Source organism: Actinomadura sp. 9N215, from assembly GCF_044326345.1.
GTDB lineage: Bacteria > Actinomycetota > Actinomycetes > Streptosporangiales > Streptosporangiaceae > Spirillospora.
The window spans coordinates 1-57,671 of sequence record NZ_JBIRBA010000010.1; the positions used below are offsets into that span (position 1 = coordinate 1).

The following is a 57,671-nucleotide window of genomic DNA, read 5'->3' on the forward strand; positions in this document are numbered from 1 at the left end:
CACCACCTACCGCGACCTGGGCCAGCCCGATCAGGCCAAACCGCTGGAAGAGCAAGCGTTGGCGATTACCGAGGCCGCCTACGGTCCCCACCACCCCACCGTCGCCACCAGACTGGGGAACCTCGCCACCACCTACCGCGACCTGGGCCAGCCCGATCAGGCCAAACCGCTGGAAGAGCGAGCGTTGGCGATTACCGAGGCCGCCTACGGTCCCCACCACCCCGACGTCGCCATCTGGCTGGGGAACCTCGCCGGCACTTACCGTGTTTTGGGCCAGCCCGATGAGGCCAAACCGCTGGAAGAGCGAGCGTTGGCGATTGCCGAGGCCGCCTACGGTCCCGACCACCCCGACGTCGCCACCAGGCTGGGGAACCTCGCCGCCATCTACAGCGCTCTGGGCCAGCCCGGTGAGGCCAAGCCACGGCTCGACCGAGCATTGGCGATTACCGAGGCCGCCTACGGTCCCCACCACCCCGACGTCGCCACCAGGCTGGGGAACCTCGCCAGCACCTACCGCGACCTGGGCCAGCCCGATCAGGCCAAACCGCTGGAAGAGCGAGCATTGGCGATTACCGAGGCCGCCTACGGTCCCCACCACCCCACCGCCGCCACCATTCTGGGGAACCTCGCCACCACCTACCGCGACCTGGGCCAGCCCGATCAGGCCAAACCGCTGGAAGAGCGAGCATTGGCGATTACCGAGGCCGCCTACGGTCCCCACCACCCCACCGTCGCCACCAGGCTGGGGAACCTCGCCGCCACCTACAGCGACCTGGGGCAGACAGCCGAAGCGATCTCGGCGATCACGCGGGCTAAACGGTGCGCAACAAATGCACTGGGAGCGGAGCATCCCACGACCCAGTCCCTGCAAGAGTTCGCTGAGTTCCTGCACAGAGCGCCAGCCAGCTAGCCGAAAGTGGACCGTACGATGACTAGGCGGTGGAGCGAGTGTGAAGCGGGGGCCTCGCGGCTCCTCTCCCCCCGCGGGCCGGAGGGCACACCCGCGCGGGACTATCTGTCACACTGTCTCGCGTTCGCGCGGGCGCACCCTCCGGGACCGGTGTGGGTGCTAACTGCGCTGCTCACGGGGTCAGATGATCTTGGACGGGAGTGGACATGCCGGAGGCTGCCGCGCTGGTCAGGAGACGTGCGGGGACATGCCTGAACATGTCTGATCTTGCTGTCAACAGATGGGTTGAGCGAGCTCGAACCAGGGGGCTGCGCCGCCCCCTGGACCCCCGCGAGCCGAGGCACTCGTTCGCGCGAAACGGTCTGTCACACTGTGCGCGCCGTTCGCGCGAACGAGCACCCCGGGCCGGTGGCAACGTGCGGCATGCGCGCGGGCAGAGGCACCGACGGGTCTAGGCTGTCGCAACCGTCCGGTCCTAGAGCCGTCAGGGACGTACGATGAGCGTGGTGTCCGATGGGGAGAAGGAGAGATGAGCAGTGGCGGCATCGCTCAGCGAGATCGAGATGCGGCTTCGGGCCGTCGAGGCGCGCGTTGGTCGGCACGATGAGGACATGGCCGCGCTCGTGGACACCGGCAGTCAGACGCTCACGCTCGTAAAGGCGCTCGCCCAGCACGCGGGTTTGGACGTTGACGAGCTGCTCGCCCAGGCAGAGGACGACGTCGAGGACTAGCAGGTCAGCGCCGCCGGGGCTGACGGCAACCCTGACGGCAACGACGGCAACCAACCGGCACCACGGGCGCACGTCTGGCACCGTCTGACCTCGGCCGACTGGGTGGCCTCAGGGTGGTTGTTACTTCTGAAAAGCGGAAGGTCGGCGGTTCGACCCCGCCCCTGCCCACTCTCTGACCAGCGAAAAGGCCCGGAACCATTCTCGGTTCCGGGCCTTTTGACAGCAACGGTGACAGCAACGGCCTCAGCCGAGCACATCCCCCAGCTTCCCGAGCGCCGCCCGCTTTTCGTCGAGGGCCGCGTGAGCGTAAATCGTCATGGTCACCTCGATGTCGCTGTGCCCGACGACGTCCCGGACGATGTGCGGCGGAACGCCGAGGGCCAGGAGCAGCGAGACGCACGAGTGCCGCATGTCGTGGAACCGCATCGACTTCAGCCCCGCGGCTTCCCGGATCCGGCCCCAGCTACGGCGAAGGTTGTCCGGCTCCATGGGTGTGCCGAGCCGGGACGGGAAGACGAGCCCGTAGTCCTGCCAGTGCGGCCAGGCGTCCGCCCGCTCGTCGTCCTGACGGACCTGGTGCTCGCACAGAGCCGTGATGCACAGGTCCGGGAGCGGGACCGTGCGCTTGGTGCGCACGCGTTTCCATCGCGGGATTCCTCGTGGGCTTGGTCGTCGAGCCGGATCGGCTCGCGCGGCATGTCGTCAACCGCGCTGCTCGTTTACCTGTTGAGTATCGGCGGTGGGTCCTGTGCTGCACGCGCGGGTGCTGAATGGCACTTCCTGACCGAGAGGCGCCGAGCAAAGGACAAGGAGTACAGACGACCTCGAGAGCATGCATCCCGTGCGAAGTCCACCGGCTTCGCCGGCAAGGTGGACCAGCACTTCGATCACTACTTCGCTACGTACCTGCCACACAACACGAGCCGCTCCGCTTGGCTGGCCGGCACAGCGGGGATCCGCAGAAGCGTCCGTGATGAGATCGTCGATGTCTACCGGGAGCAGCGCACCGGAGTGGAAAAGATCGCCTGGCTGATCCGCTACCGGGTGAGTGAGGTCCGGCGGCAGTGGGAGAACGGCACACTGTGGAACTACCAGCAGGAACTTTCACCCCCGCTGGCCATCAAGGTGGTGACCCTGCTCGGCCTCGCCGTCCTCACCTCTGGGACGATCTGGACGGTGGGGCGCGCAGCACCGACCGCACCTGCAAGCACGATCACCTCCACGTTCTTGGCACTCCTCGCGGGGGCGCTGGCCAGCCGTGCTTGGCTGCAGATCTTCGTGGAGCACCAGCGATACGCAGCCGACAAAGCCGAGGCAACCAGGATCCAAAAGGGTTGCGAAGCGGCTTTTCGACGCTGGAAGCTCAAACTCGCTGACAAGCCGACCGACCCGGACATGGCCGCCTGGCTGGACCACGACCGAAAAGTCTTGCTGGACGAAGCCCTGCACCACTACGGCTTGACCATGAGCGACATGATCGCGCATGCCTTCATCGAAACCGCCGGATCCCCCACCAAGCGCGCACGGGTTCACAAAGGACCCTGGCGCTATACGCGCTATCGCCTGCTCCTATTCCTCCTCACCAAGGACGGGGTACGTCAGCTCAGCGCCGACCTCGACTTCGAGCGGGGTACCTTCCATGACCGAGCCCGCACCAACTACCGCTACGAGGCCGTGGCAGCCGTCCGGGTACGCCAAGCCGACGACGGCGACCACAGCTTTGAACTCGCCCTCGTCAACGGAGAGCTCGTCAAAGCCGAGATGTTAGCTGCCGCGATGGAAGAACTGCAGGTGGACGAGACCCTCGCAACAGTTTCAGAGACGACGCTGGACGCCGCCGGCCTTGGTCACACGCTGCATGTCATGGAGGGAATCGCAGCAGAGGGCAAGTGCTGGATCGAGCAGGAACGCCAGCGAAAGGCAGATTTCTGAGGCCATGTAGCCACATGGACAACGCTTAGGCCGCACGAGTCGGCATACACAGCACGATCAAGCAACCACTGCTGGCGGCGAGGAAATCACCTCGGTGTTCACCGAGGACGACTCAACTGACTTTCCGCAGGCCTGCGAGGCTCGTCAGCAAGTTGCACGGAGCCATCGCGCACCAGAGGCGGGGCTGGGGCACCCGGCTCGCCACCGAACTGGTCACCGACCTCACAGCCAGCGGTGCAGCATCAGCATTATTAGCGACAAGTCAGACCCCGAGAATGGAAAGTTAAATAGGCCGATATATATCCAATCCAGGGCCCCCATATCAAACCACCGACCTCCAGCAAGAGCCAATCACGTACCGTCACGGCCCTATTTTTTTTCGCACCGAGCAATCGTTTTCTGCCTTCCCGTGCGGCAAGAATGATTACATGCAGACATCGGCGATGCTGGCGAAATTGATCACCCGAGCAGGAACAGAACGGAAGGTCGCCAGAGACACGACCGTTCTTCGGCAGGGTGATGAGTCCGCCCAGGTCGTGCTCCTGCGCCACGGCAGGGTCAAGGTGGAGATCATCAGCTCGGAAGGGGCGATCCTTCTGGCGGCAGTGAGAGGACCGCTCGAAACCCTCGGTGCGCTGGGCGTCATGACCGGAGAGCCGCGCACGGCCACCGTCACCGCGATGTCCCCCTGCACGACCACGGTGCTCAGCGCCGCTCGGTTCCGCAGGCTCTTGACCGAGCACCGGCTGGAGACGGAGGTGACCCAGCAGACAATGTCCCGGTTCGTCGAGGCGGAGCAGTGGCGGATTGAGCAGGCGACCCTCCCCGCCCGAGCACAGCTCATCCACGCGCTGCTGCGGCTGTCGTTCGCCGGACCGAGCGGCCGACCAATCCTCAGCCTCACACAGCGCGAACTTAGCCAGGCGATCGGCAGAGACCTCAGCGTCGTCTCCGCCGCGCTGGGCGAGCTGCGCAAGAACGGGTTGATCACGACGGCGCCCAGGGGCGTAACAATCATGAATCCAGGAGCGCTCCGCAAACTCGTTTGAGTGAATTCGGCGCGGTACCGGATTTCCGGTACCGCGGCTCCCCGGCCCGTCTCACAGTGGAACTGCTCGCTCCCGACCTCACGGAGGTAGAAATGGAGACATACTGCGCTTTCGTCACTTATGACATTGAGCGGTTCAGCGCGCACTCCGAAGCCCAATACCGCTCCGTCCAGGGGACCCTGGAGCAGGCGGTCGAGACCGCGTTCGCGCTCTCCAGCCTCACCGGTCTCTGGGCGTCGGCGACGCGGGAGAGGGGCGGCGACGGCGCCCTCGCGGTCATGTCCCACCAAGCGCTCCCCCAGCTCATCGACGCCTTTCCCGCTCAGCTTCAGCGGATCCTTCGCGACCTGGACCCGGATCTGCGCGCCCGGCGAGCCCGGATCCGGCTCAGAGTGGCCGTCGACGCTGGACTGGTGGACGACGTCCACACCGCCTCCGCACCCAAGATCAAAGTCAGCCGTCTGGTGGACAGTCCCGCTCTGCGTGACGCGCTGACCCGGAGCCACCCAGACGTCACGTTCGTCGCGCTCCTGCTGTCGGCTGAGGTCTTCACGCACTATGTCGCCGGCGGCCGAACGAAACTCCACCCGGCCCAGTTCACCCCCTGCCAGGTCCGCGTGAAGACCTTCGAGCACACCGGTTATCTCCACGTGCCGGTTCCGTCGCTGGCGCAGACCGAGCGCAGGGATCACGCCAAGGCCTGACGGCTCTAGGCCTACGAGCTCTCATTCACCGCTGGCCCCGTCCAGCCGTACACGCCTGGGGTTAGGCATGCACGAATGTCCACGAGATCCATCCACGATCGTCGTACGCGACCGCGGCGTCCCGGCCAGCCGCCGCGCTGAACGAAGGCCCGATGCCGGTTTCGTCATGCCAGGGGGCATGCGCCAGGCCCGCAGGAAGGCAAGGCGCGGTCTCGTCGTCCTCACGGGTGCCAACGGCATCGAAACCACGGCAGTTCACCTGCTGGCGGAGATCTGTACACCGGGCACCACACCGGTCCGTCTCCCAGCCGGGTTCGATTTCCAGGACTGGTCCCCCGACCGTAACGGCGGCTATCTCCTGCGAGTCACGGCCACCCGCTTTCTGGAATGTCCCGCGTCGCTGTTGAGCCTGACGGAACGGCTGCGAGAAGCTCACGCCACTCTGGTAATCGTCATTCCCTCCGGAGTGCAGCTCACCGACCGGATGACGACGGCGGCCGCCGGGTACCTGGTCCAGTGCCTGCCGCCGGACCCCAGGCAGGTCTTCACCATGAGGATCGAGGCTGGGGCCAACGATCCACGGGCCCTCCTGCGCAGCCTCCCCGACGGATTCCTCACCCGATTACTCCCACCGTGGTCGTGTCCACAGGACGCCGTGGACGTCGCCGAGGCGCTCACTCTCCACGAGAGCCCGGCCGGCGACCTGACGAGGGAGCGTGCGCACGACGTTCGCGTGCGCCTCGATCACCAGGCAGACCTGGAAGCGGGCGGATTCCTCCGGCGCGTGACAGATCAGGACGTCATGGACGTCCTGATCTCGGCGGCCACGTTCCGCGGGCAGCCTCTGCAGATCGTCCTTGATAAGGCCGAGCATCTGGCCTCGATGCGCGAAACACCCGGTGAGAGGCCATTCGACGGGACACGCGCGCTGACCGCAGCGGCGCAGCTCGAAGGAGTCCGGGTGGAACCGGCGAATCACGGTCGATCCCGAATCGTCTTCTCGCGTTCTGGCTGGGCGGACGCACTCCTGAGGCACGCATGGCGAAATCGCTCGGCGGGGCTCCTCACACGGTGGTTAGTTTCGCCAGCCGAGCCAGTCCCTGGGAGCATTGGGGGAACGCCGTGTTCACATCGGATCTAGTGGGCATCCAATCGACTATGCAACCGCCCTCTCCTCACATGGACGCCGTCGGCCGCCGGGTCGTCGATGCTCTAGAGCGTCTCCTCCGTCCTGCTGGAGAAGAGGACACAAGTGCCGAGCACGCCCTCAACTGCGCCAGCAGCACAATGACCTCGCGCGCTCCTTCGGTGGCAACCTGAGCACTCGGTACAAGGGAGAACTCGGCACCTTCGCCCTGTCGCTCGGGGACATGCCCAAGGAACTCGCCGTGACCGCCGTGAACAGGGTCTGTCCCCTCAGATATGGTCCCAAATAGCGCCGTGAGGGGGACAAAAGCGACGATCGCGAGTTGGAGCAGGCAGCCCCGCTGCTTCACCGTGCCGGGAGCTCCGATAGTGCCTGCGAGGTAGAGGGACGCAGGGCCACGGTACTCCAGCTCAGCTGGCTGCTCAGGGGTCAGAACCGTGGTGGCGACGCCAATCTGACCTCCTCCCTGCGACACGGCGACGTGCACTGGCTTGTCCGCCGGGATCTCGAAGGCCGCCCTCCCCCACCGCTGGTGGTAGTGGGCACCGTCGATACCGACGGTGACGCCGGCCTTGGCAACGACCCCGCGGCGCATGTGGAGATGCAGGACCCGCGTGGGACCGTCGTGGTGGCGGGCGTAGGGGATGGGCGTCTCGCTCATGCCCGCCATCGCTACCACGGGGTCCTGCCGCCGAGCCACCCCGCATGCGCCACCATCGGCACACGCGCCGCCTAGTGCTCAATTGGGCAGGCAGCGAACGCCCGCCCCGATGTCCTGTCATCAGTGCGATCGCTCAGCGGCATGAGCGGATGTTTCGTCGATGCCAGGGTGTGGCCGCAATTAAGACGGTGTTCCGTACGGTTTGCGCGACGGAGGCGTTGGTGGTGCGGGCCGTTGGGGTGAGGCGATTCTTACAGGAGGTCGGCTGCGTGTATTCGGTGTAGGTGGATGATGATGTCGTAGAAGGTGCCGAGGGCGACGATCGGCTGGTGCTCGTCGGGATACTCGGCGCCGATGTCCCGCGTGGGGCGTGCCTGGCTGAGCCAGCTGCGGGCCGGGGCAGGGGCGGTGCGGGTGTCGAAGATGAAGTCGCGGTAGCGGACCTTGTCGAGGGTGTGTTCGTTGCCGCCCGGCTCGGCGGGGCCCACGGTGACCTGGCGGAGGGGGCCGCCGCCGGGTGGGGAGGCGTTGAACGCGCCGCGGTAGAAGGTGAACCCGACGTTGACGTAACCGCGGCCGATCTGCTGGCGGATGAGGTCGCCCTGGATCCGGTACGGGTACTGCGGACGTGAGTTGCCGTACGCGACGTGACCGTTGTGTGCCGACAGCAGCGTCCGGCCGGTGCGGCGGCTCCACCAGACGGTGTTGTCGGCCATCGCCTGCTCGCGGTACTGCACCGCCTTGAGGATCTCGGCCTGGTCATTGAAATCATGGGAGTACATCGTCGCGACCTGGGAGATGAAGGTCGCGTACTGAAGGGTCGTCGGGTCGGCGCCTCGACGGCGCAGCAGTTCCACAGCGCGCGCGGCGCGTTCGGCCAAGGCGCGGCGCTCGGTCAACGGCTGTTGGGGGTACTTCTGCATCCAGGTGTCCATGTCGGTGGTCGGCCGTAGCCCTCGGTAGAGCCCGGCCAACTGTGGGAGCAGCGTGGGGTCGTGACGCCGTGCGTAGTCGTCCACCCGCGCGAAGAGTTCGTCGCCGGGGTAGTCGACGTCGTTGCCGACGTAGTGCAGCCGGGCGCCGTGCCGCGTGTTGTACGCGCGCATCCAGCGGAAGAGGTCGAGGTATTCGCAGGTGTTCCACAGGCCGGTACTGCCTTGGAACTCCTCGTCCATGATCTGCCGGATGTCGCCCTTGCCGTGCAGGACGTAGTCGTTGATCCGCAGACCGGCGGCGACGTGCACCTCCTGGCTGAACGCCCGGAAGCCCTTCTCCCGCACCAGGTAGCCGAAGACCCGGTGTTTCATGGTGAAGAACTCTCGTGAGTTGTGCGTGGCCTCCCCCAAACCGACGACAGTGGCGCCGTTCACCATCGCGCCCAGCGGCCGCAGATCGTCCTGACCGCCGGTGGGCTCGGTGGAACGCAGCGGATGGGCGTTCGACTCGATCGCCCGCACGACCGGATCGACGGCGGCACGCGCGGAATGTTGGACGGCCAGTGCCGGGAGCACGGCCACGAGCGCGACGAACACCGTCGCCGTGCGGCGCCGTGATGTGATCAACATGGAGTCTCCCTCGCCCGCATGGCCGGTCAGGTCAAGCGACCATGATCGAGTGAGAGCGGGACGGCGGACACTACCGGCAGCGCCAAGATCCCCGTTGGGGCTAGCCCCACCCGGCGTGCGCGAGCGTTCAACGCCGGTGTGGTGTCGTGCTGGTCGTCGGCGATGTGCCGGCGGGACGCATGGCGGCGGCCGTGAACAGCGCGGTCGCCAAGGCGACGATTCCGGCGACGCCGCCGACCAGGTGGAGCCCGTCGGTGTGGGCTTGTTCGGCGGAGCGGGCACCGGGATGGGCGGCCTGGGCGGCCAGCAGGGCGCCCAGGAGCGCGATGCCCAGGGAGGTGCCGGTCTGCCGGGTCGCGTTGATGGTGGCTGCGGCGATGCCGGTGTGCTGCGGCCGGACGGCGGCCATCACGGCGGAGTTGGACGCCGGCATGGTCATGCCGTAGCCGGCGCCCATCAGCGCCAGCACCGCGGCGATGAGGAGATATCCGGTGTCGGGCTGAACGGCCGGGAGTGTGAATGTTCCGGCCGCGACGAGCACGAAGCCGGTGGCCAGGGGGACGCGTGGCCCGGCCTTGGCGATCCAGCGTCCGGCCAGCGGCGGGACGAGGACGGGGACCAGCGCCGGCGCGAGCATCAGGACGCCGACCTCGGCGGCGGAGCGGTGCTGGGCCTGCTGCAGATAGGTCGGCAGGAACACGCTCAGCGAGAACACGCAGAAGCCCACCGCGAACGCGGCCAGGTTCGGGCTGACGAACCGGAGGTCGGTGAACAGCCGGATCGGGAGCATCGGGTGGGTGCCGCGCAGTTCGACGGTCAGAAAAGCCACGAGCCCGCCGGCGGCGACACCTAGGGCAGTGATCGTCGCGGGCGTGTCCCAGCCGTGCTCACCGGCGTTGATCAGCCCGTAGGACAGTGCGCCGAGCCACAGGACGCCCAGGATCTGTCCGGCCGGGTCGAGAGCGGCGTGCCGGGGGTCCGCCGACTCGGGTATGCATCGCCATCCGGTGAGGAGCGCGAGGACGCCGAGCGGGAGGTTGATCAGGAAGATCGACGGCCAGCCGAACGTCTCGACCAGGATCCCGCCGATGACCGGTCCGGCCAGGCTGGAGGCGCCGCCGACGGTGCTCCAGCCGCCGATCACCCTGGCCCGCCGCGCGGGGTCGGGGAACGCCTGCGCGATCAGTGACAGCGATCCGGGCAGTGCGATCGCCGCACCGGCGCCCTGCAGAAAGCGGCCCGCGATCAGCAAGGCCGGTGTCAGGGAAGCGGCGCAGACGGCCGAGCCGAGGGTGAAAAGCGCGACTCCGGTCAGGAACGCGCGTTTGCGGCCGTACCGGTCGCCGAGCGCGCCCGCCGACAGGGCGAGGGCGGACAGGCACAGGGTGTAGGAGGTGACGACCCAGAGCAGGGTGCCGTTGGACGCGCCGAGGGCGGTCTGCATCGACGGCAGCGCGATGATCACGATGTTGACGTCGAGCAGGGCGATGAAGGCGACCAGGTACACGGTGAGCACGAGGCCCGCACTGCTACGGCCCCGGGGCGGTCGGGTGGCGGATTCGGCTGTCATGGGCATGGCGCGTCTCTCCAAGCGGTGAGTGGGGAGGGTGCGGGACGATCAGGTGGCGGCGCGGTCGGCTCGTCTGCGGCTCCAGGCAGGGCCGACGGCCGTGCCGACCAGGCCGAGGACGACCGCGATGCCGATGAGCCACGGGAAGCCCGCCTGGGCGGCGAGAGCGAGCCCGGCGGAGTTGACCAGGGTCACGAAGACCCCCTCGACCGACATCGGCACGCTGTAGTCGGTGGCGGCCGAGGACGGACGGGCCAGGTCCATGGAGACGGTGGAGATCCAGGTGAGTTTGGCGCTGTAGACGGCGTTGACGGCCATCAGGGCCGCCGTCGTCGGTACCGGGTCGGCGCTGCCGGCGGCCGCGGGGAACAGGGCGGCCACGGCCACGATTCCCAGCAGCCCCATCGCCAGCGCGGTTGAGGGCCGGCCGTAGCGGGTGACGGCGACGCCCGCAATGAGCGCGGCCAGCGCCCCAGCCGCCGTGGTCAGTGACTGGACGAGCGCGATCCGGTCCATCGGCCAACCGGCCGACAGCAGCATGGCCGTGCGGGGCGAGGTCGCCAGCCACTCGCTGATCGCGAAGACCGGGATCACGATCACGGCCCAGGCGGCCAGGTGCGGACGCCGGAAGAAGTCGATCAGCTCCCTGCCCGGTGCGCGCCCGTCCTCGGCCGGCTGGACGGGGGGTTCGGTGAAGCGGGCGAGCACGGCCAGCGGGATGGTGAACACAGCGGCCAGGGCGAGCACGGTCACCGTCCATCCGGCGCGCGCGTACAGGAGCAGGGCGCCGCTGGAGCCGGCCAGCATCGACGCCCCGGCCGAAGCGGTGGCGATTCCGCTGGCCACGCCGCGGTCGGCCGAGGGCAGCAGGCGCACCACCAGACCGTTGAGGCCGGTGTCGTGCAGCACCGTGAGCGCCAGCACCAGGCCCATCAGCCCCAGCAGCGCGGGCAGGTCCGCGGACGGGTCCACCGCCGACATCGCCGCCAGCGTGCCGATGAGCGCGACCTGGGTGATCATCACCCAGCCGCGGTAATGCCCGAACCGGGTCAGTCCGTACCGGTCCACCACGGGCGCGGCCAGGAAGCGTGCGAAGTAGACGGCGCCGAGCAGGTTGACCAGGGCGACCGTGCCCATCGGGACTCCTCTGCCGAGCAGGATCGTGCCCAGGGTGAGGAAGAAGAACGAGAACCCGATGTTGGACACCAACGACAGCGAACCGATGACCAGCAACCGCCTCGCGCGGGAGCTCCCCGCCGGCGGGTCACCGGTTCGGACGGGTTCGAGCGCCGTCATCGGGGACCGGGGCCCGTACCGTGCCGGACCGGCGGGAGTGTGTGCGGCGGTTGTTCGGCTGCCGCGACCGTGGTGATGCGCCAGCCGCGGGCGCGTTCGTACCCGTCGTAGAGGTGGGCGAAGATGCCGCCGGCCCGGCGCAGCTCATCGGGGGTCCCGGTCTCGGCGACCCGGCCCGCGTCGAGGGCGACGACCTGGTCGGCGGTGGCCAGGGTCGCCGGGCGGTGGGCGATCACGATCACCGTGCGGCCGGGGTCGCGGGCGAGCGCGGCGATGGCGGCGCCGACGGCCGCCTCGTTCTCCGGATCCAGAGCGGAGGCGGCCTCGTCCATGAGCACGATGGGCGCCTGCTTGAGGAGGGCCCGGGCGATCGACACCCGCTGGCGTTCGCCGCCCGACAGCCGGGCGCCGCCCTCGCCGACGCGGGTCCCCCAGCCGTCCGGTAGGCGCTCGATGACCTCGTCCAGGCGTGCCGCCCGGGCCGCCGCCGTCAGTTCCCGGCGGGTGGCGTCCGGACGGGCGATGCGCAGGTTCTCCTCGATGGTGGTGTCGAACAGGTAGACGTCCTGGAAGACGATGGCGATCTGCTCCAGCAGCGCGGCGGGGTCGTAGCGGCGGACGTCCACACCGCCCACGCGCACGCTTCCCGAGCCTGTGTCGAAGAACCGGGCGATGAGCCGGATGACGGTGCTCTTGCCGGCCCCGGACGGTCCGACCAGCGCCGTGGTGCTGCCGGGCGGGCAGCGGAACGACACGCGCGACAGGGCGGCCTCACCGGCCCCGGCGTAGGTGTAGGTCACCTCGGAGAACTCGACGGAGGTGTCCTCCACGCGCCGCACCGGGTCCGGGCTGCGGGCGAGCGCCGGTGTGCGCAGGACGTCTTCGGCCTCGTCCACGAGGTAGTCCATCGCGCCGAGTCCGGAGGCCAGGCCGACCATCGTGCCGAGGGGTTCGAGGAAGCGGATGGCCAGGACCAGCAGGGCGACGCTGTCGGCGACCGCCAGGGACCCGTCCAGCAGCAACTGCACGACCACCGCCAGCACCGCCGCGTACCCCGCCAGCACCACGGCGTTGTAGGACAGGTCGGGGAACAGCATGCGGCGCAGGGCGCGCCGGTACTGCCGCCGGTGGTCGTCGAACGCCTCGCGCATGCGGGGGGTGCCGGTGGCGGCCAGGCCGGCGGCGCGCAGTACCGGCTGGGCCTGGCCGAACTCGATGGCGCGGCCTGCGGCCTGCTTGCCGGCGATCTCCATGTCGGCCGACACGGCGGCCACCACACGCTTGGAGCGGCGCATCGCGACCAGCGCCAGGACGAAGGTGGCCAGCAGCAGTAGCGCCAGCCGCCAGTCCACCAGGAAGGTCACGGCGGCGACGGTGAGCGGCATCAGAAGGCAGCCGATGGCGGGCGCCGCGACCGTCACGGTCAGCTCGGCGAGATGGTGGGCGACATTGGTGGCGGTGTGGACGAACCGCGCCTTGTGCTCGTCGGTGAACCAGCCCAGCGGCAGCGTTGTCACGTGCCGCATCAGCCGGCGGCGCAGCTGGATCGCCAGTTCCATCGCGGCGGTGAATCCGGCGGCGGACGCGGTCGCCGCCAATGCCGCGTACGCCACCACGCCGAAACCGCCGGCGATCAGCCAGGGAGCCGCGGCGGCGAAGTCGGGCTCAGGCCGCAGCAACGCCCGGAGCACGGGCAGAAGCAGACCCAGCAACGCTCCCTGGACGACCGCGAGGACGGCGGTGAGCAGCCACACCCGTAGCAGCGGTCGAGGATCGGGCCACAGCCGGTACACATTCCGGATCACGACCGGTCTCCCTCGCGCTGAGCCGCCCACATCCGGGCGTACACCCCTCCGCGGGCCAGCAGTTCGTGATGGGTGCCGCACTCGGCGAGCCGTCCGCCGTCCAGGACCAGGATCTGGTCGGCGGACGCGATGGTGTGCAGCCGGTGCGCGATCACGATCACGGTCTTGCCGGCGACGAGCTCGGCCAGCGCGTCCTGCACCGCCGCCTCGCTGTCGGGGTCGAGGGCGGCGGTGGCCTCGTCCAGGACGACGATCGGGGCATCGGAGACGATCGCGCGGGCGATGGACAGCCGCTGCCGCTCACCGCCTGACAGTCCGTCCCGCCCGGTTTCCAGCACCGTGTCGTAGCCGTTGGGGAGCCGTTCGATCACTTGGTGGAGCCGGGCCGCCCTGGCGGCCTCGCGCACTTGTTCGTCGCTGGCGCCGGGGCGGCCGATGCGGATGTTGCCGGCCACGGTGTCGCGCAGCAGCGTCACGTCCTGGAACACCAGCGACATCGACGCCAGCAACGTCCGGGAGGGCAGGTCCCGCACATCGGCGCCGCCGATGCGGACCGCGCCGCCGGTCACGTCGTAGAACCGCGGCACCAGACCGGCCAGCGTGGTCTTTCCGGCCCCCGACGGGCCGACCAGGGCGGTGATCGTGCCGGGCTCGCACACCGCGCTCACGTCGGTGAGCGCGGGGGTGACTCCGTCGTAGGAGAACGACACGCGATCGAACTCGATCCGGTGTCCGCGGGCACGGCGGGGGCGCTCGGGCTCGCGCAACGGGGGCCGGTTCAGCAGCGCGTCGATGTGACCGGCCGCCATACGCGCCATCCGCAGACCATGGCCGCCCCGCAGCACAGGAGCGATCGAGGTCGGCAGCCCGATCCCGACGATCAGGAAGGGCAGCAGGGCGGAGACCGTCAGCGCACCCGCCGCCACCAACACCGATCCGGTGGCCGTCAGGACCGCCAGGATCGCCACCTCCGAACCGAGGACGTGGCTGACGGCCGCGCCCCGCCGGTTCTGGGCCACGAAGGCGCGGTAGGCGTCGGCGTGGTCGGCCATGGCCTGGTCGAACCGCTCCAGCATCGTGCCCGTCGTCCCGCCGAACGTCTTGACCACGCCGATCCCGTCGACGTACTCCACGCTCGCGGCGGTGATCCGGCCCTCGGCGGAGATCAGCCGGGCGATGTGCGGGGGCGAGGCCCGCATCCCGAGGCGGTGGCCGAGCACCCCCAGCAGCGGGACCGCGATGGTGACCAGCGCCATCCGCCAGTCCACCCACACCAGGTAGCCGAACCCGGCGAGCCCCGCGGTGGCCGCCCCCAGCACGCCTCCCAGCGCGTGGGCGAACAGCTCGTGCATCGCCCCCAGATCGCCGGTCATGGCCTTGTTCACCTGACCCGAACCGGACGCACGGAACCATCCGAGCGGCAGCACGCCCAGCCGGGCGGTGATCCGCGTCCGCAGGTGATGGATCATCTCCGCGTCGGCCTCGTGCCCCACATGGGTGGCCAGCCCCGACAGCATCAGCCGCAGGAGCGCACCGGCCGCCCCCACCGCGGCCCAGCCCCACGCCGTGGCGGCCGGCGGCGCGGCGGGCTGGGCGCCGGACGCGGCGAGCGCCGCCCGCCCGATCTCCGCGGCCGCCACGAAGGGCGCCAGCCCCGCCGCCGCGGCGACCACCGAGAGCACCGCCGAGACGATCAACCGGCCCCGTACCGGACGCAGCATGCGGGCCACGGCACCGATGCCGATCAGCGGCGGAGCGTCGGCGCCGATCAGGGGTGGAGCGTCGGCGCCGCCCGTTTCGCCGTCCTGGCGCGGCGGATCGGGCCGGGCTTCCCGGGTGATGTCCGTGGCCGTCATGAAACCCCTCAGCGTGGTGGTGGATCGCCTCCCGTCCGCCGTGGCACACCGGACGGTGACCGTCCGCCCCCGGGCGGGAAGGTTAGGCTTGCCTAAAACCTTGCGTGCTCAAGTCGACGTGATGTCAACTGGGGATCATGGACGAGCGCGCGGTCACCATCGGCGAAGCCGCGGCCCTGTACGGGCTGACGCCCTCCACACTTCGATGGTGGGAAGGCCAGGGCCTCCTGGACCCGCCCGCCCGCGCGGGCGGCAAACGCCTCTACCGGGACGCCGACCTGCGCCGCATCGGGCTGATCTACCTGTGCTGCGTGACCGGCCTGATGCCCCTGGACGAGGCCGCCGCCGTCACCTCGGGCGACACCGACCGCCGCACCTGGCGCCGGACCATCGCCCGGCACATCGCGCGCCTGGAACAGCTGATCGAACAGACCGACGCGGCCCGGAACTTCCTGAGCCACCTGCTGCGCTGCGAGGCCGACGACATGGCCGCCTGCCCGGTTCTCGACGGCGAACTGGCCGCGCGCACACCCCGGGGACGCGTCCACGACACCGACCTCGTCCACGCCGCGGCCGTCGCACGCGCCGGACCCGTCCGGTCTCCCGCCACCCCGAGGCGTGACGAAAAGCCAGGCACCGGCGGAACGCGTGACGAAAATGCGCATCCGCGATGCCCGGGCTGTGGCCAGACCGTCGCGCGGCATGCCCGTGGCCGTCCCCGCGTCTACTGCTCACGCGCCTGCCAGCAGCGCGCCTACCGCACCCGTCGTCCTGGTCGCCGGCCCGCCTGAGCGCTTTCGTCCTTTCGGGCTCAGGGTTTGCCGTGGTCGCGAATCCTCGCCCTGAGTGCCCTGCCACTGCCGTGGACGCTGATCGTGACCGCGCCGACGCACCGCAGCGGCTGCCCGCACCCGCCGAAGCCGGTCTCAGGCGCTGATGCAGACCTGCATCGTGCACTGCCATGCAGGCCGCAGCGGTGGCGTGGGCGCCCCAGGTTTAGGCAGGGAGGACGTTGTGGGTGCGCCGGAACACGTTGCCGGGGTCGTAGCGGCGTTTGACCGTGGCCAGGCGCCGGTAGGTGTCGGGCGGGTAGGCCGCCGCGACGTCCGCGGGTTCGGCCGAGCCGAGGAATCCGACGTAGGCGCCCGAGCCCAGGGCGCTCACTCGCGACCATCGGTGCAGCGCCTGATCCAGGAGCCCGGGCGGCGCGGCGTCCGGGACGAGGAAGGCGGCCGCCGCCATGACTTCGGCGTCCCGGTGGGCGAAGGCGGTCGCGTTCGGGCTGACGCGCGCGGCCGCGCCGCCCATGCTGCGTAGCGAGAGCGCCGCTCCGCCGCCGGTGAACAGTTCGTCGACGGCGGCGACGCGCGCGTCGTCGAGCGTGCTGAAGAAGGTGTTGCGCACCTCCATGCGCAGTCCGGGAGGCAGCGGCCCGGCGTCTTCGAGTACTTCGGCGTAGGGCATGGCCCTGATGTCGTCGGTGGTGATCGGGGCGAGTGCTCGGAACGGGCGCAGCGCCTGCTCCGCCTCGTCGGCGTCCGAACCGGCGTAGCAGCACGTCAGCGTGACGCCTGCGGGATGTCCCGGCATCGCGGGCATGAGGCTGAGCGTCGTGGTCAGCTTCTCGTCGGCGGCCCGCATCAGGTCGCGCCAGCCGGCGATGAGTCCCGGCAGGTCGCCGGCCTGGTAGCCGATCGTTCCGAAATGCACGGAAGTGATCGGCTGGGCGATGAAGTCGAAGCCGACCGCGACGCCGAAGTTGCCGCCGCCGCCGCGCAGCGCCCAGAACAGGTCGGCGTGCTCGACGGCGTCCGCGCCGATCAGCCGGCCGTCCGCGGTGACCAGTTGGACCGAAGCCAGGCTGTCGATGGCCAGCCCGTGCCGGCGCACCATCCAGCCGATGCCGCCTCCCAGCGTCAGCCCGCCCACGCCGACCTGCCTGGTGTCTCCGGCGGTCAGCCCCAGCCCGTGCGGGCTCAGCGCCGCGGCCACCGCGCCCCAGGTCGCGCCCGCGCCGACGCGCACCCGCCGCGCCGGGCGCCCGGAGGCCGGGTCCAGCAGGCGCACACCATTGATCCGGCGCGTGTCGATGATCATTCCGTGGGTGCTCGTGCTCAACCCCGCCATGCTGTGTCCGCCGGACCGCACCGTCACGGCCAGCCCGGCGCCGGCCGCGTAGCGCAGCGCCGCCGCGACCCCGGCCGCGTCGCTGGGACGGACCACCAGGTCGGGCGTGCCGTCGGCGAACAAGACCGCCGCGGACTCGGGGTAGCCGTCGTCCCCCGGCCTCAGCACCCCCGCGAGGTTCTCCAGCGTTGCTGCGGGACGTTCGCTGCTCGATATCTGTGTCATGGGGACGATGGTGCCGACCCCGCAGGTCTTCGGTCGTCGGGCACAGGGCGTGTGTTTCTGCTGCTCAGCGAGGAGTCGGCCGTCCGCCCGTGTACTACGGCGGGAGTAGGCGGCAATGGGTCCGGCGGGAGGACGCGCCTGCGGAACCGGCCCGTATCCTCGGAGAATGCGTACCGATCGCGGCTTGCGGAGGCTCTACGGCGCCGGATGGCTCATCTCCGCGGGCGTCATGCTCGTCGCCGCCCGCATGTGGCTCCTTCACCTGCGCGAGGTGGAGCAGCGCGCCGAAGAGGCGGAGCGAACCAAGGACGAGGCCGCCAGGCGCAGGGCCGTCGAGGAGCGGTTGCGCATCGCACGGGAACTGCACGATTCGCTCACGCACAGCATCTCGGTGATCCAGGTGCACGCCGGCGTCGAGGTGCACCTGGCGGGCAAGCGCGGTGAGGATGTGCCGCCCGCGCTGCTGGCGATCCAGGAGGCCGGCGCGGACGCCGCCAGGGAACTGCGGGCCACACTCAGCGTGCTGCGCGCCGACGAGGACGCCGAGAGCAGCGGCCTCGGCCAGCTGGAAAGCCTGGTGGCACGGGCGCGCACGGCCGGGTTGCAGGTGACCGTGACGGTGACCGGCGCGCGATGCCGGCTCACGCGCGACGTCGACCAGGCCGCCTACCGCATCGTGCAGGAGGCGCTCACCAACGTCTCGCGGCACGCAGCGGGGGCGAGCGCCACGGTTCAGGTGCGCTACGGATCCAGCCCCCACCCACCACCATCCAACGGACGAGCTCCGCTCGACGCCCCGTCCTCCAGCCCCCACCCACCACCATTCAACGGACGAGCTCCGCTCGACGCCCCGAATCTGCTGATCGTCCAGGTGGACAACGACGGCGGCGCGAGCAGCGTCCCGTCGGCGGGGCAAGGGCTCGGCCTGATCGGCATGCGCGAACGGGTCACCGCGCTCGGCGGCCGCCTGGACGCCGGGCCGCGCGAGGACGGCGGCTTCCGGGTACGCGCCGAACTGCCGATCCGGGCGGCAACATGATCCGTGTCCTGCTGGCCGACGACCAGGTGCTGATCCGCAGCGGGATCCGGTCGCTGCTCGACTCCGAGGACGACATCGAAGTGGTCGCCGAGGCCGCCGACGGTCAGCAGGCGATCGCACTGGCCGCCGAGCACCGCCCGGACATCGCGCTGGTCGACATCCAGATGCCGGTTCTCGACGGCATCGAGGCGACCCGGCGGATCGTCGCCGACCGGCGGCTGGCCGGCGTCCGCGTCGTCATCCTCACCAACTACGGGCTGGACGAGTACATCTTCCGCGCGCTGCGGGCCGGCGCGAGCGGCTTCCTGCTCAAGGACACCCACCCCGCCGAGCTGCTCCAGGCGCTGCGGGTGGCCGAGCGCGGGGACGCGCTGCTCTCCCCCGCGGTCACCCGCCGGCTGATCAGCGAGTTCGTCGCCCGCCCACCGGACGCGCTGGCCGCGGCGGGAATGGAGCCGCTGACCAACAGGGAACGTGAAGTCGTCGCCCTGGTCGCCCACGGACTGAACAACGACGAAATAGCCGAAACCATGGTGCTCAGCCCCACCACGGCCAAGACCCACGTCAGCAGGGCGATGACCAAGCTCGGCGCACGCGACCGCGCCCAGCTCGTCGTGTTCGCCTACCAGAGCGGCCTGGTAAGCCCCCGCGACCCCACCCCACCCACCAGCGGCACCCGCTGAATCAACCGCCTGCCCCCTCGAACGGTGGGAGGTGACATACGGCGTCTATCGGACGTTTGCCCAGGTCCCCTAGGGTCGCCCGCATGGAAGACGATCTTGACTCTGCTGTACGGCAGGCGTCGGTCCGGGGGGCGCTTTCGCGGCGGGGGGTGCTGGCCGCGGGCGGCGCCCTGGCCCTGCCCGGCGTCCTCGGGGCCGCCCGTCCCCCGCGTCGGCGGCCGCGCGTCCTGGTCGCGACCAATGAGCCGTGGGGGACCTACCACGTCCGGCCCCTGCTGCCCGAGGCCACCGGCCGGGGCTGGCGGCTTACCCAGCTCGTCCCGGACCGTTCCCAGATCCAGCCCGGCGAGACCGTTCCCATCGCGACGCTGGACGAGGCGCCGGAGGCCGACCTCATCGTCGTCACCGGAGCGGGCGAGTGGCCGCTGGAGTGCGCGAACCGGTTCCGCGCGCTCCCGCTCGCGGCCAGCTCGCTGGCCTACCTCGGCCCTGGACAGGCCCCGGGTGCGCGGCGACTCCGCAACCGCCTGCGGCTCGTCACGTCCCAGTCGCCGGCCGAGGCGCGCTCGTTTCGCGGCTACCTGGGCACCAACCGGCGCATCATGGTCACCGGCTCGCCTCAGACCGACGCCCTGCCGGCCCGCGCCGCCGAGCCCGGCCTGGTGCTCGTGCTGACCAGCGTCACCCACGACGACGAGACCGGCGGTGCCGCACCCGGCACGCGACTCCTGCTGGACGCGGCCGCCAATCTCCAGGCCGCCGGCAAGCGCATCCTCGTCGGCATTCACCCGCGCGAGGACCGCTCGCTGTGGGACCGGTACGAGATCAGCGACGTCCCGTCCCTGCAAGCCTCCGCTCGGGCGGAGGCGGCCATCGGGATCCCCGGGACCGTTTTCCCGCTGATCGCCGCGGTCGGCACCCCGCTGGTCGGCTGCACCGACCCGGCATTGACCGTCCCCGACTACCTGCTGGCCGTGTGCTCCTCCACCATCGACGACGCCACCGATGCCGTCGCCGCTATCCAGGACGCCCGGCCGTCGCCTCCGGACACGCTCGCGGACGCCGTCGGACCCATCGGCGGCTCCACCGCCCGCCTCTTGGACGCCTGGTCACGCGTCGCCTCGCGCAAGCCGTAGGAGACGCCGCAGCGCTGTCGCCACGGTCAGGTCCTCCCATGCCAAAGCGTCGAGCTGTACATGAACACCGCGTCCGGGCGGCGCCACTTCACCCCCGACGGGCACCTGCCACAAGCCGGACGGCGCTGGCCGAAACCGGCAGCACCATGACGAGCAGCCTCACCGCCATGCTCGGCGGCTGGCTGACCGGCGGCGGACGGATCCGCTCGGTCATCGGCAACACGCTGCTCCTACGGGACGGCCGGCCGTGGCTCGCCCTCGGCACACCCGGCATCCCCCCACATCACGGTGCCGCAGGTCATGACGAGCATCCTCGAAAGCGGCCTGGACCCGTACGCGGCGGACGACGCACCACGCATGATGCCGCTCGCCGACGACTATTCGGTGACGGTCGAAAGCCGGCTGCCGCCCGAGGTCGTCGCCGAGGTCGCCCGCATGGGAATCCTGGTCCGGCCGATGGCGCCGTACCAGTACCAGATGGGCAGCTTCCACATGACCTGGTGCGACGACACGGGCGCGCTGCACGCGTCCGCCGGCCCCCGCCGCGCCGGCCAGGCCGCCGGATTCTGACCACCCGGTTGGGGCGGTCCCGTCGTGGTGGTGGTCGGTAGCCTGCAGGTGTGCGGAGATCGAGGTCTGGGGGCGATCAGGATGGCTGACGCCGGGGACGTTCGCCGGTTGGCGTCTGCGCTGCCTCATGTGGTCGAGATCGACAGCGACGGGTTCGACTTCCGGGTCGGCGGCAAAGGATTCGTCTGGTCCTATCCCGAGCGCAGTCCGGGTAAGCCGCGCGTCATCCGGACCGACGTCGCCGTGCTGTACGTCGGCGACGAGGCGGAGAAGCAGGCGTTGCTGCTCGGCGAGCCGGAACTCTTCTTCACCACACCCGCCTACGACGGGATGCCCCTGGTCATGCTGTGGCTGGACAAAGTGGACCTCGACCGTCTGGACGAGCTCGTCACCGACGCCTGGCGCATGCGTGCACCGGACACGCTCGTCGGCGACCTCGACGCCGCGGCCGACTAGCCGGCCCTGCCCATCGCGCTGACCGGCGCGATCGTCCCCGGCTTCCCCCTGGTGAACAAGAGCTTCAACCTCTCCTACGCCGGCAACGACCTGTAGTTCCTACGCGTTCACTGCGAAGCGGTGTGGCGGACCGATGTCTGGGCGGCGTAGACGATGATGTTGTCGCGGTAGCTGCGGTCGTTCTGGTCGAACGAGCCGCCGCAGGTGACCAGCCGGAGCCCGGCGTGGTCGAGCGGGCCGTAGACGCGGTCGGTCGGGAACCGCTCCTTGGGGACGCGTTCCACGGACTCGACAGTGAAGACGGCGGTCTTGCCGTCCTTCCGGGTCACTTCGATGCGGTGTCCGGGTCGTAGCCGTCCCAGTTCGTAGAAGACGGCGGCGCCCTTCGCCGAGTCGACATGGCCGAGGATGACGGCCGCGCCGCGTTCTCCCGGGGTGGGACCGTGGTCGTACCAGCCTGCCTCGTCCAGGCGCTCGGCCGGCGGCACCTGGACGGAACCGTCGGCGGCCAATCCCAGCCGGGACAACGGAGCCCGGACCCCGATCGAGGGAACGACCACCTGGACGGGCGCCGAGCGATCAAGCACCGGCCCGCGATGGTCGGCGGCCCGGGGCACCGCCGCCCACGCGGGCGGCTGCGGTGGACCGTCGGCGCCGCGCAGCCCCAGCCCGACCATGACGAGCCCGGCGGCCAGCAAGGCGATCGTCAGCGTCAACAACCCGCGCATTTCCCCTTCACCCGCTCACTGGCAGTTGTTCCCGAGAAAGGCTCCGGTGGCGGCCACCGAATGGTGACGGCCACCGGAAATCGGTCGTTACGCGGCGGCGTTGCCGCGTCGGCGGACGGCCATTGCGCCGATACCGAGCCCGCCGAGCAGCAGGACGCCCCCACCGGCGAGCAGCGCGGCGTCGGCACCGCCGGCGCCGCCCCCGAACCCGGTCCCGGCGCCGCCCTTCGGGTTGGACGTCGTCTTCGGGTGCGCCTTGCCGTCCACGACGATGATCTCGCCGGTCGACTTGTGGGCGCCGCACCTGACCAGGACGGTGTACGTGCCCGGGAAGGTGTCCTTCTTGATGGTCGCGAGGCCCGCGCGCCCGTCGACCTCCTCGGCGCCGTTCAGCGGGACGGCCCCGCCCACGAACGCCAGCGAGCCGGCCGTCCCGTCGGCGGTGCACTTCTTCCCGACCACGGTGATCTTGTCGCCGGGGCGGGCCTGCTTCGGCTGCACGACCACGTCGCCGGGGTCGGCCATCGCGGGCGCGGCGAGCCCGACCGTTATGGCGCCGAAGACGAGACCGAAGGCGGCAGTTTTACCGAGTCGCATTTCCACTCCATTACGACACGGTGGCTTACTCGACTTTCAGCTCGTGAACCCGTGCCCTCTTACGCCTTCATACGATGAGGGCGCCACCCGTTTGGTTCGAGCTTTTCCGGGCCACTTCCGAACACACAAGATCACAATTCCAGCCGAAAAAAGTTGTAGTGATAGTCGTCACACTCGGAGTGCCGGTCAACGGATTCCGAGAATCCAGCGCAGCCGGTGGGCTTGCCGGGCGCCGATCAGGGCCTCGGCCGTGTCGATCAGCTGCCCGAGCAGCCGCGTCATCTCCCCGGTCGGCGGACGGTAAGCGGTCGCGGCGGCGCGACGGGACCAGACGGTCAAGTCGGCGCGTGCTCGGTCGCCGAGTTGTCCGTCACCGGTGGCCAGCAGGTGAAGGTCGACGTGGACGCGGGTCCAGGTGTCCTTCTCACGCAGTTGGTCGTAGGCCGCCAGCCGGACATGCGGCGGTATGCCGGCGTCCAGCAGGGCCCATAGCTCCACGGCCGGCACTGCGTCGGGTTGGTTGTGCAGTGCCTGCTTGGTCGCGTGGACGACCACCGGCGCCGGGTCGGTGAGCATGCGGGCGATGCGGGTGACAGGGCCGCCCAGGCGGCGGACGGCCCGTACCGCTTCGGCCCGCACCCGGGGACTCGGGTGTTCCAGGAACGGCAGGAGCACATCCACGTCCTGGCGCGTGCCGCATTCCCCGAGTCCGGCGACCAGCGCACGGGCACGGCCCGGCGGCCGATCGAGGGTCAGGGCATCGCGGTAGATCGCGGCAGGGCTGCGGTCCGCGCGGCGGACGGCCCACTGCGCGGTGGCGCGCATCAGTGCCGACCGGTCCGCCAGATGAGCCGCACCCGATTCGGGACGGCCGAGCTTCACCAGTGCGGTGAGCGCCTCGATCCCGACCTTCGCGCTCCCCCGCCTCAACAACCGTTCCAGCACCTCGACGTTCCCGTCCCGGACGGCACCTGCCACCAGCCACTCCGCGCACTGGAGCCGGCAGACCCCATCGTGCTCACGCAGGGCGGCACGCATGACCTCCTCGCGCCGGGGACGATCTGATGCCAGCCACAACCGGTACGCCAGCCGCCGCACCCCGATGTCGGGGTGCACACGGGCCGACGCCAGCACTCCGTCCGGGGCCTTGCGCAGCGCCCCGGCGACGGCCTCCAGAGCGTGCCCGCCGCGCGCCCATGATCCGATCGCCACCGCGGCGCTCGCCATCGCCAGCAATGCCGGAGCACCCGCCGACCGCAATGCGATGGCGAATGACCGGCGCGCACGCTCACGCACCTGCGGCACCCAGTCAGCGGTCCGCAGCACCAGTACGGGAAGCAGCAACTCATCGGTACGCATCACCGGGCCCGTGACCGCTGACTCCCGTCGGTGGCCCGTCCGCGAGCAGGCCGCCACCAGCCGTGAAAGGCGCGCGTCCTCCGGCAGCCGCTCCTTCGCCCCGACCGGCCTCCCGCCGTACGCCGGCGCGGAGGTGCGCAGCGCCCGGTCGAGTCCGATCCAGGTCTTCGCGGCGGCGACCGTCAACATCGCGACGACCTCGTCCGAGTGCTGGCGGCCCGCTGCGGCCTGGATGACCCGCGTCGCCAGCGGACCGTAGCCGGGAGCGTGGAACTCGTGGACGACGTGGATCGGGCCGGCCAGCCGAGCGTTGAATTCCGCCAGGTCCTCGACCGGAACACGCAGTTCCCGGATCGTGCCGTCGCCCGTCCGCCGCACCGGGTAACGGCGTGCGAATTCCGCGTCCGCGTCGAACTCGAAACGCGTCACGAACCCGGCGCCCGACACCGGCACGTACAAGTCCCGGGCGATCTTCACCGCGTACGCCTCGTTCAGCACGGGATTGAAGATCTGCTGATCCGGCAGCCGGGAAGGCCAGGCTCGCCACCCCGTTGCACACAGCGACGACAACTCCGCCGGCCCGACCGGGCGCCACAACGTCACCGTAGGCCGGCCGCTCTTGCCCGCCTCGCCCCGTTGATCGTCCACGAACCGAGTCTGGCGATCCCGCCGGACCGCGACAACCGGATATCCCGTCCGACGTCACCTCCGGTCAGGCAGCCGTCGACTAGTAGAGCCATCGGTCGAGCACTGCGGGCCAGAAATGAGTCTGGTGGTCACCGTCCGCAATGGCGGCCTGGTCGAGCGCTCCGATCTGCTCCAGCAGGTCGGCGAGTTCCGATAGCGCTTCCTCTTCGGCCTGTTCGTCCTCATCCCACCGGTCGATGGCGGTCGAGCCGGTCAACCGGCTGCCGACCAGGTGCAGGGAACACAGCCAATGGTTGATCGTCGAGTTGACGAATCTCGCGGCGCCGTCCGACACCCCTGCTTGCAGTACCTGGCCGGTTTCCGGCGCGGCACCGTACTCCCACGCCAAAGCGGATAGGTCGTCGTCGAGGCGCGCCAATCTATACATCGTCGGCTCCGCGCAAAACGACACCGCATCCACCAGGCCGTCGACCAGCGGTACGCCACAGGAAACCAGCGCCGCCTTTTGTGGTTCGGGAAGCCGCCAGGTCGCCACGTCGGATTCGGCGGCACGCACCACCCGCCCAGCACCTGCCCAGGAGGTGACCGCCGCGAAGGCAGGAGGCACCGGGAGTTCACCATCAGACACGCCGCTGAGGATATCCAGATCTCAGGGCGTGCCCGATTATAGGCAGTGCCTCCAGGAGTAGTGGTAGGTCGTCTTGATGCTGCCGTCGGCGGAGTCCATGCCGATGTGGCCGACCTTCGACGGATCCGAAGAGCCCGGGTCGACTCTCAGTTCCGTGTTGACGTAGATGATCGACGTCCGCTCGCCGCAGCGGGACCATACGAACTGGGGCACGTCCATAACGTCTACGAACTGCCAGTTCTTCTTATAAGGGCCGGACAGGGAATGTACGGACTCCCTGATACGCGGATCGCCGTGGAAGTGGTAGCTGGCGCGTAGGGTGGCGCTCGCGCCGCTCGGCAAAGAGGCGTAGCCACGGTACTCCGCCGAGGAGATGGCGAAGGAGAAGCCCAAGGGGACGTTCACTCTCAGGGTGATCTGGCAGTTCTTTAGGGCGTCGGTGGGTTCGAATACGCCACCTGCCTGTGCGAGGTACTTGGCATAAGTGACTTTGAACGCCTCACTGGTCTCCGACAGGGCGGCCGCCGCGGTCCCACGTAGACATCCGCTACCGTTGAGGGTCACAACTTCGATGGTGACCCCGTCGGGACCACGTCCGAGCAATTGCTCGGACGCGGCGGCGCCAGGCGCCACGGCTATCGCGAGCGCGACGGCGACGGGAATGGCGAACCCTTTGCGCATTGCGGTTCCTCCGCTCGAACCCAGAATCTGAGCGAAGGCTAACCTCAGAAGTCAAATACTGTCAATCAAGACTTTTCAACTTTCGATCCTCTTCAATTTCCCGAGGCGCTTCAGTCGCCTTATCGGAGGGCCGATTCGCCCTTGCCGGTGCGGCGCGGTGTTCACCAGCTGATTCCGGCCGCCACCGGCAGGTGGTCGCTGCCGGTGGACGGCAGCACCCGCGAACTCGCCGGGTCCACGCCGCGGACCATGATCTGGTCGATCCGCGCCACCGGGAAGGACGCCGGCCAGGTGAAGCCGAAGCCGTGCCCGGCCGTGTCCTGCACCGAGCGCATCCGCGAGGTGATGCCGGTGAACGCGCGATCGTCCATGGTGCCGTTCAGGTCGCCGAGCAGCACCAGCCGCTCGTTCTGGTCGGCGGCGATGGCCTCGCCGAGCGCCTGGGCGCCCCTGTCGCGGTGGCCCGTCCAGAAGCCCGCCCTGGGATTCACCCGTACCGACCCCAGGTGGGCCACGTACACGGCCAGCGGACCCTGGTCCGTGGCCACCGTGGTGCGCAGCGCCCGGGTGTAGGTCAGCTTGACGTCGGCCGGCTTGGTGTCCCCCAGCGGCCCGACGTCGATCTTGGTGTCGACCGGCCGGCTGTCCGACAGCGGCAGCTTGCTCCACAGCCCGACCGTGCCCTGCACCGTGTGGTGCGGGTACGCCTCGGCCAGCGCTTTTTCGTACGTGCCCCTGGCCTGCTCGGTCATCTCCTGCAGGGCCAGGACGTCCGCGCCGGAGGCGGCCAGGTCACGGGCGGTGCGGGCCGGGTCGGGGTTGTCGGCGCCGACGTTGTGGCTGGCCACCGTGAGGTCGCCGCCCGGGTGGGACTTGTCGGTGAGCAGCCCGCCGAACAGGTTCAGCCACACCGCGACCGGCAGCACTAGGGCGACCACCGCGGAGGCCGAGCGGCGCAACAGCGCCCCGGTCAGCAGCACCGGGATGAACAGGCCGAACCACGGCAGGAAGGTCTCCACCAGGCTGCCGAGGTTCTTGGCCCGGTTCGGGATGTGCGCGTGCAACAGCATGAACAGGCCCAGCAGGAGCGCCAGCGCCGCGAGCACCAGGCCGCGCCTCCAGGGTTCCGGCCGCGAGCCGATGGGGATCGCCCGGTGGACGCCGCCGCGCCGGGAATCGGAGCCGGTCTCCCGGCCGCCGACGTCGTCCTGCACGGGCTCGGCCGTTCTCACCTGCGTCATCGTCTGTCCTGGCGCACTGCCGGTCACTGCTGCTTCCTCGGGTCTGGGTGGGGTCGGCGCACGGACGCCGTGGTCCATGCCTCCACTTAAGACGGACGAGTGTTGCAGCGGCGTATGCGGTTTTTGATACGCCCGCGATACACCAGATCCTCGGCATCAGCGCCAGGCGGTGAGGTCGCGTCAGACGGTGGGGCTGTCCGAGGGTGCGGCTTCAGGTGACGGTGGCGGTGGCGGTGGCGGCATCGGGGTGTCGATGAGGGTGTCGAAGCGGAGGCCGCTGGACGATTCGCCGCGGCCCACGCCGCGGTGGGCGCTGAGCCAGAGCACTACGCGGCCGTCCCGCCAGCGGGTCCGGTTGAAGGCCACGGACAGGCGGGTGCCCGCTTGCGGCACTTCCTCCTCGTTCACGAAGTACTGCTTTCCCGCGTCGAAGCCGTGACGGAGGAGGGTGGTGCGGGCCGGGACGGGCTGGCCGTCCACGACGCTGGGTATCGCGGCGCGCTGGAGTTGGATCTCCCGGTTGTCGCCTGGCACGCGCACCGGGATGAACGGGATCCAGTGTTCCGGGATGACGTTCATCGCCTGGTACGAGATCGGGGCGCGGGGCGGGTCGTCGTCGTCGCCGGGCGCCGGTTCCGCGTGCCGCTGCCGGAACACCAGGGCCTCGGCGGCGGCCTCGCTGCCGCGGCGCGGTTCGCCGGTCGGCATCCGTACGGTCTGCTCGATGCCCCAGACCAGGTTGGCGTTCTCGTCGCGGATCATCAGGACCTCCTCCAGCGCGGGGCCCTCGGCGACCTTCGGGACGCTCGGCGGCAGCAGGAGGTCGGTGTCCGCGGGGACGTGCGCGGTGCCGATCGTGTCCAGGGTGAACATCGACCAGCGGCGCTGGTCCTCGTCGTCGCCTGCGCCGGCTGGGGTGATCCAGAGCTTCTCGCCGAAGACGTCCGTGACGACCAGGCCGCGGATCTTGTTCATCGTGCCCGCGGGCAGGTCGCAGGGAAGCTGGTACCAGTCGTTGCTGAACACCAGCGCGAATTCCAGGAAGATCAGGCGCGCGAGGTCGGTGCTGTCCGGGCGGACGGCGGCGAAGTTGGTGCGTCCGTCCTCGATCGCCCACCAGCGCGGCAGCGGCATCCCCGAGAAGCGGACCGGGGCCGGGAAGACCGTGCGGCTGAGCGTCTTCTCCGGGGGCTTCGTCCCGCCGAGGGGCGGGCCGGGGTCGACGGAGAAGGCGTGCCAGTCGAGTTCGCCGCCCGGGTACTCCTGGGCGGTGACGACCTTCTCGCCGCCGCCGGGCACCGAGGCGGACACGGAGAAGCGGTGTTCGAGGCGGCGCGGGTCCCAGGTGGCGTCGCCGTCCGGACGTTCGGCGGTGACGCCGGTCGGCTGGTCGATCAGCGCGTCGAACCAGGCGACCAGGCGCTTGCCGAGGTTGTTGAGCGTGGCGCGGTGCAGCAGCCCGTTGATGCCGTCGGCGGCGTTCCCGCCGCCCTTGATGTGCCGGTAGAGCAGGTAGCCGTCCATCCGGCGGCCGGCGATCGTCTGCATCGTCGCCCAGACCTCGGGGTGCGCGAGCCGGGCGGTGTCCTCTTTCGCGGGGTGTTCGGGGTCCGGCAGCCCGATGGGGTACTTGTCGATGTACTGCCGCTCGAAGCGGAAGAGGTCCAGGCCGAGCAGGTTGTGCTTGCCGAGCAGCTTCAGCCACCGGTGGCCGATCATCAGGCGGAGGTCGAAGGCGATCTCCTCGTCCCCGAACGCGAACGGCAGCAGCCGCCGCTCGGCCATGGTCTCCAGCGGACGGTCGGTGGGCAGGTCCTCGGGCGGGCCGCCGTGCGGACGGAACCGGGTGGGCCGCGACGGGCTGACCGAGTAGGTGGCGGTGACGGGCGAGCCGGCGTCCGTGCCGCGGAACTCGCCGAGCTGCCACTGCCGGGTCAGCATCCACAGCGGGTCGCGCACCTCGACGCGCAGCGCCCTCTCGAAGTCGGCGGTGCGGGGGCGTCCCTCCAGCCGGTTCCACACGCCCACGGTCGGGTGGTGACGCTGGGCCAGCTCTTCGGCGAACGTCGGCGGGACGGGGTTCGGCTCACTCATGGGCGGCCCTCCAGCGCAGGTTGGCGATCGCAAGGTCGGTGCCGATGGTGATCTGCCGCCGGGTCGCCGACATCACCGTGGCCGGGAGCATGTGCGCGTACGGCGTGCCGCCGAGATGGTCGGGCTCGACGGCGCGGGTCTTCGCCAGCTCGAAGGTCTCGGTGATCGCGTCGATCAGGTCGCCGGGCGTCCAGCGCCCGGCGGGGACGCGGACCGGCGGGACGACGAGGAGCATCGCCTGCGGGGGTTCGGCGTCCGGGCCGTCGTAGTGCACCGCGATTCCGGTGGTCTCGCGCTCGGCCGGGATCACCTCGGTCCATTCGTCGAACACCAGCCCGCACTGGTCGCCGATCAGCGGGGACGTGTAGTGCGCGGTGAACAGCAGCCGGTCTTCGTTGAGCTGGTCGGGCAGGTTCGGATCCTTGGCGAACTCCATGGCCAGCCAGTGGTCGCCCGCGACGTACGGCAGCTGGACGGGCGACAGCGCCGGCTCCTTCCAGCCCAGGATGCCGAGCAGCCCGCCGGGGCCGAGGAGCCCACCGGCCAGGGTCACGACCTTCTCCCACAGCCTCGGCTTCTCCCTGACGCGGGCCATGCCGTGCAGCCAGTCGTCGACGGGGAAGTCCCGGGCGGGCGCGAGGTGCGCGACGAGCCTGTCGCTGTCGTTGCGCGCCCTGCTCCACTGCTGGAGGAGCGGGCTCGGCGGGGTGAACTGGGGCACGGCCAAGACGTCCTCGCCGAGCAGGGCCTTGAGCGCGTCGAGCGCGGCCTGCACCCGGTCGGGCCCGGGGAGGGCCTTGTCGTGGATCTCCAGCGCGGTGTTCGCGGCCTCGGCGCGCGCGGACAGTTCCGCTTTCAGGTTCCCGGCGCGGGCGAGGAGCTCGCCGCCGAACGTGACGGCCTGGTCCTCGTAGGGCGTGAGGTCCAGCCCGGCGGGATCGACGTCGGTCAGCGGCAGCTGTGACTTGACCTCGGCGAGCAGGCCGCTCAGCGTCGTCTTGTTGGTCTTGGCTAGCTGCTTCAGCTTCTTCAGGCGGTCGTCGAAGTCGTCGCGGAGGTCGTCCACGCGGTCGCGGAGGTCGTCGACGTCCGGCGGGCGCGGGCCAGGCTTGGTGGTGAGCAGCCCCTCGGCCTGCTCCAGGATCCGGAACCGCTCCTCCACGGGGGTGGTCGGCGGCAGGGCGTCGTACTGGACGAGCAGCGCGTCGGCGGCCTCCAGCGCGCGGGTCATCCGCGTGGCCACCTCGGCGACGGCGGTCAGGACGGCCCTGAACACGCCGCGCCGCCACAGCGCCACCTCGCCCCAGCTGCTGCGCACCAGGCCGAACCCGCCGGCCGCCACGGTCAGCTTCGCGTACCGGCTGAGGAACGTGTCGATACCGCTGATGATCGCCGGCCGGGCCGGGGCCGGGGGCGGGCCGGCGGGGTACAGCTCCCCGAGGTCGGCGATGAAGTCGGCGACGTCGTCCCGCAGGTCGGTCAGGGACTCCAGGACCTCGGCCGGACGGTCCCGCGGCAGCGTCACGGCGTCGTCCGCGGACCGGGCGACCGGGGCGGTCCCGGCGGCCGGGGCCAGGTCGCTCGGACGCAGCGGCCGCGCGGTCGTCAGCAGCGTGCGCAGCGCCGCGATCAGCGGCGACAGCTCGAAGAAGCCGATCTTGCCGGCGAATCCGATGCCGTCCTGGTCGGAGATGCGGGTGGTGTACTCGATCGTCAGCTCGACGTCCGGGCGCGGGTTCGACCGCTCGATCACTACGCCGAGGATCCGGTCGTCCAGGTCGGTCATCGCCGCCTGGTCCGCCGGGCGCAGGGCCCAGAGCAGGTCGATCGCGTCCAGGCCGATCTCGTGCTGGGTCACCAGCCGGTGCCGCTTCGTGCCGTCGTCCGGGTCCGGCCAGGTCACGAGCGCGGCCACCGCCGTGGCGCTCGGCAGCACCGCGGGCAGCCAGGCGTTCACCGCCGGCTCGGCCTTGGACCGCGGCGTGCCGAGACCGGTGGGACGGTCCGCCATCAGCTGGAGGCCGAGGCGGTGCGTCAGGGTGACGCCGCTGCGCGGGGTCTCCACGACGGACGGTTCGGGCGCGATGCCCTCCTTGGCGTAGGCGTCCATGGTCGCGGAGGCGCGTTCGGGGTGGCCTTGCAGCGCCTGGTGGGTGCCTTCGGCCACGGCGAGATCGGCGAGCGCGTCGTGCACGTTGCGCAGCGCGTCGATCTCCTTGTCGATGGCGGTGACGGTGGCTTCGTCGGCGGGCTGGAGGTCCTTGAAACCGAACGGGTAGTGCTGGTTCGCCTCGGACGACCCGTTCACGTGGCGGAGCAGGGCCAGCCCGTCGATGACGATGCGGGCCTCGACCTCCTCGATGCGCTTGGGCCGGGTGGGGTCGTCCGGCTCCGGGGTGGTCTCGTCGATCTTGTTGGCGCGGAGCGGGAACTTCAGCCGCAGCCCGGCGATGTAGCGATCCAGGCCGACCCTGCGGTCGTGCAGGCCGCGTTCGAAGCGGTAGCCGAGCAGCGCTGCCAGGGACTGGCCCTGGCGCATACCGTCCAGGATGGTGAGGGCGAGCCGGACGCGCTCGGAGCTCAGGTTCACGGCGAACGCGCTGGTGTCCGGCGTCCTGTTGGCCAGGTATCCGGCCCGCAGGACGGCGGCCGTCCGCGCGTGGGCGGGCGACGGCGCGTGGACGTAGCCGCCGTTGTCCGCGTCGAGCGGGATCGGGTCGGTGCCGAACACGGTCGCCAGGTCGGCGGGCGGTGTGACGTGCTCGACCTCGTCGCTCTCCCTCCGGGCGACGTTCTCCAGCCAGCCGTACGCGCCGAGATGGACGCCGCGCTTAGGCGGGGCGGCGCCGTCCGGGCCGTATCGCAGTTCGGACAGGCGTTCGTTCACCAGACCGAGCCGCCACGCGTCGAGCCGGTACGTGGCGCAGTCGATGTGCTCGGCGAGCACCCGCTCCAGCCGCGCCGTGGGGAGCCCGGCCAGCAGGCCGAGCGCCTTGATCTGCTCGTCGAGTTCCGTGGTGGCCGGGTTGGTGCCCAGCACCGTACGGACGAATTCGTGCACCAGCATGGTCTGGCTGCCGGTCATCGCCGGGTTCGTCGAGTACAGCGTGCGGTACCGGCTCTCGCTCAGGATCGTCTGCCCCGGCTTGGGGATCTTGACGTGGACGAACGGCGCGTCCCGCGGATCGGGCACCACGGAACCCGGGGTGGCGAGTGCGAGCCGCCGCGCGGCCTCCGCCCAGCCGAGCAACACCGCGTGCCGTGCCAGCAGGTACAGCAGGGCCGACGGCGGCAGGTTGTCGAGGAAGCCCTCCTCCTTGCGCACCCTGTCCAGATCGTTGCGGGCATGGTCGGCGAGCCAGCGCAGGTAGTTGCGGCGGTCGGCGGTGTAGGCGCGGATCGGGTCGGTCTCGGACAGCGGCCGGTCGTCGACCAGCGGCGCCAGCAACGGATGGTGGACGTCCGTGAACAACCGGCGCAGCACGTCGGGGTCAGCGGCCGGGTCGCTCGTCGGACGGCCGAACCTTGCGAGCAGGGCGCGGATCGGCTGCGGCATGGCCAGCTGGTCGAGTTCGTCCTTCACCTTGGAGCCGCCCGCGCGCAGGTTCTCGCGGTTGAAGACGTCCTCGACGCTCTGCGCGTAGCGGTGGTGGAACTCCGCCGACGTGGGGTGGAGCGCCAGGATGTCCAGCAGCTTCTGGTGCGGGTCGTCGGCCACATCGTCGTCCGGGCCGTTCAGGTGCTTGACGTGTTCGAGCGCGTTGCGCCAGTCCTTCGCCGCCTCCGTGAGGACGACGTTCAGCGCCTTGCGGTGCTTCGCGGCGTCCGGCCAGGCCAGCCGGGAGAACACGGTCGTCGGCAGGATGCCGTACGGCTGGCGGCCGATCTTCACGGCGGACAGCGGGCCGCGTCCGGACACGTGCTCAAGGAAGAAGCGCCTGGTCTGCGCGATCTGCTCGTCGCCGAGCACGCCGTTCAGCAGCGACTGGAGGTAGTGGCCCCAGGTCGCCGGCCACAGCGCGGTGTGCGCGGCCCGCGCGTCGCGCCGGTCGCCGCCCTCCGCGTTCGGCACCCCGGCCAGCACCGCCGGGTCGAGGCCGAGCAGTTCGGCGAACCACTCGCCGTCGGTCTTGGTCGTCCAGTCGGTGGCGGTGGCGGCGAAACCGGCCGCCGTGGCCAGCCCCGCCTCGGCCTCGGCCCTGGCGTCCTGGCCGGCCGGGGCCTGCTCGGTGTTGTTCGTCGGCGTGCCCTGGGGCAGCAGGCTGAACCCGGACGGGCTGCGGAGCTGGCGGGTGAGCAGGCCGCCGAGCGCCGTCGCGGACTGCTCCGGCGTGGCCTGCTCCCGGAGCCCCAGCACGACGAGCCGGTCGACCCCGTTCCGGAACGCGGCTTCGAGCGGGATCCGGATTCCCATCCCGGCGTTGACCGCCTCGGTGAAATCGGTCAGCCAGCGCAGCGCGGGCGGCACCGTCAGCGCGCCCGTGGTCTCGTTGATCCTGAGCTGGTTCGCCTTCGTCTCGCCCGGGTCCGGGCTCACCGCGAGCTCCGGCCGCACCGGGCCGCCGGGCTTGGAGAACACCTGCGCGCCGTTCACGTACCCGAACGCGACGAACCGGTCGGGCAGCAGCGTGGCCTTCGCGGCCACGGTCCAGGACTGCGGCGCGATCTGGTCGGCCGGCGGCGGGGCGAGCACGAGGAACGACACCACCACGTCGATTCCGCTGGTGACCGGCGCGCTGTCCACACCATGTGGACGGCGGGCCCGGATCGCGTCCGCCCGGGTCTTCCCGACGGACGCGAGCAGCGCGATGTCGGCGTCGCGCAGCTTGGCGCGGTCGCCGTGCGCGCGCCAGACGGCCGTCCAGTACGTGACGGCGGGCTGGCGGTCGTTCGCCGGCAGGGGCGCGGCGCTGACGATCACCAGTACGGTCGTCCCCGCCTGCACCCCGGTCGGACGATCGTTCGGGTTCGCCGGACGGCGCCCCTGCAGCAGCCATCCCGCGCGACCGGCGGGGACGCGGGCGACCAGCTCGTGCCAGGCGGCCCGCTCCCCCACCGCCGACCCGCCGGACGCCCAGAGGCCCGTCCAGTACGCGTCCAGCGCGGAGAGCTCGGCCCGGGTGGGGCGTGGCTCGAACTTGTCGATCGACCATTCGTCGGGGAAGACCCGTATGAGCAGTTCGCTCTGGGTGAATCGCGTCTCCACCCGGACGGGGCCGAGCAGCACCGGGAAGTCAAGGCTTAGGTCGGGCATCCGGCAGCATCTCCTGTGCGTGTACGGCCACCAGAACGGGTGCTTGGAAAAGGATGTAGCCGACGTCGGCGGAGCTGATGTCGGACCGCCAGCCCGCGAGGATCTTCTCGTCGTCCCGGCGCTGTTCCTTTTTCTCCTGGTCGTCCTCGTCGCCATTGAAGGCGCCGAGTTCGACCTTGATGTCGGCGTCGAACTGGATGAAGCGGTGCCGGTCCCGCGGGTCGACGCGGCCCCACGTCAGGTCGTTCCACACCTCGACCGGGACGGGGTCGCCCGGCGGGTCCTCGTCGACGCCGAACCGCGGGTCGCCGGGACGCTCCTTGATCACGAAGAACCAGCCGAGGTCGCCGCCCTCGCCGCGCGCCTCGTCCGCGTCGAGGTCGAAGCCGAGCAGGTAGACGTCGGGCTCGACCTTGGCCTCGTAGATCGGCAGTTTGACCAGGTGCGGCGGCGGGGGCAGGTTCGCCGGGAGCGGCGCGAGCTCGCGCTCGCCGCTGGTGTCGGGCGTGCCGGGCGGGTCCTTCAGGACGGGCCAGGCCGCCTTGTGCGCGTAGATCGCCGCGTTCGGATACTTCTTCAGCAGCTCGCCGCGGATCACCAGCACGAGGTCGTCCTTCCGGCGGCTGCTCCCGCCCAGGACGGTGGTGGTGCTCCATTTGTGGATCGGCGGGATGTCGTACAGGCGCTCGCGGCGTGCGGCGGGCGACTCGTCCGGCTGGGGCAGCGCCGTCCGCGGGTCCCAGAACTGCCGGAACGGGGTCCCGCGCGAATCGGACGGGAACTCCCGCCACAGCATCTCCCGCGCCATCTCGTGGTTGAGCCCGACCAGATAGGACTCGATGAACCGGCGGTTGTTCTCCAGCAGGGTGATCGAGTTCGCCGGGATCAGCCCAAGGTTGGGCACGAACGTGTCCACCGACATCCTCAGCAGGTCCTCGTACATCGGCATGTCGAACACCGGGTAGGCCATCACCTCGGTCAGCTCGGAGAACTCGCCGGTGGCGGGCCTCAGCCGGTCCGGCAGGTTCAGCGAGGCGAGCAGGTTGTCCAGGACGGTCTTGTCCGAGCGCAGGCCGGTCATCATGTCGGTGGTGGCGTCGGTCACGCCCAGCTTCGGCGGGTCGGCGACGCGGCCGGCCGCGGCGGCTTCGTCCCAGCCCGCGTAGAGCTCGCGGAGCGCGTGCTTGAACGCGGCGGCCTCGTCGCTGTCGCGGTCCCCGACCGGCGTGGTGGCGGTCTCGCCGTACTGCCGCAACTCGAACAGCGGGTTGAGGGCCAGGACGTCGACCGGGTGGCCTGGCGGCTTCGGCGGGAGCCGTGCGTCCAGCTCGGCGGGCGTGACGACGGCCGGCGGGGTGCCCTTCGAGGGCGCGGCCGTGATGTGCAGCTCGTCGATGCGCGAGACGAGCGTCTCGGCGGGCCTGACCTCCGGGAACTCCAGCACCTTCATCAGCCGCGAGCCCGGCCGGGTGATCCGGCGCATCGGCGCGGACACCGGGGCCGACGCGACGCGGCTGCGCGCGACCTTGAACCCGACCGCGAGCTGCTCGCCGGGGTCCGTGAGCGCGGAGAGCGCCTGGGGCACGCGTTCGATCACGCGGCCGTGTGCGGGGGCGGTCAACGTCAGCGTCCTGGCGGAGGCCAGCGGCGGCGGCTCGGCGTCGGTGGCCTCCGCCGCAGCGTGCGAGCCGGTGGCGGCTAGGGGCACGGGAGGCAGGGTGGGGAGTTCGAAGTGCTTGTCGTGCAGGCGGTTGCCGACCTCGCGTGCCAGCTGCGCCGCCCGGATCTTCTCGTTCGCCCGCTGGGCCTCGCCGAGCTGGTTCCAGGCGGCGGCCATGAGCTCGTCCTGCCGCTCCTGGACGACCTGCGCGCCGAACTGCGCGGCCACCCGGAAACGCGGATCCAGGTTGAGCCGGTGCACCCAGTTGTGCAGCACGGCGTCGCTGACCGGGTCGCCCTTGGCGTCGATGAGCAGCTGCGGCGTGAGCGCGTGCCAGCGCCCGTACAGCGGTGGCGTGATCACGGGGTCGGTCTGGTCTTCGAGGTCGGCGACCCGTGCCGCGAGCTCGGCGTTCGCCGTCGCCGCCGGCTGCCGCTGGTACGCCTCGGCCAGGTTGATCAGCCCGGCCATCGCCTGCTGCCACTGGGTCGGGTACTGCGGCCACGGCAGCGGCCGCAGCTTGTAGAAGTTGTCCCAGTTCTCCCAGGCGTCGGGATTCTCGTCGGAGTCGGGCAGCTGCAGGGCGCCGCCGAGCCGCAGCACGCCGTTGGGCTTGGTCTGCGTGGTGACGCCGGGCAGGCCGAAGCCGGGCTTGCGGTGCGCGTCGATGTCGCGGCGGCCGACCGGCTCCTTGGCCTCGAACGGCTTCAGCAGCCGCACGAGGTACTCGAAGTCGCCCACCGAGCCCGTCGTGAACGACCAGCGGTGGTAGTAGGGCAGCTGGCCGGTCGCCACGTCCTGCTGCACGCCCCAACTCGGCGTCATCGCGGGGATCGGGCCCGGCTCGATGCCGAGCCCGGCCCGGCGTCCGGTCTCGAACGCGGGTACCAGGAACGCGTCGTACGGCGTCTTGGGCGACAGGTGCCGCGGGCAGATCACCCGGGAGCACGCGCTGTCGGGCGCCTCGCGCAGCACGCGGCCGAGGTTCCCGAGCGCCGTCCCCATGTCGTCGGGGTTGTCGACCGCCAGCGGGCCGTCGAGTTCGCCGTTCACGTGGACGTGCGCCCACGCCCCCAGCTCACCCGCCGGTTGCAGCGCCCGCGGGTCCGTGACGGTGATGAACGGCAACGGCCGGTCAGGCGCGGCGCCCTCGTCGAACTCTGTCTCGGACAGGACGATCAAGGCGAGCCAGGGCGCCAGCCGCTTCGTGCCGCCGTCCGGCGGGGCCGGGCTGTACTTCCACGGGAACGCCTCGTCGTAGAACTCGATGTGCGCCAGGAAGTTGGGCTCGAAGGTGGCGATGTACGGCAGCGGCTCGACGCGCGAGATCGCCCGCGGGTCGATGCCGACCACGTCGCCCGGGCCGTAGATCTCCAGTGGCTGGTCGACCGGGCGGCTGGTCGGTTTGTCGCCGTCCTTGAGGGCGTCCCCGGTCAGCTTCAGCTGGACGTTGATCTTGGCGCGGGACGCGGTGCCGGGGGGCTCGGTGATCTTCGTCGCCAGGCCCGTCCGCAGCCAGGGCAGGAAGGAGTACGCGTTCGCGCTCACGAACCGCTCCCGCGCCGCTCGGACGACTTGGTCAGCTCGGCGCCCTGCCCGGCGGCCGCCGCCAGCCCGGCACGGGCCACGCCGCCCACGACGATCACCTTGGCCCCGGAGGACGCCGCGGCGAAGCCCCACCTGCCCTCGGCGAGGCCGGGCGCCGCCGTCCACGTCCCGGCGGAGTACTCCAGGGCGCTGCGGAAACCGGCCTCGTTGCGGACGTCGTCGGTGCCGCCGACCACCAGGACCTTCCCCGACCCCAGCGGGACCGCGCGGTGCAGCGCCCGGCCCGCGGGCATCGGCGCGGTGTCCTGCCAGGTCCCCGCGGTCAGGTTGTAGACCTCGGCGGTGGCGCGGGCGAACGGGTCGAAGCCGCCGTCGCCCGGCGCTCCGGGCGCACGGCCGCCCGTGACCAGCACGGTCGTGTCGGACAGCGCCGTCGCGGTGTGCGCGCTGCGCGGGTGGCGCAGGCTGCCGGTCGGCGTCCAGGTCTTGTTCTCGGTGTCGTAGAGCTCGCAGAACGCCAGCGCCGGGTCGTCGCCTGTCCCGACCGGGACGCTGCCGCCGCAGACCAGCACCTTCTTGCCGGACTGGAGGACGATCGCGGTGTGCCCGGTGCGGGCGTCGGTCATGTCCTTGGCGGCGGTCCAGGTCTCGTCCGCCGGGTTGAACAGCTCCGCCGAGCGCACCGCCATCACCGTGCCGCCCGCCCTGGTGGTGCTGCCGCCCGCGACCAGGACCTGGCCGTTCGACAGCGGGACCGCGCTGTGGCCCCAGCGTCCGGCGGCCATCGGATGCTTGGTCGCCGTCCAGGTGCCCTGGGTCGGGTCGTACAGCTCGGCGGTGGCCAGCGCGGGCGCGCCTGGGCCGCCTCTGCCGCCTGTGATCAGCACTTTTCCGCTCGGCAGCAGGGTCAGGGCGTGCAGCTGCCTGGCCGTGCCGAGCAGGACGGGCGCCGCCCACGTGTTCTGCTCCAGGTCGTACACCGCGCTCTGCCGGACGGCGGCGGACGCGGCATCGGCGCCGCCCGCCACCAGCACCTTCTTGCCGTCCTTGAGCACCACGGCGGCGTCGTGCTGGCCGGACCAGCTCACCGCCGCCGCGTAGTCGGGGGCGGACGACCACGCGTCGGCCGCCAGTGTGGCAGTGGTCATCGCGTTGCACCCTTCTTCAGGGGAGTCATCAGGGGAGGTAGATCTCGGCGGTGGCGGCCAGCTCGGTGGGATCGGGGCCCGGGGCGGCCGCTCCGGCCAGGGACAGGCCGCCCACCACGAGGACGCGGCCGTCCGCGAGATCGACGGCCGGGAAGTCCCATCGGCCGGTGGCCAGCGGGGCGGTGGTCGTCCAGGTGCGAGAGGTCGGGTCGAAGACGATGGCGGCGCGGTAGCCGGTGGTGGGGCGTGGGCGTCCGGTGCCGCCGGTCACTACCGCGCCTGCGGGCGTCCAGACGGTTCTGTGGCCGCTGCGGCCGCCGCCCGGCATGTCGGGGACGCGGGTCCAGGCGCCGGTGACCGGGTCGTACAGTTCGGCCGAGGCCAGGCTGTCCGCGCGGTACGGGATGGCGGGAACCGCGTCGCCGCCGGTGACGAGCACGCGGCCGTCGCCCAGCAGCGTCGCCTGATGGCCTTTCCGTGGGGTGAGCAGGCTGCCGGTCGGCGTCCATGATCCGGTTCCCGGGTCGTAGATCTCGCAGAACGCGAGCGCGCGCTCGCCCTCGCCGGTCGGCAGCGCGCCGCCGATGACGAGCACCCTGCCGTCGATCGGCACCGCCTGGTGGCCGGTGCGGGCGCAGTTCATCGGCTTGACTTCGGTCCATTTCAGCGTCCCCGGGTCGAGCAGCTCGGCCGACGCCAGCGCGGCGCCCCGGGATCCGGTGCCGCCCGCGACCAGCAGCCGCTCGCCCAGCGCCGTGGCGGAATGCCCGGACCTGGCGGTGGTCAGCTTCGCCTGCGGGGTGCTCCAGACGGCGGCGACCGGCTCGAACACCTCGATCGAGGCCAGCGGGGCGTTGTCGGCGCCGAGCCCGCCCGCGGCCACGACGCGTCCGTCGGCCAGCTTCGTCGTCGTGTGGCGTCGCCGGGCCGTCGCCAGCGGCGGGGTCGCATCGGCCCAGGTCGCGGCGATCGGGTCGTACACGGCTGCGGCGGCCACGGCCTTCCCGGTGGCGTCGGCGCCGCCCGCGATGAGCACCTTGCCGCCCGTCATCCGGACCGCGTCGGCGGCCGCGACGGCGGACGGCGGCGGGCTCGCCTCCGTCCAGGTGCCCGGCTGGGCCGCCGCGCCTCCGCCGACCTCGGCCTGGGGCAGGACGTGCAGTTCCCCGGCCAGGGTCGCGTCCGCGCGGATCCAGCGCGCCATGGCGTCGGCCGCCGTCGCCGCGCTGCGGAAGCTCGACGTGGTGGAGCCCGCCGCCACGGGCGGGAACGCCTGACGGTTGTTGCGCCGGTACGCGACGACGAAGCGGTCGCCGGTGACCCGCACGGTCTCCTTCGCCGCGAAGGGCTGCCGCAGCCGCGCCTCCCGCTGCGAGATCGGTGAACGGGCGGTGCTGTTGCCGTCCAGCAGCTGCCCGAACACCGCCGGAGGCGGGCTGTAGAGCTTCGGCGCCCGGCGTACGGCCTGCCCGTTCGCGGCTACGCGTCCGTTCGGAGCTGCCTGGGCGTTCGGGGCTGCCTGGGCGGTCGGCCTCGGTGGCCTGCTGTCGATGATGTGCAGCTCGTACCGGGCGCTGCGCCGAACCACACGCGGCGACGCGATCGCGCCCTTGTCGGCGGTCAGCTCAAGACCGGCGTCCTGCTTCTCGTACGCGGGACGGGACAGCTTGGCGGCGTCGTCCATGTCCTGGAACTGGGCCATGGCGAACTGGTCGTCGGTGTCCGACACCTGCTCCAGGCCGCTGCCCCGTACCGGCGTGACGGTGAACCGCTTGCCGTCGCTCGGACGCTGCGCGCCGACCCGGTCGATGCGCACGCCGAGCGGGATGGCGCGCTGATGGATGAACAGCGTGCCGAGCGGATGCAACACCAGCTCGTCGCCCGCGGGCAGCTGGCGCAGCGTGACCAGCGGGTTCGTGCCGCCCGCCGGGAGCCGGGTCTGCCAGCCCTCCGGCTTGCGCACCTCGCGCTCCAGCAGTTCGAACACCGCGACCGGCGGCAGCGTGGTGGCGCGCTCCTCGCCCCAGGAGATGTCGAAGTCCGCGGAGATCTCGAAGAACAGCAGGGAGATCGAGCCGCGGCCGTGCGCCCGCCACGCGTTCGGCCCCTCCAGCGTGAAGCGCAGGTCGATGCCGAACAGGCCGACCCCGAACGCCTTCAGCGAGACGCCCGCGGAGATCTCGATGATGAACGCGAACGGCGAGAACCGGAAGAGCGCGTCGAACGCGAGATGCCCCTCCAGTCCGAAGTCGTCGAAGCCGAGCCGGATCTCCACCTTCGCGCCGAACTGGGCCGAGTTGCTGGTCACCGCGAAGTAGCCGGACACCCGGATCAGCCGTCCGGGGGAGTTCAGGATGTCCATCGAGATCCGCGGCGGGATCGGGAACGGCAGCGGCGGCGGTTTGAACGACGGGTGGAACCCGCCGACCGAGAGGACGAAGTCCGGATTGTCTCCCCAGTCGATGAGCAGGCCCATCCCGCCGTCGAGGGTGATGGTCAGGATGCGGGAGTCGAACAGCTGCGCGTAGAACCACAGCCGCGACTTGTCGACCTCCAACGCGCCGATGAAGTTGACCTGCAGGACGAGCAGCGGCACGTCCTTGGTGGGCAGGATGCATTTCAGCACGCCGAGGATCGCGATGTTGCCCGGCGGGATCTCGACGATCACCCCGAGCGACACGCTGACCAGGGTCGGCGTGCCCCAGCCGATCTTCGCCATCGGCCCGACGAGGAACCGGCCCTCCTCGGGCGGGAAGAACTTCCGCAGGTCGCTGACGATCCGCGGCGCGTTCGCGATCACGTCGCGCGGGAACATCACCGACTCGACGGCCCCGGTCACCACCCCTTCGACGAGCGCCGCGAGGTCCATCCTGCGGTTCAGGCCGAGGATGCCGCCGACGCCGAGCAGCGTGAACCCGAACCCGAGCTGGATCCCGCCCCCGCCGAACTCGGCGGTCAGAATGATCAGGAGCGAGAACCCGGGCCTGCCGTCCGGCATCCGGGTGCTGATCAGCCCGATCGCCTTGACCTCGATGAACCCGGCGAACTCCAGCTCCAGCGCCCCGGCGTACTCCCCCCGGTCCGGGTCGAAGGACAGGTAGCCGCCGCCGGCCACGATCCCGGCGTCGATCGCCAGGCCGACGCCCTTCGGCGGCTTGAACCCGAGCGCGACGTCGACCGGGCCGAGGTTGCCGCCCCCGTCGGGGAAGCGCGCCGCGGCGAGGATGCCGACACGCTCGACCGACGCCTTGATCGGCCCGAGCGCGCCCTTGAAGTCGGCGGAGATCTCGATCGGGAGCGAGCCGTCGGCGGGCAGGCCGACGCTCACGTGCAGCGTCGTGACCTCCAGCGGGCCCAGCTTCAGGTGCAGGGGCAGGGCAAGTTCGAGGGTCGCGCTGCCCTCCAGCTGGAGGCCGGACGACGGCGTCCACAGCAGCCGCAGGTCGAAGTCCGTCTCGAACTTCGCGCCGACGAGCTTGCCGATGAAGCCGTCGGCGCCGGACAGGTCGATGGCCAGACGACCGCCGGCGAGCTCCACCTGGGCGGACGGCTCCGCCGTCGCGGTGCCGTCGAGGCCCGCGCGGGCGTTGAGCCCCACCGCCAGGCTCGCCGTCTCGATGCTCAGGCCGCCGATCCGGGTGTCGCCGAGCAGCAGGATCGGCTCGCCTGCCTTGCCGACGGTGAACGCGGCCGTGACGCTGAACGCGGCCGCGGGCGCGCCCTCCGGGGACACGATCGTCATGTCCAGGGCGGGTGACAAGCGCACCTCGGAGGCCGCGGCGAGGGCGCCGTCGACGCTGACGGTGAGCGCGGTCCGATCGCCGAGCGGGATCTGCTCCGTCGACTTGCCCGCGAAGCCGAGCCGCAGCGGGAAGGCGAGGCCGCCGTCGCGCACGCCGACGATGAGCGACGGTCCGATCAGGACGGCGCCGACCCCGCCGGAGCCGGTCGTGATGTAGGAGCGGTCGAGGCGGTCGTCCCCGGAGTCCAGCAGCCGGGCGAGCAGCTCGAACAGCAGCTTCCCGTCGAAGCCGGGCGTGCCGAGGCCGTAGGCGTCGCGGAGCACCGACAGCGGATTGCCGAGGAACAGCCCGATCCGGTCCCAGCGGATCGTCCACGAGAAGTGCGGCGGGAACATCGGGTCGGCCGGATCGCCGTGGTGGTCGCGCCCTTCGAGGAGCCCGGCCGTGGCGAGGAACATCGTGGCCTTGGGCAGCCGCACGCGGAGCCGGTCGACGACCATGCGGGTGAGGATCAGGCCGGGCAGATCGTCCAGCAGCGCCTGCGCTTTGGCGCGCTGCTCGGGCGTGATCGAGGACGAGTTCAGCGCCGCGTTCACGCCGTTGTGCACGTTCGCCAGCCCGGTCAGGACCGTGGCGATCCGCTGCGCGACCGCGGCCCCGTTGGCCGTGATCCCGATGCCGTCGTCGGTGTCGATCGCCACGTTCAGCGCGGTGACGAAGTTGCCGAGGTCGGCGGCCGCGCGGGCCGTGTCCGCCGCGGCGCCCGCGACTCCGGCGAGCGCGTCGTGGTCGATCGCGACACCGAACTCGACGAGCAGCTCGCCCGGATCGGCGAGGGCGTCGGCGAGCGGCCGCAGCGCCTCGCCGATCAGCGCGGCGACCCTTTCGAACGTTCCCGCCTCGCTCATGGCGTGCTCGCGGGGGTCGCGGCCAGCGCGGCGGCGGCGTCGAGCTTGCCCGCGCCCCATATCGCGTTGGGCAGCACGAGCTCGGGCGGGATGTGGTCCTTCTTCGTCGTCGCGGCGAGGATCCGCCGCACGTCGACGTACGTGAGCTTCGGGTTCTTCTGGAACATCAGCGCGATGACCCCGGCCACGTGCGGCGCAGCCTGGCTCGTGCCGGAGAAGATGGTGTGGCGCGTGAGCAGCCAGCCGCCGTAGCGAACCCTGATGTCCTTCTCGTGCTCTTCATGCGAGTCCGCGGCGGAGATGATCCGCCGACCGGGCGCGACCAGGTGCGGGCGGACGCGCTCGGGCGGCACGCCGTGCGCGCTGTCCAGGCCGCGGCTCGAGCTTTCCGCGATCGAGCCGTAGGCCTTGAAGTTGCTGCCCGGCTCGGACGCGTAGGCGCCGACCGCGATGACGCTGCGCGCCGTGGCCGGTGAGGTGATGGTGTTGTCGGTGACGATGTCACCGAAGGCGAGCTGCGGCCAGATGTCGGTGTCCTCCCGCTCGACCCACACGTCGACCGTCGCCGCCACGCCACCGATCTCGTGCAGCTCGATCTTCCAGGTTCCCTTGCGCACGGGGCTTGTGAGCGTGACGTCGATCTTGCGCTTGCCGTTGTTCGGGTCGGGCTGCGCCGGTGAGACGACCCTCGCGACCACCGTGCCGCCGATGGAGATCGTGCTCTCCTGGCCCGGCTTCGTCCAGTCGCTCGGGGTCGAACGCGGCGGCGTGAGGCGCAGCTCGATCTGCGCCGCGCCGTCGTACCAGAAGTAGAGCTCGTCTTTGCTTATGTCCTCGGACAGCCTGAGCCCGGGGAAGACGATCTCTTCCACCTCAAGCCGGAACGACGCGTTGCCGGACGCGTTGATGTTCTTGCGGCCGTGGCGGCGGGTGTCGCCGTCGTTTCCGGCGGCGACCACGATCGCCCGCCCGGGGATGGGGTTGCCGTTCGCGTCGTGCATCAGCTTGTCGAGCGCCCGTTCCAACGCGGACGTCCCGTCGCGCGCCCCTTCGTGGGTGCCGAAGCTCATGTTGATGACACAGGGGGCGCCGCGTTTCGCCGCGAGGTGGTGGATCAGCGCGGCGGCGTCGCTTGCGGCTCTGGCGGAGACGACCGTGGCCGAGTTGACGAAGGCGATGTCGGCCTCGGGCGCGACGCCCACGAACGTGAACGGCGGGAACTGGCCGTCCTTTCTCGACATGCTGCCCGCGGCGATCCCGGCGACGTGCGAGCCGTGGTCGTGTAGGCCGACGGTGAAGATCTTGCGGGTTTGGTTGAGCTCGACGATCTTGGCGATGACGGACTCTTCCCACCAGATGCCGTAGCTGAACGTGGCCGGGAAGTCGAACTTGCTCGGTGGCTCCTGTCCCTCCCCGGGTGGGTTGACCTGGTCCCAATAGCCGACGATGCGCGACTTCGGCGGCGTCGTGTTCGGCACGACGAACGTGGGGTGGGTGACCGAGAGGCGATTGTCGATGATGCCGACGAGGACGCCTTTACCGGTTAAGCCCGGCAGGCCGCCCGCGTTGTACGGCGGCGAGTTCGCGCGGAGCGAGGTGGCCTTGATCTCGCCCATGCTGCGGTCGATGTGCAGGTGCGTGCGCGCGGACCCGGCGATCCAGCGGACACCGGCCGTCGCGGCGAGTTCGGCGACGTCGGCGAGGGCGACCGACCCGGTGACCAGGTCGCCGTTGACGTGGCCCGGGTCGAGGCCCGCTTCGACCATCTCGTCGAGGTCCCCGTCGAAGGTGACGAACACGTCGATGCGGTCGTCCGGATCCGCGCCGCGTCCTTCCCAGTGGAGGAGGGCGCGCAGCACCTCCGCGTCGCAGTTCGAGCACGCCGTCAGCGCCGATGTCGAAGTGACGACCTCTGCACGAACAGTAGTCACACCAGGTCCGCCTTCGATCCCCATGACAACCCCTTAACTCGTGCCCGATGGCAAGGTGTCACAGAAACCGCATGGCTAACAGTCCGTGGCCAGTCTCGGCCTCTCCGTAGCTAATCCGGGTTAGGGGGATTGGCCTAGGCGAGCGGTGAAGATGTGGTTGCGGTCGGCGCGGCTGCCCGGGGTGCGGCCTTGGCCCCAGCCGATTATGCGGCGGTAGGCGCCGAAGGCGGTGGCCAGTGAGGTTTCGTCGGTGTGGGTGGAGTTCGGCGGAGCCGGGGTGCTGAATGGCGCTACGTAGAGGGCGTCCGTTGGGCAGTGGGCCTCGCACATGAAGCAGGTCTGGCAGTCGCTTTGGCGGGCGATTATCGGAAGGCCGTCGGGGCCTCGGTCGAACACGTCCGTGGGGCAGACCTTGATGCAGATGTCGCACTGGACGCAGCGGTCCGCGCTCACCACTTCGATCATGCTGCGACCTCCTGGGGCTCGGCGGCCGTCCATTGGTCGTCGAGGCCGCCGATCAGGCGTCGGTGCTCGAAGCGCTGTAGTTGTGGGAGGCGCTCCAGGCGGTGCATGCCACGGGATTCCGGACGGGCCAACGCCGCGCGGTAGCACCAGCGGGCGTGGACCGTCATCGCGGCGGCAGAGCGCGCGCGGAGGCGTTCGCGGCCTGTCCCCGCGATGCCCTGGGACGCGATCCGTTCCCACAGCGCGTCGAGCGTTGACAGGGAATCGCGGAGCCTGTCGCGGGTGCGGAAGAGGTTGCGGTCGAGCGGGAGCATCTCGTCCTGGACGGCGCGGATGACCGTTGCCGCGTCGAGGCGACCGGGGGTGAGGCCCGCGCGTCCGGCCGGGACGGAATGCGGGCGCGCGCGGCCCGTCGCGAACGCGGCGGCACCGTGGCCCGCCCAGGTGCCCGACGAGATCGCCCACGCGCCGTTGTAGGCGCCGCCTCCGCTGACCGCCCCGGACAGCAGTTCGCGCGTCGCGACGTCCCCGGCGGCGTACAGGCCGGGGACGGTCGTCGCGCAGTCGTCGCCGGTGATCCGGAGGCCGCCCGTCCCGCGAACCGTGCCCTCCAGGACCATTCTCACCTCATATTTGTCGCGGAAAGGGTCGATGCCGGCCTTGTCGAGCGGCAGGAAATAGTTCGGCTGGGCGTTCCGCATCGCCTCGTGCAATTCTGGCGGCGCCTTGTCGAGGCGCGCGTAGACCTTTTCTCCTCTCGCGAGCCGGGACGCGACTTTGATTCTGGCGCCGAGCGGGTCCGGTACGTCGATTGTGCGGCCTTGCGCGGTGTAGTACGTCGCGAACTGCATCATCAGGCCTTTGGTGTGCGACCCGCGTGCCGGGGAGAACGCGTAGGCGCTGGAGAATTCCATGCCCGACAGTTCCGCGCCCAGTTCGGCGGCCATCAGATGTCCGTCACCGGTGTCGACATTGGTGCCGAAAGCACCGGACAGGAAAGCGCACCCGCCGGTCGCGAGGACGACGGCGCCAGCGCGGACGGTCCAGTTCGTCCCGCCCTTCTGGCGGGCGATCCCGGACGCTCCGGCGGCCACGCCCCAGTCGTCCACGAGCAGCCGCAGCGCCGGATGGTGGTCGAGGATCGTCACTCCGGACCGGTGCACACGGCGCCTCATCCGTTTCATGTACTCGGGGCCTTGGAGGCTGCCGCGGCGCTCGACGCCGTCGTCGTCGACGGGGAACGGGTACCCGAACGACGCGAGGTCGTCGACGCGGCGGTATGTCTCGTCGAGGGCCCGCGCCATCCAGCGGTGGTCGGCGAGCCGGCCGCTCTGCTCGAACCGCCGGTCGACCGCGCGTTCCCGCGCCGCCTCGTCCGGCGGGATGTACCAGAGGTTGTTGCCGCCCGACGCGGTCGGACCGCTGGTGCCGCAGTAGCCCTTGTCCGCGAGGACGACACGGGCCCCGGCGCCGGCCGCGGCGAGCGCCGCCCACGCCCCGGCGGGGCCGCCGCCGAGGACGAGGACGTCGGTGTCGAGAACGAGGACGTCGCCGGTGGAATGCGTGCTCATGGCCTGGCTCCGGGCGCCAGCCAGGAGTCGAGCGTGTAGGCCTTCTTGATAAGGCCCTGCTGGACGAGGAACGCCTTGGTCCCTTCGAGCAGCTTCAGGCCCTCGGCGGAGAACGGCTCCTCGGGCAGCTGCTCCTTGAGGGTCGTCTTGATCGTGATGTCGGGCGCGTACCCGCCCGTCCTGGCGACGTAGGCGGTGTAGCCCGGCCAGTCGGCCTTGGCGACCCGCACGGACTTGACTTCGGTCTGCTGCCAGACCTTCACGATGTCCTGATGGCCCGCCAGGTACTTCTCCGTCACGACCGTGACGGACGTGCCGAGCAGGTCAGGATGATTCCGGGACGCGACGTCGATCGACGTGTAGCCCTTCTTCTCCTCCGCCGCCTGGTCCGCCGAGACCAGGCCGCCCGCGTCGATCGAGTTCTTCTCCAGCGCCGCGATGATCGCCGGCGTGTACATGTGGATGATCTCCTTCGGCTTCACCCCCGCCTGCGCAAGCGCACCGAGCAGGTAGCGGTGGATGTACGAGCCGGTCTGGACGCCGATCCGCTTCCCTTGCAGATCCTTGAGGGACGCAGGACCGCCGTCCTTCTTGGCGACGATCGCGGCGTCCAGGCGGACGGAGTTGAGCGACACCAGCCGGGTCGGCAGGCCCTGCCCGCGTCCGATGAGGGCCGGGGTGTCCCCGTACATGCCGATGTCGAGGGAACCGCCGGCGAGGGCCTGGTTCAGGTCGGGGCCGTTCGGGAACGTCGCGACCTTGATCTTGGTGATGCCGGCGGCCTTCAGCGCCGGCAGCAGCTCGCCGCGCTGGTCGAGGAACCCGACGGCGCGGGTCAGCTTGTTGCCGACCCCCGAGCCGATCACTCCGACGCGGAGCGTCCCGGAGCCGCTGTCGGCCTCGGAGGAGCCGCACGCCGTCGCGGCGAGGACGATCAGCGCGGCGGCCAGCACTCGGGGCAGTTTCACGATGGTGCCTTTCACGGGTTCTTCTGGTGATGTCTCAGGAGGTGAGGGGCGCGCCCGGCCGATCGAGGGACGGGCCGATCGCGAGCTTGGCGCCGGGGGTGCGCCCGTGGCCCCAGCCGATCTGCGCGCGGTAGGCGCCGAGCGTCCCGGCCGCGGCGAGCGCCGCCTCGTCCGGAGGCTCGGGCAGCGGGTGCGAGCGCGGGTCGACGAACAGCGCGTCGACCGGGCAGTACGCCTCGCACATGAAGCAGGTCTGGCAGTCGCTCTGCCGCGCGATGACCGGGACGCCGTCCGCGCCGCGGTCGAAGACGTTCGTCGGGCAGACCTCGACGCACTTGTCGCAGGCGATGCAGCGCTCCCGCGAAACGATCTCGATCATGACGCCACCGCCTGGGTTGGGGCCGGGGCCGCTGTCTCGGGACGCGTCCAGATCTCGTCGAGGCCGCCGGTGATGAGCCGGTGGTGCTGGGCCGGGTCCTGGTCCGGCGTGTCCTGGCGCTTGTGCATGCCTCGCGTCTCGGTGCGGGCGAGCGCGGCGTTGTACATCCAGCGGGCGTGCGCTGCCATCGCGGCGGCCGACCGTGCCCGGACGATCCCCGCGCCGTCCTCGCGGAGGGTGCCGCGCAGCTCGTGCCACGTCCGGTCCAGGGCGTCGAGTGCGGGGGCGAGGCGGTCGCCGTGCCGGAGCAGGTTCTTGTCGTAGGGCAGCACCTCGGCCTGGACGGCCGCGACAAAGTCAGCGTGGCCGGCATGGCTGACGCGGTGAGTGTGGCCGCTGGTCGCGGTACCGGACGGGCGGAGGCCTGCCTCGCCGAGTGCCCGCACTGATCGCGTCCTGGCTCGTCCGCCCAGTCCGGCCGCGTAGCGTGCGGCGCCCTGCCCCGCCCAGGTGCCCGACGACATCGCCCACGCCGCGTTGTGGCTGCCGCCGCCGGTGAAGCCGCCGCAGATCAGCTCGCGGGTGGCGGCGTCGCCCGCCGCGTACAGTCCGGGCACCGAGGTGGCGCAGTCGGGACCGGTGATCCGGATGCCGCCGGTGCCGCGGACGGTCCCCTCGGCGAGCAGCGTGACCGGGAACAGGTCCGTGAACGGGTCGATGCCCTGCCGATCGAACGGGAGGAAGAAATTGGCCTGCGCGAGGCGCATCGCCCGCTGCTCCTCTGGCGTGGCTTGGTCGATGCGGCACAGGACGGGCTCGCTGAGCAGCGTCCGGGCGATCACGGACCGTCCGCGGCGGCTGCCCGCGCCCTCCAGGACGGTCCCGTCCGCGCGGTAGAAGGTGGCGAACGAGTAGAACGCCGTCTTCGTCACGGACGTGAAGGCCGGGGCGATCGCGTACGCGTTGGAGAACTCCATGCCGGACAGTTCCGCGCCCGCCTCCGCCGCGAACAGCGCGCCGTCCCCGGTGTTGACGTCGCAGCCCAGCGCCCTGCTGAGGAAGGCGCACCCGCCGGTCGCGAGCACGACCGCGCCCGCTCTGACCCGGAACGGCCGGTCGTCCCGGATGCGGTACCCGGCGGCCCCGGCGACGACCGCGCTCGCGCTGGGGCCGGTGCCTTCCGCGAGCAGTTCGGTGATCGGGCTGTGGTCGAGGACCCGCACGCCCGCACGCCGGACTCGGACGCGCATCCTCCGCATGTACTCCGGCCCCTGCAGGCCGCGCCGGATCTGCCGTCCGGTCTCGTCCTCCGGGAACGGATACCTGGAGATCTCGGCCAGTTCGTTCATGTTCGCGTACGTCTGGTCGAGGACGCGGGCCATCCATTCGCGGTCGGCGAGGTGGCCGCCGAGGCTCTCGCGGCCGGCCATGGCGGCCTCCCGCGCGGCCGGTTCCGGCTCGACGTACCAGACCCCGGTGCCCGCCGACGCCGTCGCGCCGCTCGTCCCGAGGTACCCCTTGTCGGCGAGGACGACGTCCGCGCCGGCCTCCGCCGCCTTGATCGCGGCCCACGCGCCGGCGGGGCCGCCGCCCGCGACGAGCACATCGGCGCTCAGCTCGGTCACGTCGTCGGTCAGCTCGGTCATGATGCTCTGCCTTTCTGGGGGCGACCCCCAGGCCCCCGGGACGGTCGGCCCGAAGATCCTCGCTTCGCTGCGGTCATCGGGCCTCCTTGGCGGTGGCGACGGCTCGCACTCCGAGCCCGTCGAGCAGGTCGCGCCGCAGCGCGATGAACCGCGGGTCGTCCAGCGACCGCGGCCGGGGAAGGTCGACGGCGTACTCCCGTTCGATCCGGCCGTCCGCGAGCAGCAGCGCGCGGTCGGCGAGCAGGAGCGCCTCCTCGACGTCGTGCGTGACCAGCAGCACCGCCGGACGGTGCTCGGCCCACAGGTCGGCGACGAGGGCCTGCGCGTTGAGCCTGGTGAGCGCGTCCAGTGCGCCGAACGGCTCGTCGAGCAGCAGGAGATCGGGCGTCCGCACCAGCGCCCGGGCCAGCGCGACGCGCTGCGACTCGCCGCCGGACAGGGTGAGCGGCCACGCGTCGGCGCGCGCCGTCAACCCGACCTCGGCCAGCGCCGAATCGGCCCGTTTGCGCAGGTCACGGCCGCGCAGGCCGAGGACGACGTTGTCCCACACCCGGCTCCAGGGGAGCAGGCGGTGCTCCTGGTAGACGACGGCGCGCTTCCCTGGGACGCCGATCTCACCGCTGCCCTCGCCGTCCAGCCCGGCCAGGGCGCGCAGCAGCGTGCTCTTCCCGGATCCGCTCGCGCCGAGCAGCGCGACGAACTCGCCGGGCGCGATGTCGAGGTCGACGCCGTCCAGGACGGCCCGCTCGCCGAACCGCCGCCTGAGCCCGCGGACGCGCACTTCGTTCGCGGTCATCGCGCCACCAGCCCCCTCCGCCAGGCCAGGGCGCGCCGTTCGATCAGCCGCACCAGCAGGTCCGTCGACACGCCGAGCAGGGCGTACACGACGAGCACCAGGAAGACCGTGTCCATCTGGAGGAACTGGGTGGCCTGGTTGATGACGAAGCCGATGCCGCTGGCCGTCGCCGACTGCTCCACGACGACGAGCGTCAGCCACGCGACGCCGAGCGACAGCCGCAGCCCGACGAGGATCTGCGGGAGCGCGCCGGGCAGGATGACCTTCCGGACGAGCCCGAGCCGTCCGAGCCCGCAGGTCCTGGCGGACTCCACGAGCCGTTCGTCCACGCCCCGGATGCCGTGGAACACGTTGATGTAGAGCGGGAACACGACGCCGACCGCGATCAGGCCGACCTTGGACGTCTCGCCGATCCCGAACCAGATGATGAACAGCGGGACCAGCGCGAGGTGGGGCAGCATCCGGACCGCCTGGACGGGCGCGTCGATGACGTCCTCGCTGACCCTGAACAGCCCGGACAGCAGACCCAGGACGAGGCCCGTCGGCAGCCCGATCGCCAGCCCCTTCAGCACCCGCACCAGCGAAACCCCGAGGTTCTCGAACAGCGCGCCCGACGACACCATCTCCCAGCCGCGCACGGCGACGTCGCTGAGCGGCGGGGTCGTGCTGCCCAGCCAGCCCGCGCGCGCGCCGACCTCCCATAGCGCGAGGACGACGACGAGCCCGCTGACCTTCCGTGCCCGGCGCAGCAGTGACATCAGCACGGCCCCGGAACGGACGGCGCCGCCCACGCTCCGCGCCGCTTCGGGAATCGCCGAGCGAGGTGGATCGAGCAGGTCGGTGGACACGTTGCACCTCCAGAACGGAAGGAAGACGGGAGAACTCGGGGCCTCGCGGGCTGCCGGCAGGAGAAGACGCGGCCGATCAGCGGCGGCCGTGGCGTGCGAAAGAGCGGTTCAACAGGACGCGCTGCACACGCGAAGGAGGTCGACGTGGCGCCTCGCCACCAGGACCTCCGCTGCGTTCATGCCCTTAGCATGCACACGGCACCGCCCCCTGTGAACCCCTCAAAAAGTCCCTTCCACCTGCGAAGACGCCCACCGCCAAGGAGATTTCCTATAAAACCTACCGTTTTACCTGGGAATATACCGAAATCGCCCCCGCCACCACTCCACGCCACGGTTACGCAGATCACACCACCCGGAAACCCCACCCCGAACAGCCCGTGACCCACCCCCCACACACAGTCTCCCCCCGCACAAGGACGGGACCGTCCAGCATCTGGCGGAGGAGGCCCTCGCGCTTTCGGCGCACCTGGACGACGAACTACGCCGCGGCGATGCAGGCGGGTGTGAGCGCGGCTCCGGACGTTCGGGATGGTTCGGTTGAGGGCGGTGTGTTCAGTCGGTGGAGGGGGGGTCGTTGAGGGTGCGGTAGCGGTCGAGGATGCGTTCCAGCTCGCGGCGGTCCCGTTTGGTGGGACGGCCCGCTCCGCGGTCGCGGCGGCCGATCGGGATGAGCGCCTCGCGCGGTGGCGGGGGCGGGCTCTTGTCGATCAGGCATTCCTGCGCGGCGGGCGCGCCGACGCGCTTGCGGATGATCCGCTGGACGATGACGATGCGCTCACGTCCGTCGTGGCGGAGCCTGATCTCGTCGCCGGGCTTCACCGCCGTGGACGGCTTCGCGCGCTCGTCGTTCACGCGGACGTGGCCCGCGCGGCAGGCGGTCGTCGCCATCGAGCGGGTCTTCAGCAGGCGCACGGACCAGAGCCACAGGTCGACCCGCACCGTCCCCTCGTCGCCCATGCCGTCCATGATGTCACTTTGGGGCGGGTGCGCGGTTGGCGGTGATCCACGCGTCGGCCCGCTCCCACTGAGTGTAGAGCCAGTCGGTGCGGGCGTCGCGGTCGCGCGGGACGTCCTCGGCGGGGATCCGCCACCAGCGGGCGCGGACGGGCTCGTCCAGCGGGACGCGCCGCCAGACGTCGCCGACCGTGGTCATGTGGTCGAGCCCGATGTGCGCGACGAACACGACGTCCGCGGACGGGGCGGACTCCAGCGCGGCCAGCACCCCGCCGGGACGCGGCGGCATCAGGTTCCGCATCGCGGCGGCGCGTTCCGCCTCGTCCCGCCGGTGCAGCCGGGCCAGGCGGCGGATCGCGCGGCGCCGCCGCTCCGGGGTGAAGTTGCCGCCCTCGGGGAAGATGAGGAGCGCGTCGCGGGGGGCGAGGTCCTGGGCGAGCCGGCCGATGTCCTCGACGGCGCCGCCGCCCGGTGTGACGAACACGTTCGGCAGGCGGTTGGCGGCGATGTCGACGCAGGGGTCGAGCTGGAGCTGCGCCTTCATGACGACGCGCGGGCGCCGCCGGTAGTCGGTGAGCAGGTGGTGGACGAGGAGCAGCGCGTCCCCCGGGCCCGCGTGGCGGCTGAGAACGATCAGCGGCCGGTCGCCCCCGCCCTCGCCACTGCCTTCGCCTTCGATTTCGGTGCGGAGGCCGAGGTGTCGCTCCGCGACCGAGTACAGGGCGGCGACGTAGCGGCGGATGATGTCGTAGTGCCGGTCGTCGTGGGCGCGGCGCCGGCACCACAGCCACCCGAGTTCCAGGACGGCGGCCGACTCCCGCGTCCCCCACGCCAGCGCGAACCGCAGCAGCCGGGCCGCCCGCCTGCGGTCGCGTCCGAGCGACCACGCCGCCGCGTACGCGACCGGGAACACGACGACGATCAGCAGGGTGAGGACGAACAGGAGCGGCGTGAACACCAGGCGGCGGACGGCAGGGGGTGGCAGCATCTCACGCTCGTTCCTTGAGGTACGTCAAGGATGCCTGGTAGGCGCGTTCGATGTGCGCGGCGATTCCGGAGAGGTTCCGGTAGCGCATCTGCGCGAGGTCGACGCCCGCCCGCTGCGGCCCGCCGCCCGCCGGGAGGACGTGCACGGTCAGGCCGTCCGGGAGGGCCGCCATCTCCTCGAAGAAGCGGTGCCGCCGCGCGATCTCGAACGCGACCATGCCGACCTCCCACGGGCGGCGCGGCGGCGGCAGGTCCCGTTCGATCCGGCCGACGTGCAGGACGTAGATGGTGGTGGCGCCGAGCATCACGGCGCGGCTGACCGGGATGCTGTGCACCAGCCCGCCGTCGAAGTAGTGCCGGTCGCCGACGCGGACGGGCGGCAGCAGTCCCGGCGCGGCGGACGAGGCCAGCACCGCCGGGATGAGCGGTCCTTCGGTGAACCAGTGCGCCATCGCCGTCTCGATCCCGGCGGCGACGCACTGGAACGGGACGGTCAGTTCCTCGAACGTCCGGACGGGCAGCAGTTCGTCCAGCATCCGGCGGAGGGGCTCGTTCGAGTGGAGGTGGGTGCCGGAACGGGCGAGCGTCCACAGCCGCGCCCAGACGCGCGCCCCGAACACGGCGCGGACGGAGTCGTCCGACCACAGGCTGGTCAGCCGCTCGACCGCCGCCGCCCCCGGCCCGGCCGCGACGAACGCGCCGTTCAGCGCCCCGATCGACGTCCCGACGACCAGGTCGGGCCGGACGCCGGTCTCCTCCAGCGCCCGCAGCATGCCGACCTCGTGCGCGCCGAGCACACCACCGCCGCCGAGGACGAACGCCACTCGTGGCTCCTGCGGCTCCCGGTCCACGTGTTCACGCCCTCCCCTCGACCCCCGGCCCCCGCAGTTTCTCCGGAGGTGGTTGCGCTAAACGGGAGCGGGGCCGGCCGTCCGATGGTGGACGGCCGGCCCGTCGCAAGGATGCCGGTCGGTTTTGCGCTCCTTCCGTCAGCGCTCTGGTGCGTTGGTCAGTGGTCGCGGGTTCGGAGGCCGTGGCCGTAGGGGAACAGGGGCTTGTAGTTCCGGTCGCCGATGTTGATGGGCTCCTGGTCCTCGCTGCGCGGCCACGTCACCGGGAGGCGGCCGGTGAACGGGCGCTTGCCGAACAGGACGTCGGCCACGCCCGCGCCCTCGCTGCCGGGCAGCCAGGACATGACGAACGCGTCCATCCCGGGCAGCCGGTCGGTGACGATCTGCGGGCGTCCTGCCACGTCGAGGACGACGCAGGTCCTGATCGCGCCGCACACCTTGTCGATGTTCGCCTTGTCGGCGTCGGACAGGTTCAGCGTGTGCCCGTTGCCGACGTCGCCGACGCCTTCCGCGTACGGCTTCTCGCCGATCACGACGATGCCGGCGTCATGGCCCGCCGTCGGCGCGGACGCGTCCGCGCTGTAGGTGACGTGGGACGAGTTCTGCCTGATCCCGTCCAGGATCGTGGTGCCGGGGATGATGTCGCCGGACGATCCCTGCCAGCTGACCGTCCAGCCGCCGGCCTGGTTGCCGATGTCGTCGGCGTTGACGCCCGCGACGTAGATCTCCTCGTTCCGCTCCAGCGGCAGCGCGTGCCCGGAGTTCTTCAGCAGCACCTGCGAATCGGCGACGGCCCGGCGGGCGACCGCGCGGTGCTGCGGCGAGCCGATCGTCCCGGCGTGGCGGCGGTCGGTGTACGGGTTCTCGAAGAGCCCGAGCTCGAACTTCGCTTTCAGGATGCGGCGGACGGCGTCGTCGATGCGCGCCGTCGTGACCCGTCCGGCCTGGACTTCCGCCAGCAGGGTCTGCACGAACTGCGGAGTGCTGTACGGCTCCATGAACATGTCCATGCCCGCGTTCACGGCGGTGCGGACCTGCGTGGCGTAGTCGCCCGGGATCTGGTGGATGGCCTCCCAGTCGCTGATCAGGAACCCGTCGAACCCGATCTTCTGCTTGAGGACGTCGGTCAGCAGCTCCTTGCTCGCGCTCATCTTGACGGGGTTGCCGACGCCGTCCTCCGTCCAGTCGACGCTGGAGAACGACGGCATGATGCTGCCGACGCCGTACTTCCGCACGGCCGTCACGTACGGCGCGAGGTCGATCTTCCCGAACGTCCGGCGGTCGGTGACGGTGACGCCCTGGTCGATGGTGTACGTCCCGGACGTGGACGAGCCGAACACCGTGTCGCCGTCCCCGGCGTAGTGCTTGGCGGTCGCGAGGACGTGCCGCGGGGTCGCGAGGTCGCGCTTGTGGCGTCCCTGGAATCCCTCGATGCCGGTCTCCAACTGGACGACGAGCCCCGGGTCCTCGCCGTAGCTCTCGTACGCCCGGCCCCAGCGCAGGTCGCGGACGACGCAGACGCACGGCGCGAAGACCCACTGCGGGCCCGTCGCCTTCGTCTCGACGGCCGTGATCTGCTGTGCCTCGCGCACCAGCCGGGGGTCGCGGGTGGCGCCCATGGCGAGGTTGTGCGGGAACACGGTGGCGCCGACGAGGTTGTTGTGGCCGTGGACGGAGTCGACCCCGTACAGCAGCGGGATCTTCAGCCGGGTGGCGAGCGCTTTCGACTGGTAGGCGTCCACCATGTCCGCCCAGCCTTTGGGCGTGTTGTCGGCGGGCACCGAGCCGCCGCCCGACAGCACCGATCCGAGGCCCAGCTTCGTGATCTGGTCGCGGTCGCCGTCGACGGCGCCGCGCTCGGCCTGGGCCATCTGGCCGATCTTCTCCTGCGGGGTCATGCGGCCGAGCAGGTCGTCGACCCGCTTCGACACCGGCAGCCGCGGGTCGAGATAGGGGGCGTGGCCGTCGGCCGCGGCGCCGATCGGGGCCGCGGTGGTGGGGGCGGCGGCCGCCGCGGCGGGCTGCGGGGCGATGATCGACGGGAGTGCGGCGATGGTCGCGAGCGCGGCCAGTGATCGCCCGATCCGGGTGGCGATGACGCGCCTTCGGGGGTGTGGCAACTCGTCCCTCCTGGGTCGCTGCAAGACGCCGCGCGACCCGGCGGGCCGCGCGCCGGGGACCCGGAGTCACGGCTCGCCCGGACGGCCATGAACCCTGAACCCCGGTGTCGACTTCACCCAGGAACCTCTACCGCACCCGCTTATCTGTCAAGAAACCTGCCTAACAGGCGTCCTGGGACGGGCGCCCCCGGCCAGGCCGGCGGGTGAAACGGTGGCGCGGGTCAGCTGGACGGGTCGCCGCGCTCGCCGCGTCCGGGGCCGCGCTGGCCGCGCTCGGCGGAGGGGCGGTCGGTTCCGGGGCTCTCGTCGCGGGTGACCTCGACGCGCTCCTTGCGGAGTTCGCCGCGGACCGTCTGCTCGTCCTGCACCCGCTCGGTCCTGACCCGGACGCGTTCGACCGGCACGGTCTCCTTGGTCATGATCGGGCGCTCCTCGTAGAGGATGATCTCGCGGTCC

General features: G+C 71.0%; 45 protein-coding genes (1 of these 45 running past the window's edge). 12 read left to right on the forward strand and 33 right to left on the reverse strand.

Annotation, left to right across the window (positions count from 1 at the left end; genetic code table 11):
* Both ACH34T_RS18010 and ACH34T_RS18015 read left to right on the forward strand, forming a co-directional pair.
* On the forward strand, positions 1-910 hold a 910-nt coding region (locus tag ACH34T_RS18010; protein ID WP_395993293.1), incomplete at its 5' end, for a tetratricopeptide repeat protein.
* A 536-nt stretch (positions 911-1,446) separates the two neighbouring features.
* Positions 1,447-1,641, forward strand: a complete 195-nt coding sequence (locus ACH34T_RS18015) for a hypothetical protein (protein WP_395993294.1) — start codon at positions 1,447-1,449, stop codon at positions 1,639-1,641.
* Between the two features lie 243 nt (positions 1,642-1,884).
* Here the strand turns inward: ACH34T_RS18015 and ACH34T_RS18020 are convergent, their stop codons facing one another.
* Complete coding sequence (locus ACH34T_RS18020) at positions 1,885-2,277, reverse strand: tyrosine-type recombinase/integrase (protein WP_395993295.1); 393 nt, start codon at positions 2,275-2,277, stop codon at positions 1,885-1,887.
* A gap of 60 nt (positions 2,278-2,337) precedes the next feature.
* Here ACH34T_RS18020 and ACH34T_RS18025 point away from each other — a divergent pair, with 60 nt between their 5' ends.
* The 4 genes from ACH34T_RS18025 to ACH34T_RS18040 all read left to right on the forward strand — a co-directional run bounded on the left by ACH34T_RS18025 (position 2,338) and on the right by ACH34T_RS18040 (position 6,467).
* Positions 2,338-3,573 carry a hypothetical protein gene (locus ACH34T_RS18025; protein ID WP_395993296.1) on the forward strand — a complete coding sequence of 412 codons (1,236 nt, stop codon included), beginning with the start codon at positions 2,338-2,340 and terminating at the stop codon, positions 3,571-3,573.
* Positions 3,574-4,001: 428 nt separating this feature from the next.
* Positions 4,002-4,622 (forward strand): Crp/Fnr family transcriptional regulator, encoded by a 621-nt coding sequence (locus ACH34T_RS18030; RefSeq protein WP_395993297.1) that lies wholly within the window; start codon positions 4,002-4,004, stop codon positions 4,620-4,622.
* Between the two features lie 92 nt (positions 4,623-4,714).
* Complete coding sequence (locus ACH34T_RS18035; protein ID WP_395993298.1) at positions 4,715-5,326, forward strand: hypothetical protein; 612 nt, start codon at positions 4,715-4,717, stop codon at positions 5,324-5,326.
* Positions 5,327-5,504: 178 nt separating this feature from the next.
* Positions 5,505-6,467 (forward strand): hypothetical protein, encoded by a 963-nt coding sequence (locus ACH34T_RS18040; RefSeq protein WP_395993299.1) that lies wholly within the window; start codon positions 5,505-5,507, stop codon positions 6,465-6,467.
* Positions 6,468-6,501: 34 nt separating this feature from the next.
* Here ACH34T_RS18040 and ACH34T_RS18045 read toward each other — a convergent pair whose 3' ends face one another.
* From ACH34T_RS18045 to ACH34T_RS18070, 6 genes are all read right to left on the reverse strand, one after another.
* Positions 6,502-7,134, reverse strand: a complete 633-nt coding sequence (locus ACH34T_RS18045; RefSeq protein ID WP_395993300.1) for a hypothetical protein — start codon at positions 7,132-7,134, stop codon at positions 6,502-6,504.
* Between the two features lie 251 nt (positions 7,135-7,385).
* Entirely contained in the window at positions 7,386-8,699 is a 1,314-nt protein-coding gene (locus ACH34T_RS18050; RefSeq protein ID WP_395993301.1) for an erythromycin esterase family protein, read from the reverse strand.
* Positions 8,700-8,826: 127 nt separating this feature from the next.
* Positions 8,827-10,215: an MFS transporter gene (locus tag ACH34T_RS18055; protein WP_395993302.1), complete on the reverse strand. Its 1,389-nt coding sequence runs from the start codon at positions 10,213-10,215 to the stop codon at positions 8,827-8,829.
* A 102-nt stretch (positions 10,216-10,317) separates the two neighbouring features.
* The gene (locus ACH34T_RS18060) at positions 10,318-11,475 is read right to left on the reverse strand and encodes an MFS transporter (RefSeq protein WP_395993303.1); all 1,158 of its coding nucleotides are present in this window, start codon (positions 11,473-11,475) and stop codon (positions 10,318-10,320) included.
* An 86-nt stretch (positions 11,476-11,561) separates the two neighbouring features.
* On the reverse strand, positions 11,562-13,370 hold the full coding sequence (locus tag ACH34T_RS18065) for an ABC transporter ATP-binding protein (protein WP_395993304.1): 1,809 nt from the start codon (positions 13,368-13,370) through the stop codon (positions 11,562-11,564).
* On the reverse strand, positions 13,367-15,226 hold the full coding sequence (locus ACH34T_RS18070; protein WP_395993305.1) for an ABC transporter ATP-binding protein: 1,860 nt from the start codon (positions 15,224-15,226) through the stop codon (positions 13,367-13,369). Before ACH34T_RS18070 ends, ACH34T_RS18065 begins: the two co-directional genes overlap by 4 nt.
* A gap of 137 nt (positions 15,227-15,363) precedes the next feature.
* On the opposite strand from ACH34T_RS18070, the gene ACH34T_RS18075 reads away from it, so the two are divergent.
* Positions 15,364-16,017 (forward strand): MerR family transcriptional regulator, encoded by a 654-nt coding sequence (locus tag ACH34T_RS18075; RefSeq protein ID WP_395993306.1) that lies wholly within the window; start codon positions 15,364-15,366, stop codon positions 16,015-16,017.
* Positions 16,018-16,222: 205 nt separating this feature from the next.
* Here the strand turns inward: ACH34T_RS18075 and ACH34T_RS18080 are convergent, their stop codons facing one another.
* The gene (locus tag ACH34T_RS18080) at positions 16,223-17,578 is read right to left on the reverse strand and encodes an FAD-binding oxidoreductase (protein WP_395993307.1); all 1,356 of its coding nucleotides are present in this window, start codon (positions 17,576-17,578) and stop codon (positions 16,223-16,225) included.
* A gap of 166 nt (positions 17,579-17,744) precedes the next feature.
* Between ACH34T_RS18080 and ACH34T_RS18085 the strand changes: the two genes are divergently transcribed.
* From ACH34T_RS18085 to ACH34T_RS18095, 3 genes are all read left to right on the forward strand, one after another.
* On the forward strand, positions 17,745-18,617 hold the full coding sequence (locus ACH34T_RS18085) for a sensor histidine kinase (protein ID WP_395993308.1): 873 nt from the start codon (positions 17,745-17,747) through the stop codon (positions 18,615-18,617).
* Positions 18,614-19,300 carry a response regulator gene (locus ACH34T_RS18090; RefSeq protein ID WP_395993309.1) on the forward strand — a complete coding sequence of 229 codons (687 nt, stop codon included), beginning with the start codon at positions 18,614-18,616 and terminating at the stop codon, positions 19,298-19,300. The genes ACH34T_RS18085 and ACH34T_RS18090 overlap by 4 nt, the downstream gene beginning before the upstream one ends.
* An 83-nt stretch (positions 19,301-19,383) precedes the next feature.
* Complete coding sequence (locus tag ACH34T_RS18095; protein ID WP_395993310.1) at positions 19,384-20,436, forward strand: hypothetical protein; 1,053 nt, start codon at positions 19,384-19,386, stop codon at positions 20,434-20,436.
* Positions 20,437-20,524: 88 nt separating this feature from the next.
* Here the strand turns inward: ACH34T_RS18095 and ACH34T_RS18100 are convergent, their stop codons facing one another.
* Positions 20,525-20,650, reverse strand: a complete 126-nt coding sequence (locus tag ACH34T_RS18100) for a hypothetical protein (protein ID WP_395993311.1) — start codon at positions 20,648-20,650, stop codon at positions 20,525-20,527.
* An 86-nt stretch (positions 20,651-20,736) separates the two neighbouring features.
* On the opposite strand from ACH34T_RS18100, the gene ACH34T_RS18105 reads away from it, so the two are divergent.
* The gene (locus tag ACH34T_RS18105; protein WP_395993312.1) at positions 20,737-21,006 is read left to right on the forward strand and encodes a hypothetical protein; all 270 of its coding nucleotides are present in this window, start codon (positions 20,737-20,739) and stop codon (positions 21,004-21,006) included.
* Positions 21,007-21,135: 129 nt separating this feature from the next.
* Positions 21,136-21,462, forward strand: a complete 327-nt coding sequence (locus tag ACH34T_RS18110) for an MmcQ/YjbR family DNA-binding protein (protein WP_395993313.1) — start codon at positions 21,136-21,138, stop codon at positions 21,460-21,462.
* Between the two features lie 107 nt (positions 21,463-21,569).
* Here the strand turns inward: ACH34T_RS18110 and ACH34T_RS18115 are convergent, their stop codons facing one another.
* The 24 genes from ACH34T_RS18115 to ACH34T_RS18230 all read right to left on the reverse strand — a co-directional run.
* On the reverse strand, positions 21,570-22,190 hold the full coding sequence (locus tag ACH34T_RS18115) for a class F sortase (protein ID WP_395993314.1): 621 nt from the start codon (positions 22,188-22,190) through the stop codon (positions 21,570-21,572).
* A gap of 87 nt (positions 22,191-22,277) precedes the next feature.
* A complete protein-coding gene (locus tag ACH34T_RS18120; protein WP_395993315.1) occupies positions 22,278-22,787 on the reverse strand; it encodes a hypothetical protein in 510 nt (169 codons plus the stop codon).
* 186 nt (positions 22,788-22,973) lie between these two features.
* Positions 22,974-24,644, reverse strand: a complete 1,671-nt coding sequence (locus tag ACH34T_RS18125; RefSeq protein ID WP_395993316.1) for a HEAT repeat domain-containing protein — start codon at positions 24,642-24,644, stop codon at positions 22,974-22,976.
* A gap of 229 nt (positions 24,645-24,873) precedes the next feature.
* The gene (locus ACH34T_RS18130) at positions 24,874-25,422 is read right to left on the reverse strand and encodes an SUKH-4 family immunity protein (RefSeq protein ID WP_395993317.1); all 549 of its coding nucleotides are present in this window, start codon (positions 25,420-25,422) and stop codon (positions 24,874-24,876) included.
* A gap of 36 nt (positions 25,423-25,458) precedes the next feature.
* On the reverse strand, positions 25,459-26,103 hold the full coding sequence (locus tag ACH34T_RS18135; protein WP_395993318.1) for a DUF4360 domain-containing protein: 645 nt from the start codon (positions 26,101-26,103) through the stop codon (positions 25,459-25,461).
* 161 nt (positions 26,104-26,264) lie between these two features.
* Positions 26,265-27,344 carry an endonuclease/exonuclease/phosphatase family protein gene (locus ACH34T_RS18140; RefSeq protein ID WP_395993319.1) on the reverse strand — a complete coding sequence of 360 codons (1,080 nt, stop codon included), beginning with the start codon at positions 27,342-27,344 and terminating at the stop codon, positions 26,265-26,267.
* Positions 27,345-27,524: 180 nt separating this feature from the next.
* Positions 27,525-29,438 (reverse strand): hypothetical protein, encoded by a 1,914-nt coding sequence (locus ACH34T_RS18145; RefSeq protein WP_395993320.1) that lies wholly within the window; start codon positions 29,436-29,438, stop codon positions 27,525-27,527.
* Positions 29,431-34,692 (reverse strand): hypothetical protein, encoded by a 5,262-nt coding sequence (locus ACH34T_RS18150; protein ID WP_395993321.1) that lies wholly within the window; start codon positions 34,690-34,692, stop codon positions 29,431-29,433. The genes ACH34T_RS18145 and ACH34T_RS18150 overlap by 8 nt, the downstream gene beginning before the upstream one ends.
* Positions 34,673-37,900 (reverse strand): hypothetical protein, encoded by a 3,228-nt coding sequence (locus tag ACH34T_RS18155; RefSeq protein ID WP_395993322.1) that lies wholly within the window; start codon positions 37,898-37,900, stop codon positions 34,673-34,675. The genes ACH34T_RS18150 and ACH34T_RS18155 overlap by 20 nt, the downstream gene beginning before the upstream one ends.
* Positions 37,897-39,048: a Kelch repeat-containing protein gene (locus ACH34T_RS18160; RefSeq protein ID WP_395993323.1), complete on the reverse strand. Its 1,152-nt coding sequence runs from the start codon at positions 39,046-39,048 to the stop codon at positions 37,897-37,899. The genes ACH34T_RS18155 and ACH34T_RS18160 overlap by 4 nt, the downstream gene beginning before the upstream one ends.
* A 28-nt stretch (positions 39,049-39,076) precedes the next feature.
* A complete protein-coding gene (locus ACH34T_RS18165) occupies positions 39,077-43,699 on the reverse strand; it encodes a DUF6603 domain-containing protein (protein WP_395993324.1) in 4,623 nt (1,540 codons plus the stop codon).
* The gene (locus ACH34T_RS18170; RefSeq protein WP_395993325.1) at positions 43,696-45,630 is read right to left on the reverse strand and encodes a S8 family serine peptidase; all 1,935 of its coding nucleotides are present in this window, start codon (positions 45,628-45,630) and stop codon (positions 43,696-43,698) included. The genes ACH34T_RS18165 and ACH34T_RS18170 overlap by 4 nt, the downstream gene beginning before the upstream one ends.
* Before the next feature lie 120 nt (positions 45,631-45,750).
* Positions 45,751-46,095: a 4Fe-4S binding protein gene (locus tag ACH34T_RS18175; protein WP_395993326.1), complete on the reverse strand. Its 345-nt coding sequence runs from the start codon at positions 46,093-46,095 to the stop codon at positions 45,751-45,753.
* A complete protein-coding gene (locus ACH34T_RS18180; RefSeq protein ID WP_395993327.1) occupies positions 46,092-47,666 on the reverse strand; it encodes an FAD-dependent oxidoreductase in 1,575 nt (524 codons plus the stop codon). Before ACH34T_RS18180 ends, ACH34T_RS18175 begins: the two co-directional genes overlap by 4 nt.
* Positions 47,663-48,634, reverse strand: coding sequence for an ABC transporter substrate-binding protein (locus ACH34T_RS18185; protein WP_395993328.1), 972 nt, complete (start codon positions 48,632-48,634; stop codon positions 47,663-47,665). Before ACH34T_RS18185 ends, ACH34T_RS18180 begins: the two co-directional genes overlap by 4 nt.
* A gap of 34 nt (positions 48,635-48,668) precedes the next feature.
* Entirely contained in the window at positions 48,669-49,013 is a 345-nt protein-coding gene (locus ACH34T_RS18190; RefSeq protein ID WP_395993329.1) for a 4Fe-4S binding protein, read from the reverse strand.
* Positions 49,010-50,659, reverse strand: coding sequence for an FAD-binding protein (locus ACH34T_RS18195; protein ID WP_395993330.1), 1,650 nt, complete (start codon positions 50,657-50,659; stop codon positions 49,010-49,012). The genes ACH34T_RS18190 and ACH34T_RS18195 overlap by 4 nt, the downstream gene beginning before the upstream one ends.
* Positions 50,660-50,732: 73 nt before the next feature.
* Complete coding sequence (locus ACH34T_RS18200; protein ID WP_395993331.1) at positions 50,733-51,455, reverse strand: ABC transporter ATP-binding protein; 723 nt, start codon at positions 51,453-51,455, stop codon at positions 50,733-50,735.
* Positions 51,452-52,303: an ABC transporter permease gene (locus tag ACH34T_RS18205; RefSeq protein WP_395993332.1), complete on the reverse strand. Its 852-nt coding sequence runs from the start codon at positions 52,301-52,303 to the stop codon at positions 51,452-51,454. The genes ACH34T_RS18200 and ACH34T_RS18205 overlap by 4 nt, the downstream gene beginning before the upstream one ends.
* 552 nt (positions 52,304-52,855) lie before the next feature.
* Complete coding sequence (locus ACH34T_RS18210; RefSeq protein WP_395993333.1) at positions 52,856-53,269, reverse strand: RNA-binding S4 domain-containing protein; 414 nt, start codon at positions 53,267-53,269, stop codon at positions 52,856-52,858.
* Positions 53,270-53,273: 4 nt separating this feature from the next.
* Positions 53,274-54,245 (reverse strand): 1-acyl-sn-glycerol-3-phosphate acyltransferase, encoded by a 972-nt coding sequence (locus ACH34T_RS18215; protein ID WP_395993334.1) that lies wholly within the window; start codon positions 54,243-54,245, stop codon positions 53,274-53,276.
* A 1-nt stretch (position 54,246) separates the two neighbouring features.
* Complete coding sequence (locus ACH34T_RS18220; RefSeq protein WP_395993335.1) at positions 54,247-55,068, reverse strand: patatin-like phospholipase family protein; 822 nt, start codon at positions 55,066-55,068, stop codon at positions 54,247-54,249.
* A 185-nt stretch (positions 55,069-55,253) separates the two neighbouring features.
* Complete coding sequence (locus tag ACH34T_RS18225) at positions 55,254-57,215, reverse strand: glycoside hydrolase family 3 protein (RefSeq protein ID WP_395993336.1); 1,962 nt, start codon at positions 57,213-57,215, stop codon at positions 55,254-55,256.
* Positions 57,216-57,436: 221 nt separating this feature from the next.
* Positions 57,437-57,671, reverse strand: partial view of a PRC and DUF2382 domain-containing protein gene (locus tag ACH34T_RS18230; RefSeq protein WP_395993337.1) — the final stretch only. It continues 830 nt past the right edge of the window; only the last 235 of its 1,065 coding nucleotides appear in the window; its start codon lies off the right edge, out of view; its stop codon occupies positions 57,437-57,439.

Bases quoted from the DNA above. Each gene is read 5' to 3' on its own strand.
- ACH34T_RS18025 (WP_395993296.1), top strand. From the start codon at position 2,338: ATGTCGTCAACCGCGCTGCTCGTTTACCTGTTGAGTATCGGCGGTGGG.
- ACH34T_RS18030 (WP_395993297.1), top strand. From the start codon at position 4,002: ATGCAGACATCGGCGATGCTGGCGAAATTGATCACCCGAGCAGGAACA.
- ACH34T_RS18035 (WP_395993298.1), top strand. From the start codon at position 4,715: ATGGAGACATACTGCGCTTTCGTCACTTATGACATTGAGCGGTTCAGC.
- ACH34T_RS18040 (WP_395993299.1), top strand. From the start codon at position 5,505: ATGCGCCAGGCCCGCAGGAAGGCAAGGCGCGGTCTCGTCGTCCTCACG.
- ACH34T_RS18045 (WP_395993300.1), bottom strand. From the start codon at position 7,134: ATGAGCGAGACGCCCATCCCCTACGCCCGCCACCACGACGGTCCCACG.
- ACH34T_RS18050 (WP_395993301.1), bottom strand. From the start codon at position 8,699: ATGTTGATCACATCACGGCGCCGCACGGCGACGGTGTTCGTCGCGCTC.
- ACH34T_RS18070 (WP_395993305.1), bottom strand. From the start codon at position 15,226: ATGACGGCCACGGACATCACCCGGGAAGCCCGGCCCGATCCGCCGCGC.
- ACH34T_RS18075 (WP_395993306.1), top strand. From the start codon at position 15,364: ATGGACGAGCGCGCGGTCACCATCGGCGAAGCCGCGGCCCTGTACGGG.
- ACH34T_RS18080 (WP_395993307.1), bottom strand. From the start codon at position 17,578: ATGACACAGATATCGAGCAGCGAACGTCCCGCAGCAACGCTGGAGAAC.
- ACH34T_RS18085 (WP_395993308.1), top strand. From the start codon at position 17,745: ATGCGTACCGATCGCGGCTTGCGGAGGCTCTACGGCGCCGGATGGCTC.
- ACH34T_RS18090 (WP_395993309.1), top strand. From the start codon at position 18,614: ATGATCCGTGTCCTGCTGGCCGACGACCAGGTGCTGATCCGCAGCGGG.
- ACH34T_RS18095 (WP_395993310.1), top strand. From the start codon at position 19,384: ATGGAAGACGATCTTGACTCTGCTGTACGGCAGGCGTCGGTCCGGGGG.
- ACH34T_RS18100 (WP_395993311.1), bottom strand. From the start codon at position 20,650: ATGACCGAGCGGATCCGTCCGCCGCCGGTCAGCCAGCCGCCGAGCATG.
- ACH34T_RS18105 (WP_395993312.1), top strand. From the start codon at position 20,737: ATGACGAGCATCCTCGAAAGCGGCCTGGACCCGTACGCGGCGGACGAC.
- ACH34T_RS18115 (WP_395993314.1), bottom strand. From the start codon at position 22,190: ATGCGCGGGTTGTTGACGCTGACGATCGCCTTGCTGGCCGCCGGGCTC.
- ACH34T_RS18120 (WP_395993315.1), bottom strand. From the start codon at position 22,787: ATGCGACTCGGTAAAACTGCCGCCTTCGGTCTCGTCTTCGGCGCCATA.
- ACH34T_RS18135 (WP_395993318.1), bottom strand. From the start codon at position 26,103: ATGCGCAAAGGGTTCGCCATTCCCGTCGCCGTCGCGCTCGCGATAGCC.
- ACH34T_RS18140 (WP_395993319.1), bottom strand. From the start codon at position 27,344: ATGACGCAGGTGAGAACGGCCGAGCCCGTGCAGGACGACGTCGGCGGC.
- ACH34T_RS18145 (WP_395993320.1), bottom strand. From the start codon at position 29,438: ATGAGTGAGCCGAACCCCGTCCCGCCGACGTTCGCCGAAGAGCTGGCC.
- ACH34T_RS18150 (WP_395993321.1), bottom strand. From the start codon at position 34,692: ATGCCCGACCTAAGCCTTGACTTCCCGGTGCTGCTCGGCCCCGTCCGG.
- ACH34T_RS18160 (WP_395993323.1), bottom strand. From the start codon at position 39,048: ATGACCACTGCCACACTGGCGGCCGACGCGTGGTCGTCCGCCCCCGAC.
- ACH34T_RS18165 (WP_395993324.1), bottom strand. From the start codon at position 43,699: ATGAGCGAGGCGGGAACGTTCGAAAGGGTCGCCGCGCTGATCGGCGAG.
- ACH34T_RS18175 (WP_395993326.1), bottom strand. From the start codon at position 46,095: ATGATCGAAGTGGTGAGCGCGGACCGCTGCGTCCAGTGCGACATCTGC.
- ACH34T_RS18180 (WP_395993327.1), bottom strand. From the start codon at position 47,666: ATGAGCACGCATTCCACCGGCGACGTCCTCGTTCTCGACACCGACGTC.
- ACH34T_RS18190 (WP_395993329.1), bottom strand. From the start codon at position 49,013: ATGATCGAGATCGTTTCGCGGGAGCGCTGCATCGCCTGCGACAAGTGC.
- ACH34T_RS18195 (WP_395993330.1), bottom strand. From the start codon at position 50,659: ATGACCGAGCTGACCGACGACGTGACCGAGCTGAGCGCCGATGTGCTC.
- ACH34T_RS18200 (WP_395993331.1), bottom strand. From the start codon at position 51,455: ATGACCGCGAACGAAGTGCGCGTCCGCGGGCTCAGGCGGCGGTTCGGC.
- ACH34T_RS18210 (WP_395993333.1), bottom strand. From the start codon at position 53,269: ATGGACGGCATGGGCGACGAGGGGACGGTGCGGGTCGACCTGTGGCTC.
- ACH34T_RS18215 (WP_395993334.1), bottom strand. From the start codon at position 54,245: ATGCTGCCACCCCCTGCCGTCCGCCGCCTGGTGTTCACGCCGCTCCTG.